Source organism: Hamadaea tsunoensis DSM 44101 (assembly GCF_000428945.1).
GTDB classification, from domain to species: domain Bacteria; phylum Actinomycetota; class Actinomycetes; order Mycobacteriales; family Micromonosporaceae; genus Hamadaea; species Hamadaea tsunoensis.
Window position 1 is genome coordinate 1 of record NZ_AUAX01000023.1, and the last position, 57,671, is coordinate 57,671.

48 protein-coding genes are annotated in these 57,671 nt (G+C 70.6%); 9 read left to right on the forward strand and 39 right to left on the reverse strand.

The genetic code is table 11. From position 1 onward, the window contains the following. The coding region (locus G401_RS0128570; protein WP_027345161.1) for an IS30 family transposase at positions 1-298 on the forward strand (298 nt) is incomplete at its 5' end. Between the two features lie 53 nt (positions 299-351). Here the strand turns inward: G401_RS0128570 and G401_RS0128575 are convergent. From G401_RS0128575 to G401_RS0128665, 19 genes are all read right to left on the reverse strand, one after another. Then, the gene (locus G401_RS0128575; RefSeq protein WP_027345162.1) at positions 352-1,014 is read right to left on the reverse strand and encodes a GntR family transcriptional regulator; all 663 of its coding nucleotides are present in this window, start codon (positions 1,012-1,014) and stop codon (positions 352-354) included. Continuing rightward, the gene (locus G401_RS0128580) at positions 1,011-1,853 is read right to left on the reverse strand and encodes a DUF4438 family protein (RefSeq protein ID WP_157546495.1); all 843 of its coding nucleotides are present in this window, start codon (positions 1,851-1,853) and stop codon (positions 1,011-1,013) included. The genes G401_RS0128575 and G401_RS0128580 overlap by 4 nt, the downstream gene beginning before the upstream one ends. Then, complete coding sequence (locus tag G401_RS0128585; protein ID WP_027345164.1) at positions 1,850-2,701, reverse strand: DUF4438 family protein; 852 nt, start codon at positions 2,699-2,701, stop codon at positions 1,850-1,852. The genes G401_RS0128580 and G401_RS0128585 overlap by 4 nt, the downstream gene beginning before the upstream one ends. After that, positions 2,701-4,074, reverse strand: a complete 1,374-nt coding sequence (locus G401_RS0128590; protein ID WP_034593456.1) for a TldD/PmbA family protein — start codon at positions 4,072-4,074, stop codon at positions 2,701-2,703. Before G401_RS0128590 ends, G401_RS0128585 begins: the two co-directional genes overlap by 1 nt. Next, a complete protein-coding gene (locus G401_RS0128595) occupies positions 4,074-5,549 on the reverse strand; it encodes a TldD/PmbA family protein (protein WP_027345166.1) in 1,476 nt (491 codons plus the stop codon). The genes G401_RS0128590 and G401_RS0128595 overlap by 1 nt, the downstream gene beginning before the upstream one ends. Continuing rightward, positions 5,546-6,667, reverse strand: coding sequence for a Gfo/Idh/MocA family oxidoreductase (locus G401_RS0128600; RefSeq protein WP_027345167.1), 1,122 nt, complete (start codon positions 6,665-6,667; stop codon positions 5,546-5,548). Before G401_RS0128600 ends, G401_RS0128595 begins: the two co-directional genes overlap by 4 nt. A gap of 30 nt (positions 6,668-6,697) precedes the next feature. After that, on the reverse strand, positions 6,698-7,624 hold the full coding sequence (locus G401_RS0128605) for an ABC transporter permease (protein ID WP_027345168.1): 927 nt from the start codon (positions 7,622-7,624) through the stop codon (positions 6,698-6,700). Further along, positions 7,625-8,545 (reverse strand): ABC transporter permease, encoded by a 921-nt coding sequence (locus G401_RS0128610; protein WP_245601874.1) that lies wholly within the window; start codon positions 8,543-8,545, stop codon positions 7,625-7,627. Continuing rightward, complete coding sequence (locus tag G401_RS49130; protein ID WP_051367285.1) at positions 8,542-9,615, reverse strand: ABC transporter ATP-binding protein; 1,074 nt, start codon at positions 9,613-9,615, stop codon at positions 8,542-8,544. Before G401_RS49130 ends, G401_RS0128610 begins: the two co-directional genes overlap by 4 nt. Next, entirely contained in the window at positions 9,612-10,598 is a 987-nt protein-coding gene (locus G401_RS0128620; protein ID WP_027345170.1) for an ABC transporter ATP-binding protein, read from the reverse strand. Before G401_RS0128620 ends, G401_RS49130 begins: the two co-directional genes overlap by 4 nt. An 88-nt stretch (positions 10,599-10,686) precedes the next feature. Then, positions 10,687-12,330 carry an ABC transporter substrate-binding protein gene (locus G401_RS0128625; protein ID WP_027345171.1) on the reverse strand — a complete coding sequence of 548 codons (1,644 nt, stop codon included), beginning with the start codon at positions 12,328-12,330 and terminating at the stop codon, positions 10,687-10,689. Positions 12,331-12,380: 50 nt separating this feature from the next. Continuing rightward, a complete protein-coding gene (locus G401_RS49135) occupies positions 12,381-13,544 on the reverse strand; it encodes a pyridoxal phosphate-dependent aminotransferase (RefSeq protein ID WP_051367286.1) in 1,164 nt (387 codons plus the stop codon). Continuing rightward, positions 13,541-14,314, reverse strand: coding sequence for an SDR family oxidoreductase (locus G401_RS0128635; RefSeq protein WP_027345172.1), 774 nt, complete (start codon positions 14,312-14,314; stop codon positions 13,541-13,543). The genes G401_RS49135 and G401_RS0128635 overlap by 4 nt, the downstream gene beginning before the upstream one ends. Next, the gene (locus G401_RS0128640; RefSeq protein WP_027345173.1) at positions 14,311-15,219 is read right to left on the reverse strand and encodes a dihydrodipicolinate synthase family protein; all 909 of its coding nucleotides are present in this window, start codon (positions 15,217-15,219) and stop codon (positions 14,311-14,313) included. The genes G401_RS0128635 and G401_RS0128640 overlap by 4 nt, the downstream gene beginning before the upstream one ends. Next, the gene (locus G401_RS0128645; RefSeq protein ID WP_027345174.1) at positions 15,219-16,229 is read right to left on the reverse strand and encodes a D-2-hydroxyacid dehydrogenase; all 1,011 of its coding nucleotides are present in this window, start codon (positions 16,227-16,229) and stop codon (positions 15,219-15,221) included. Before G401_RS0128645 ends, G401_RS0128640 begins: the two co-directional genes overlap by 1 nt. A gap of 779 nt (positions 16,230-17,008) precedes the next feature. Further along, a complete protein-coding gene (locus G401_RS0128650) occupies positions 17,009-17,857 on the reverse strand; it encodes a siderophore-interacting protein (RefSeq protein WP_027345175.1) in 849 nt (282 codons plus the stop codon). Between the two features lie 141 nt (positions 17,858-17,998). Then, the gene (locus G401_RS0128655; protein ID WP_027345176.1) at positions 17,999-18,841 is read right to left on the reverse strand and encodes a hypothetical protein; all 843 of its coding nucleotides are present in this window, start codon (positions 18,839-18,841) and stop codon (positions 17,999-18,001) included. Then, positions 18,838-19,332, reverse strand: coding sequence for a SigE family RNA polymerase sigma factor (locus G401_RS0128660; RefSeq protein ID WP_027345177.1), 495 nt, complete (start codon positions 19,330-19,332; stop codon positions 18,838-18,840). The genes G401_RS0128655 and G401_RS0128660 overlap by 4 nt, the downstream gene beginning before the upstream one ends. 105 nt (positions 19,333-19,437) lie before the next feature. Further along, complete coding sequence (locus G401_RS0128665; RefSeq protein WP_027345178.1) at positions 19,438-19,686, reverse strand: SCO4226 family nickel-binding protein; 249 nt, start codon at positions 19,684-19,686, stop codon at positions 19,438-19,440. 131 nt (positions 19,687-19,817) lie between these two features. On the opposite strand from G401_RS0128665, the gene G401_RS0128670 reads away from it, so the two are divergent. Beyond that, positions 19,818-22,385, forward strand: coding sequence for an ATP-binding protein (locus G401_RS0128670; protein ID WP_169734267.1), 2,568 nt, complete (start codon positions 19,818-19,820; stop codon positions 22,383-22,385). A gap of 386 nt (positions 22,386-22,771) precedes the next feature. On the opposite strand, the gene G401_RS0128675 is transcribed toward G401_RS0128670, so the two are convergent. From G401_RS0128675 to G401_RS0128685, 3 genes are all read right to left on the reverse strand, one after another. Continuing rightward, positions 22,772-23,599 carry an alpha/beta fold hydrolase gene (locus tag G401_RS0128675; RefSeq protein WP_027345180.1) on the reverse strand — a complete coding sequence of 276 codons (828 nt, stop codon included), beginning with the start codon at positions 23,597-23,599 and terminating at the stop codon, positions 22,772-22,774. Between the two features lie 234 nt (positions 23,600-23,833). Next, positions 23,834-25,231, reverse strand: a complete 1,398-nt coding sequence (locus G401_RS49140) for a pectinesterase family protein (RefSeq protein WP_051367287.1) — start codon at positions 25,229-25,231, stop codon at positions 23,834-23,836. Positions 25,232-25,234: 3 nt separating this feature from the next. Next, the gene (locus G401_RS0128685; protein WP_027345182.1) at positions 25,235-26,674 is read right to left on the reverse strand and encodes an RICIN domain-containing protein; all 1,440 of its coding nucleotides are present in this window, start codon (positions 26,672-26,674) and stop codon (positions 25,235-25,237) included. A 200-nt stretch (positions 26,675-26,874) separates the two neighbouring features. Between G401_RS0128685 and G401_RS55100 the strand changes: the two genes are divergently transcribed. Beyond that, complete coding sequence (locus tag G401_RS55100) at positions 26,875-28,980, forward strand: sigma-70 family RNA polymerase sigma factor (RefSeq protein WP_051367288.1); 2,106 nt, start codon at positions 26,875-26,877, stop codon at positions 28,978-28,980. A 488-nt stretch (positions 28,981-29,468) separates the two neighbouring features. Here G401_RS55100 and G401_RS0128695 read toward each other — a convergent pair whose 3' ends face one another. Further along, positions 29,469-32,525, reverse strand: a complete 3,057-nt coding sequence (locus G401_RS0128695) for a hypothetical protein (RefSeq protein ID WP_157546498.1) — start codon at positions 32,523-32,525, stop codon at positions 29,469-29,471. A 183-nt stretch (positions 32,526-32,708) separates the two neighbouring features. After that, the gene (locus G401_RS58440) at positions 32,709-35,453 is read right to left on the reverse strand and encodes a BTAD domain-containing putative transcriptional regulator (protein WP_027345185.1); all 2,745 of its coding nucleotides are present in this window, start codon (positions 35,451-35,453) and stop codon (positions 32,709-32,711) included. A gap of 627 nt (positions 35,454-36,080) precedes the next feature. Between G401_RS58440 and G401_RS0128705 the strand changes: the two genes are divergently transcribed. Next, positions 36,081-37,508: an endo-1,4-beta-xylanase gene (locus G401_RS0128705; RefSeq protein ID WP_051367289.1), complete on the forward strand. Its 1,428-nt coding sequence runs from the start codon at positions 36,081-36,083 to the stop codon at positions 37,506-37,508. Between the two features lie 59 nt (positions 37,509-37,567). Here the strand turns inward: G401_RS0128705 and G401_RS0128710 are convergent, their stop codons facing one another. After that, positions 37,568-37,936: a hypothetical protein gene (locus tag G401_RS0128710; protein WP_027345187.1), complete on the reverse strand. Its 369-nt coding sequence runs from the start codon at positions 37,934-37,936 to the stop codon at positions 37,568-37,570. A gap of 109 nt (positions 37,937-38,045) precedes the next feature. Between G401_RS0128710 and G401_RS0128715 the strand changes: the two genes are divergently transcribed. Together G401_RS0128715 and G401_RS0128720 are read left to right on the forward strand one after the other, a co-directional pair. Beyond that, positions 38,046-39,200 carry a sensor histidine kinase gene (locus G401_RS0128715; protein ID WP_027345188.1) on the forward strand — a complete coding sequence of 385 codons (1,155 nt, stop codon included), beginning with the start codon at positions 38,046-38,048 and terminating at the stop codon, positions 39,198-39,200. Continuing rightward, a complete protein-coding gene (locus G401_RS0128720) occupies positions 39,197-39,826 on the forward strand; it encodes a response regulator (RefSeq protein ID WP_027345189.1) in 630 nt (209 codons plus the stop codon). Before G401_RS0128715 ends, G401_RS0128720 begins: the two co-directional genes overlap by 4 nt. A gap of 977 nt (positions 39,827-40,803) precedes the next feature. Here the strand turns inward: G401_RS0128720 and G401_RS0128725 are convergent. The 3 genes from G401_RS0128725 to G401_RS0128735 all read right to left on the reverse strand — a co-directional run bounded on the left by G401_RS0128725 (position 40,804) and on the right by G401_RS0128735 (position 44,218). Continuing rightward, positions 40,804-41,604 carry an Fpg/Nei family DNA glycosylase gene (locus G401_RS0128725; RefSeq protein ID WP_027345190.1) on the reverse strand — a complete coding sequence of 267 codons (801 nt, stop codon included), beginning with the start codon at positions 41,602-41,604 and terminating at the stop codon, positions 40,804-40,806. A gap of 12 nt (positions 41,605-41,616) precedes the next feature. Further along, positions 41,617-42,273, reverse strand: coding sequence for a class I SAM-dependent DNA methyltransferase (locus G401_RS49150; RefSeq protein WP_034593460.1), 657 nt, complete (start codon positions 42,271-42,273; stop codon positions 41,617-41,619). Positions 42,274-42,367: 94 nt separating this feature from the next. After that, positions 42,368-44,218: an arabinofuranosidase catalytic domain-containing protein gene (locus G401_RS0128735; RefSeq protein ID WP_245601875.1), complete on the reverse strand. Its 1,851-nt coding sequence runs from the start codon at positions 44,216-44,218 to the stop codon at positions 42,368-42,370. A gap of 170 nt (positions 44,219-44,388) precedes the next feature. Here G401_RS0128735 and G401_RS0128740 point away from each other — a divergent pair, with 170 nt between their 5' ends. Next, positions 44,389-45,153: an alpha/beta fold hydrolase gene (locus G401_RS0128740; protein ID WP_084557705.1), complete on the forward strand. Its 765-nt coding sequence runs from the start codon at positions 44,389-44,391 to the stop codon at positions 45,151-45,153. A gap of 61 nt (positions 45,154-45,214) precedes the next feature. On the opposite strand, the gene G401_RS56235 is transcribed toward G401_RS0128740, so the two are convergent. Next, positions 45,215-45,451, reverse strand: a complete 237-nt coding sequence (locus tag G401_RS56235; protein WP_157546501.1) for a hypothetical protein — start codon at positions 45,449-45,451, stop codon at positions 45,215-45,217. Positions 45,452-45,606: 155 nt separating this feature from the next. On the opposite strand from G401_RS56235, the gene G401_RS0128745 reads away from it, so the two are divergent. Both G401_RS0128745 and G401_RS49155 read left to right on the forward strand, forming a co-directional pair. After that, complete coding sequence (locus tag G401_RS0128745; protein ID WP_027345193.1) at positions 45,607-46,500, forward strand: hypothetical protein; 894 nt, start codon at positions 45,607-45,609, stop codon at positions 46,498-46,500. A gap of 140 nt (positions 46,501-46,640) precedes the next feature. Further along, a complete protein-coding gene (locus tag G401_RS49155; RefSeq protein WP_084557731.1) occupies positions 46,641-47,249 on the forward strand; it encodes a DUF1269 domain-containing protein in 609 nt (202 codons plus the stop codon). Positions 47,250-47,420: 171 nt separating this feature from the next. On the opposite strand, the gene G401_RS0128755 is transcribed toward G401_RS49155, so the two are convergent. The 10 genes from G401_RS0128755 to G401_RS0128800 all read right to left on the reverse strand — a co-directional run bounded on the left by G401_RS0128755 (position 47,421) and on the right by G401_RS0128800 (position 57,472). Next, on the reverse strand, positions 47,421-47,912 hold the full coding sequence (locus G401_RS0128755) for a hypothetical protein (RefSeq protein WP_027345194.1): 492 nt from the start codon (positions 47,910-47,912) through the stop codon (positions 47,421-47,423). A 136-nt stretch (positions 47,913-48,048) separates the two neighbouring features. Next, entirely contained in the window at positions 48,049-48,762 is a 714-nt protein-coding gene (locus G401_RS49160) for an alpha/beta hydrolase (protein ID WP_034593461.1), read from the reverse strand. Between the two features lies 1 nt (position 48,763). After that, complete coding sequence (locus G401_RS0128765; RefSeq protein WP_027345195.1) at positions 48,764-49,771, reverse strand: LLM class flavin-dependent oxidoreductase; 1,008 nt, start codon at positions 49,769-49,771, stop codon at positions 48,764-48,766. Between the two features lie 46 nt (positions 49,772-49,817). After that, positions 49,818-51,158, reverse strand: coding sequence for an NtaA/DmoA family FMN-dependent monooxygenase (locus tag G401_RS0128770; protein ID WP_027345196.1), 1,341 nt, complete (start codon positions 51,156-51,158; stop codon positions 49,818-49,820). Then, the gene (locus G401_RS0128775; RefSeq protein WP_027345197.1) at positions 51,155-51,976 is read right to left on the reverse strand and encodes an ABC transporter ATP-binding protein; all 822 of its coding nucleotides are present in this window, start codon (positions 51,974-51,976) and stop codon (positions 51,155-51,157) included. Before G401_RS0128775 ends, G401_RS0128770 begins: the two co-directional genes overlap by 4 nt. Continuing rightward, on the reverse strand, positions 51,969-52,805 hold the full coding sequence (locus G401_RS49165; RefSeq protein WP_051367291.1) for an ABC transporter ATP-binding protein: 837 nt from the start codon (positions 52,803-52,805) through the stop codon (positions 51,969-51,971). Before G401_RS49165 ends, G401_RS0128775 begins: the two co-directional genes overlap by 8 nt. A gap of 1 nt (position 52,806) precedes the next feature. After that, complete coding sequence (locus G401_RS0128785) at positions 52,807-53,676, reverse strand: ABC transporter permease (RefSeq protein WP_027345198.1); 870 nt, start codon at positions 53,674-53,676, stop codon at positions 52,807-52,809. Position 53,677: 1 nt separating this feature from the next. Then, entirely contained in the window at positions 53,678-54,637 is a 960-nt protein-coding gene (locus tag G401_RS0128790) for an ABC transporter permease (RefSeq protein WP_027345199.1), read from the reverse strand. A gap of 1 nt (position 54,638) precedes the next feature. Continuing rightward, positions 54,639-56,138, reverse strand: a complete 1,500-nt coding sequence (locus G401_RS49170; RefSeq protein ID WP_051367292.1) for an ABC transporter substrate-binding protein — start codon at positions 56,136-56,138, stop codon at positions 54,639-54,641. Then, positions 56,135-57,472, reverse strand: coding sequence for an NtaA/DmoA family FMN-dependent monooxygenase (locus G401_RS0128800; RefSeq protein WP_027345200.1), 1,338 nt, complete (start codon positions 57,470-57,472; stop codon positions 56,135-56,137). Before G401_RS0128800 ends, G401_RS49170 begins: the two co-directional genes overlap by 4 nt. Positions 57,473-57,671 lie beyond the last annotated feature (199 nt).

Here is a 57,671-nt window from a genome sequence, read left to right on the forward strand (position 1 = left end):
CAAAACAGTGACCTGGGACCAAGGCGTCGAAATGGCCGAACACCACCACATCCAACTCGCCACCGACTGCCGGGTCTACATCTGCGACCCGCACTCACCCTGGCAACGCGGCACCAACGAAAACACCAACGGCCTACTACGCGACTACTTCCCCCGCGGCCGCTTCGACTTCCGCACCATCGACCAAGCCGGCCTCGACGTGATCGCCGACCAACTCAACCGGCGACCACGCCAAACCCTCGACTGGGACACCCCCACCGAACGCCTCAACCAACTCCTACTTGCACCCACCGGTTGAAACCACCCCGGAAGGCCCGGACATTCGCGCAAGATCGTCGGTAAGTGGCGGGGTCAGTTGGGCAGGACGCCGGCGGAGGCCATGTCGTCGACCGTGCCGAGGTAGTGCTCCTCCAGGGTGTTGACGATCTCGTCGACGCTGCCGCTGCCGAAGACGTCCACGACGAGCTGGTGACGGCGTACCGCTTCGCGCAGGTCGATGTGCTGGCGGTCGATGGAGGAGCGCATCAGGGCGCCCATCTGCGCGTCCAGCATCCGCCAGAGGGAACCGAGCCGGCGGCGGCCCGACGCGTCGATGATGCAGCTGTGGAACTCCGTGTCCAGGTCGATCATGGACGCCACGTCACCGTCGGCGGCGGCGCCGCGCATGCGGTCGAGGACGGCCTCCATCCGGGAGAGCATGATGCCGCGCTCGCCGACGCTGCGTACCGCGCCCGCCTCCAGGACGAAGCGGGCGTAGCAGGCGTCGCGGATCTCCTCGTACGCCATTCTCGTCACGACGCTGTGCCGCCGGGGGGAGATGTCGACCAGGCCGTCGACGGACAGCTGGCGCAGCGCCTCGCGGACGGTCGAGCGGCTGACGCCCAACTCGTCGGCGAGGTTCATCTCGATCAGCCGCTGCCCGGCCTCGAACTCGTTGTTGAGGATCCGGCGCCGCAGGAGGAGGTACACGTTCTCCGGCAGGGACCTGTGCAGGACGGTCGCTGGATCGGTCATGGCCGGAAGTGTAGGGCGTCGGGGGTGAGCATGGGCAGTACGTCCTCGGTGACCGTCACCGGCAACCGGTCGGCCGGTCCGCAGAGGATCGGCATGAGGCCGGGGCCGTGGCCGGGCTGGGGGCTGCCGCCGTGGACGATCAGGCCGATCGTCCGGAAGCCGCGGCGGTAGCCCATGTTGTGCCGGACGTCGAGGTCGTCGACCGCGACCAGGTCGCCCAGGCGCAGGCCGGCGAGCCCCGCGGCGGCCGCCGTCTCGGCGGTCACCTGCAGGTCCACATCCCACATCTGCGCGGGCCGGCCGATGCCGTTGCCGGCCAGTGCGGAGGGCACGGTCACGCGTACGGTGGAATGCACCGACGAGGGGCCGACGACCAGCGGGAGCAGGCCGAGGGCTTCGGGGTCGGCGTTGAGCAGGGCGACGCCCGGCAGTTCGGCGCCCTGGCCGGACGCGCGGACGGTGACCGCGTCGCCGGGCGCGAGGCGCGCGAGCACGTCGTCGGGGAAGACGACGATCACGCGGCCCGCCTCGCCGCGCTTGCCCAGCACGAAGCCCGCGGCGCCCGCGGCCGCGCCGGAACGCACGGTCGCGCGGTTGCCGAAGCAGGCGAACGTCGTCAGCGCGTGCCGGGCCGCCTGGTCCGCGTGGGCCAGGGTCACGCCGGGCGCCACATGGTCCGCGTCATGATCGAAGACCCCGTCCCCCACGTGTACGCCGAGCACGACCCCCGAGTCCGCCAGCGGCACGTAAGGGTGGCCGTCGACGTCGATGAGGTACGGAGAGGACGGCATGGCCGGCGTCTCGATCACGCCGGCGAGGTTCATCGCCACCGGTGTCACAGGAGTCCTCCCAGGTGGGCGTCGGGGTTGTCGACGATGCTGAACGCGTCCGCCGGTCCGGACAGGATCGTGCTCGGGCCCGGCCCGTGGCCGAACAGCCGGCAGTGGCCGGTGCTGATCACGCCGATGGTCAGGTAGCCGGGCCGGTAGCCGCGGCCGAACCGGTGATCGGCGTCCTCGATGACCACCAGATCGCCGATGCGCAGCGCCTCCAGGCCGAGCGAGAGGTCCTCGCCCTGGCCGGCGTACGCGCCCATGAGGTCGGTGTTCGCGAACTCGGAGACCATGCCCGAACCCGCTCCGACGGCGGCGGCCGGTACGCGTACCGCGACGCCGACCTCCAGCCGCCCGTCCGGCAGGGTACGCACGGGCAGCCGGTCGAGCAGGCCCGGGTCGAGGTTCTTGGCCACGATCGCGGGGTGGTCGAGCAGCTTGAGCCCCTGGCCCCGGGCCGCGACGGTGACCTGGTCGCCGACGGTGACCTCGGCGAGGTCCTCCTCGGCCATGTCCACCAGCACGTACGCGTGCTGCCCGATCACCTTCCCCGTCTTGCCGGCCGCCGGCCCGGTACGCACCGTGACGGTGTTGCCGACGCAGCTGAGGAACTGCAGCGCCATGTTCGCCCCGCCGTCGCGGGCCCGGACGGACAGCCCCGGTTCGAGGTGGTCGGCCGCGTATCCGGTGGCCGGATCGCCCGGGTGTACGCCGAGCGTCACGCCGCCCATGCCGGGCAGCAGGATCGGCGTACCGTCGGCGTCGACCTTGTAGCCGTGCCGGTCGGCGAGCGCGGGCCAGACCTCGCCGGTCAGGATCTGGGTGACGAGGCGGTCCCCGTTGGTCCGGATCATCAGTTCTCCTCGATCTTCGCGGAGCCGAAGCGGAAACCGTGGCCCCGCAACGCGGGGGCGGTCACCGAGCCGTTCCAGACGTTCATGACCGGCTGGGAACGGCGTGCGGCGCCGACTCCGTCGACAGTGGACAGGAAGTCGAGGATCGAATGGGTGAACCGCGCCCCGGCCACCGGCTGGGCGAGCTTGCCGTCCTCGATGAGGAAGCAGCCGTCCCGGCTGACGCCGGTGATCGTCGCGGTCAGCCGGTCGACCAGCCGCGTGTACCAGAACCGCTGCACGTAGATGCCACGCTCGACACCCGCGATCAGCTCGGCCTCGGTCGCGTCGCCGGCGTCCATGACGATGTTCGCGGCCACCGGGGTCGGGACCTCCTCGCGGGCGATGTGCGCGTGCCCGGTCGACGCCGTGCCGAGCGCCTTCGCGGTCGCCAGGTTCGTGACCGCCTCCCCCACGACCCCGTTCGTCAGCAGCGGTACACGTCGCTTCGGCGTACCTTCCATGTCGAAGCCGATCGGCAGGCCGACCGTGGCGAGGGCGTCGTCCGCCACCGTCACGAGCGGCGAGGCGACCCGGTCGCCGGCGCGCTGCGCGACGAGGCCGACCTTGGCCGCCGCGAGTTCGCCGGAGAACCCGGCGTCCTCCAGGAAGCCCAGGAGTTCACCGGCGGCCTGCGGGCCGAGCACGATGGTGTACCGGCCGTCGGGAACGGGGATCCGGTTCTGCCCGGCGACCGCCTCGGCGATCGTACGGTCCACACTGGACGCGAGGTCCAGCGCCGCCGCCGACCGGTGCAGGTCGATCCAGTGCGAGGTGCCGTCGCCGACCGTGGCGGTCAGCGAGCCGATCGCCTCGGTCGCCAGCGCGTGGTGGGCGACGCCGGTCGAGGTGACGACGGCGATCTGGGTCAGCGCGCGGCCGAACATGCCCGCCGCGTGACCGCCCGCCTTCTCGGCCTCGCGCATCGTCCGGCCCGCGGCCTGGGCCCGTTGGGCCGCATCGAAAGCGGCGGTGTCGTCGTGCCACAGGACGACATCCTGTGCGGCTGCGGGCGTCGCCACCGTCGCGTTCCCGTGATCGCCGTGGGCCATCGCCCGGGCCGCCGTGGTCGCCCGCCGGACGGCCTCGTCCAGTCCGTTGACCGTGCCGACCGCGGCCCGCGCCGCGTGACCGTCCACGATGGCGCGTACCGAGTACTGCGTCTCCAGGATGTCCTGCGGCTGGTGCACCCGGCCGCCCGCGAACCGCGTGTACTCCCCCGCCCGGCCGAGCAGGGTGATCTCCACCGCGTCGGCGCCGCCGGCCTTCGCCGCCGCGCCGAGCCGGTCCAGCAGGCCGTCCGGCGCGACCGGCGCCGCGAATTCCGTGCTCATCAGGCCACTCCGATCCGCAGGTCGCGTACCAACATGGGGCTGGCGCCGTGGCTGAGGAAACCCCACTGCTTGGGCTCGCCCTTCCCGCACGGGTAGCCGAACGCCCGGAACTCCGAGGGTCCGGCCACCGCCTCCACGGAACCCCAGAACTGCGGCGTCACCCCGCCGTAGGAGAAGTTCTTCAGCAACCGTCCCCGCCTGCCCTTCTTCACCTCGTACGCGACCTCGGTGCCGAACTGGAAGTTGAGCCGCTGGTTGTCGATCGACCAGCTGCGGTTGTCGTCGATGTAGTAGCCGTCGCCCATCCGGTCGAGCAGCTCGTCGAGGCTGCCGCCGTCACCCGGCTCCAGATACACGTGGGTGGAGAAGCACACCGGCAGGTACGCCCAGCCGTCCGACCGGGCCGCGCCGGTGAGCGCCAGTCCGGAGCGGGCCGCCGAGTCCCGGGTGGACAGTGTGTTGCGCACGATCCCCCGGTCGATGAGCGCCGCCCGGCGGGCCGGGGTGCCCTCGTCGTCGAAGGCGAAGCTGCCGCGCGTACCGGGGCGGGTGGGGTCCGACGCGATGGTGACCGCGTCCGAGCCGTAGCGCAGCGTCCCGACGTCGGACGCCTGGATGAACGATGTACCCGCGTAGTTGGCCTCGTCGCCGAGGATCCGGTCGAGTTCCAGGGCGTGCCCGGACGACTCGTGGATCTGCAGCGAGACCTGCTGGGCGCCGATGACGACGTCGGCGTACCCGCGCGGGGCGGCGGGGGCGGTCAGCAGCGCGACCGCCTCCTGCCCGACCCGGGCCGCGTTCTCCTGCATGGCCAGGCTCGCCAGGTACTCCCAGCCGGCCCCGGCGGTGTTGCCGTGGAACGAGTTGGGGTAGCTGCGCCGCTGCACGTCGCCGTGCCCGGCGGCGGTCACCACGAGCATCGCGCCCGTCTCCAGCAGGTGCTGGTGCTGGCGCGAGCCCTCGGTGTCGGCGAAGTGCCGGTGCTGGCGCTTGGCGTTGACTCCGGCCTGCGCGGCGGCCACCTCGGCGGGCGTACTCGCCGCGCCGAGCCAGGCCGCCAGCAGCTCGTGCCGGGCCGCGGTGTCCACCGCGAACGGGTCCTGCGCGACCTCGGTCTCGTAGCGGCCGCTCGCCGGCTCCCGGGGCGGGAGCTCGACGCGCTTGCCGCTGCCCGCCAGCGCCACCGCGGACGCGTGCGCCTGCCGGGCCGCGGCCGCCGCGTCCGTGTCGGCGGCCAGCGGCCGGGCCGCGAAGCCCCACTGGCCGTCGACGAGGACGCGTACGCCGATGCCGACGTTCTGCTCGATCCGCTCATCGGGGTCGGCGCCGAGCTGCGCGTAGGACCGCAGCTCCTCGCACTCGATCAGGCGGGCGTCGGCGTACTGGACGCGGCCGTCCACTGTGTCCAGAGCGGACTCCAGCACCCGCCGCGCGTACGCGTCGTCGGCGAGAGCGCCCCACTCGTGCGCCGTCACGCCTCCTCCAGCGGGAAGCTGACCCACGCCCGGTCGCGGAAGGACTTCTCGAAGGCGTTGATGGTCTCCTGGACCAGCGCGCCCTGCGCGAAGTCGCCCTGGTTGACGTCGCTGCCCGACAGGATCTCGGTGGCGAAGTCGGCGCAGAGGTTGGAGTAGAACAGGAAGTCCCAGTCCTCGCGGGAGTGCCCGCCCTCGGGGAAGAACTCCTGCGGGATCGACTGCTCCACGAACTCGATCGAGCCCTTGGTGGCGGTCTTGATGGTCTGGCAGATGCCGAACTCCTCGACCAGCCGGACGATGATCGCGCCCTCGGAGCCGTAGATCCGCGCCTCGATGCCGGGGAAGTTGCCGACGGTCACGTACGACGACTGGATCGAGGCCAGCACGCCGTTGTCGAACTCGCCGATCCACATGTCGCCGTCGTCGATGTTCAGCCGCTGCATCAGGCCGGTGTCGCGGACCATCCGCTCGGGGACGAAGTTGCGCATCGTGCCGACGACCGAGGTCAGGTTGCCGCCGGTGAACCAGTGCATGATGTCGATGATCGGCGCGCCGTAGCCCTCGATCGAGGAGGTCGTCAGCACGTTCGGGTCCGCGTTCGGGTCCACCTGCCGCATCGGCGTCGCCGGGTCGATCCACTGGCTGTTCTGCTCGTACCCGTTGAAGATGTACGGCGTACCCACGAAACCGGTGTCGATGAGGTGCTTGGCGTACTGGATCGCCGGCGCGTACCGGAAGGTGAAGCCCAGCTTGGTCTTCAGACCCTTGCTGCGGGCCAGTTCCGCGAGCGCCCGGGTCTGCCGGTTGTCGTGGTGCACGGGCTTCTCGCACAGGACGTGCTTGCCCGCGTCGAGCGCGGCGGCGGAGATCTCGTAGTGCGCCCGGTTGGCGGTCGCGACGTCGATGACGTCGACGTCCGGGTCGTCGAGCAGCTCGCGGTAGTCGGTGACCAGCTTGCCGACCCCGAACTTGGCGCCCGCGGCGGCCAGGATCTCCGGGTCGGTGTCGGCCAGGGCGACGACCTCCACGCGGGGGTCGCGCTGCCAGCCGGGGATGTGGGCGCGCTGGGCCCAGCGGCCCGCGCCGGCCACGGCCACGCGCAGCTTGTCACTCATGGGGGTATTCCTTTCGTAGCGGTCCGGGGCCTAGCGGCGTACCCGGGGGTCGACCAGCGCGTACGCGAGGTCGACGAGGAGGTTCATGACGACGATGAAGAAGGCGGCGAAGAGGACGGCGCCGGTGATCATGGGGACGTCGAGCGTGCCGATCGCGTCGAAGGTGAGCTTGCCGACGCCCGGCAGGCCGAACACCGACTCGATGACGACCACGCCGCCGAGGAAGTAGCCGAGGTCCATGCCGAGCATGGTCAGCAGCGGGCTGAGCACGTTGCGCAGGCAGTGCCGCAGCAGCACGACCCGCTCGGGCATCCCCTTCGCCCGGGCCATCTGCACGTAGGGGCTGCGCAGGGCTTCGAGCATGTTGGTACGCGTCAGCCGGGCGTACCAGGCGGCGCCGCCGAGGCCGAGGGTGAAACTGGGCAGGATCAGGTAGTTGATGAACGGCGCCTCGTACCCGGACAGCGGGAAGAGGTTGAACTTGAAGGCCAGCAGGTAGAGCAGCAGCAGCCCGACCCAGAACGGCGGCGCGGACAGGCCCACCAGCGAGGCGAGCGTCGTCGCCCGGTCGGCCAGCTTCCCCGGCCGGTACGCGGCGATGATGCCGACCGGGATGCCGAGGACGGCCTCCCACAGCACGCCGAGGACGGCGAGGGCCGCGCTGACCGGCAGGGCCCGCAGGATCGCGGTCGACACCGGGGTGTTCTGCAGCGCGAAGCTCGTCCCGAGGTCGAAGTGCAGCAGCCCGAGCAGGAACTTGCCGTACTGGTACGCCAGGCTCCGGTCGAGCCCCAGCTCGTGGTGGATGGACGCGACCGTGGCCGCGCTGGCGTTCGGGCCGGCGATCAGCCGCGCCGGATCACCCGGCACGACGTGGGTCAGCAGGAAGGCGAGGGTCACCACGCCGAACAGGACGATGATCGCCTGCGGTACGCGGCGAAGCAGGAACCGGCTCATCTAGCGGCGCTCCGGTGCGGTCGGGTCGAGGAGGTCGCGCAGCCAGTCGCCGGCGAGGTTGAACGCGAGCACGGTGAGGATCAGGCAGACCCCGGGCGCGAACAGCAGCCACGGCGCGATCTGGAAGTACTCCTTGCCCTGCTCGATCATCTGCCCCCACGACGGCGTGGGGACCGGTACGCCGACGCCGAGGAACGACAGCGACGCCTCGATGAGGATCGACGACGCGACGCCGAGGGTGGCGTACACGATGATGGTCGGGACGAGGTGCGGGAACAGGTGCCGGCGCATGACCCGCCAGTGCGACAGGCCCATCGTGCGGGCGGCGACCACGAACTCCCGCTCCCGCAGCGAGAGCACCTGGCTGCGGATGATGCGGGCGAGCGTCGTCCAGTAGATGAGCGCGATGACGATCACCACGTTGCGCTCGCTCGGCCCGGTCACCGAGATCAGCGCGATGCAGAACAGCAGGATCGGGAAGGACATGACGACGTCCGTCAGTCGCATGAGGACGGTCTCCACCCACCCGCCGAGATACCCGGCCGTCAGCCCGACGAGTACGCCGAGCACGGTCGCCAGGCCGTTGGCGAGGATGCCGATGACCAGCGAGACGCGGGCGCCGTAGAGCAGCCGGGCGAGCACGTCGCGGCCGTTCGGGTCGGTGCCGAGCGGGAAGCCGTGGCCGGGCCCGATCGGGGCGCCGTTGGCGGCGAGCCCTTCCGGGTAGGTCTGCAACGGCGGGTGGCTCGCCAGCAGCGGCGCGAGAATCGCCGCCAGGGCCAGCAGCACCAGCACGACGATGGAGATCAGGGCCGGCTTGTCGTGGCGCAGGCTGCGCAGGACGCGCCGCATCCCGGCCGGCTCGGTGGCGACGGTCTCGCCGCTCGGCGCCGGGGTCGTGACGATCGGCGGGGCGGTCATGCGGTCCTCCCCTGCTGGTGTGGAACGGTCGTGTCGGCGGTGACGGTCAGGGAACCCACCGCGTCGGCGTGGTGGCAGGCGGCCTGGTGCCCGCCCGGCTCGGCGATCAGCAGCGGCCGGTGTTCCCGGCACACCTCGGTGGCCAGCGGGCAGCGGGGCGCGAAGGCGCAGCCGGTCAGCACCGCCTCGGCGCTGGGCGCCTCCCCGCCGACGAGTCCGCGCCGGTGCCGCCGGCCGACCCCGGGCTGCGGGATGGCGGCGATCAGCGCCCGGGTGTACGGGTGCCGGGGCCGGGCGAACACCTCGTCGGCCGGCCCGAGTTCGACGATCCGGCCCTGGTACATGATCGCGACGTCGTCGGCGATGAACCGCAGCGTCGACATGTCGTGCGAGATGAACAGGTACGCGAGCCCGTCGGCCTCCTGCAGGTCCTTGAGCAGGTTGAGGATCTGGGCGCGGACGGAGACGTCCAGCGCGGACACCGCCTCGTCGCAGACGAGCACCTGCGGGGAGACCGCGAGCGCCCGGGCGATCGAGACGCGCTGGCGCTGGCCGCCCGACAGCTGGTGCGGGTAGCGCCCGGTGAACGCGGCCGGCAGCCCGACCCGGTCGAACAGGTCGCGGACGCGCAGCACGTGATCCGGTCGCGGTACGCCGGCCGCGGTCAGCGCCTCGGCCACGTTGTCGCCGACGGTCAGCCGCGGATTGAGCGAGTCGTACGGGTCCTGGAAGACCATCTGCATGTGCCGGCGGAACCGTTGCAGCGCGCCGCCTCGCAGCGTCGTGACCTCCCGGCCGGCGACGCGTACGGAACCGGCGGCGGGGTCGTGGACGCGCATCAGGGCGCGGGCGACGCTGCTCTTGCCGGAACCGGACTCCCCGGCGATGCCGAGGGTGCGCCCGGCCCCGATCTCGAAGCTCACCCCGTCGACCGCGGTGAACTCGTTACGCCGCAACGATCCCCGGCGGCGGTAGCGGACGGTGAGGTCCTTGACGTCGACGATGCTGCTGCTGCGACTGCCTGCGGAGTCGGTGCCGCTGCGACTGCCTGCGGAGTCGGTGCCGCTCATCGGGTCACCTCCTCGGCGAGGGTCAGCGGGAAATGGCACGCCGCCTGCGTACGCGGCCCGACCGGGACCGTCGGCGGCGCGACCGTCCGGCAGACCGGCTGGGCGTACGCGCACCGGTCGGCGAAGGCGCAGGAGTCCGCGGGCACGTCCCCGAAGGGCGGCGAGCCCGGGATCGCGGGCAGCCGCCGGGGCAGCTCCCCTTCCAGCCGCGGGATCGAGTCCAGCAGGGCGCGCGTGTAGGGGTGCGCGGGGTCGGCCACGATGTCGTCGGTCGGTCCGGCCTCGACGACGCGGCCGGCGTACATGACCAGGATCCGGTCGCAGAAACTGGAGATCACCCCGAGGTCGTGGCTGACCAGGACCGTCGCCGTCGCGTACCGCTCGGTGAGCTCGTCGAGAAGGTCGAGGACCTGGGCCTGGACGGTGACGTCGAGGGCGGTGGTGGGCTCGTCGGCGATGATGAGCTTGGGCGTGCACGCGGCCGCGATGGCGATGCACACGCGCTGGCGCATGCCGCCGCTGAACGCGTGCGGGTAGTCGTCGAGGCGCCGGTCGGCGTCGGCGATCCCGACCAGCTTCAGCAGCCGGGCCGCCTCGGCGCGGGCGTCCGACTTGGACAGTCCGCGGTGGCGGCGCAGGCCCTCGGTCAGCTGGGTGCCGACCCGCAGCAGCGGGTTGAGGCTCGACATCGGGTCCTGGAACACCATGGCGATGTCGGCCCCGCGCCAGGCGGCCAGCTTCGCCGCGTCGTACGCGAGCACGTCCTGCCCGGCGAACCGGACCGAGCCGCCGACGGTCGCGGTCGTCGGGAGCAGCCGCATCACCGCCTGAGCCGTGACGGACTTGCCGGAGCCGGACTCGCCGACGATGCCGACCCGCTCGCCCGCCTCGACGCGCAGCGACACCCCGCGCACCGCGGCGGTACGCGTACCCGCGCGGGTGAAGTCGACCGTGAGGTCGTCGACTTCGAGAATGGCTGTCATCGCTGGGGTTCCTTCGATGTCATGGAGGGGGCGGGCGGTGCGGAGCCCGGAAAGAATCTCCGCACCGCCCTGAGGAGGGAGGAAAGAACTAGCGCGACGCGCTACCGGTGGTCTTCCAGTAGTTCGTCATGTCCCAGCCCCAGATGGGCTGCGAGTGGTAGCCGCCGACGGTCTTGCCGAACACCTCGGTCTTGGAGCCGTAGTAGAGCGGCACCACCGGGTTGTCGGCGAGCATCTTGGCCGTCGCCTGGGCGTAGATCTTGTTGGCGTCCTCCACCGTGGAGGCGGCGAGCGCCTTGTTCACGAGGTCGTCGACGTCCTTGTTGCAGTAGAACGAGTAGTTCTGACCGCCCGGGACCGCCGCCGCGCAGGACAGCAGCGCCTGGTAGAAGTCACTGCCGTCGGGGTAGTCCGCCACCCAGAAGGTCAGCGTCATCGGCGCCTTGTTCGGCGTGGCCGCCAGGTCGAAGAACGCGCTCTGCTGGATCGGCTGCGCGTCGACCTTGATGCCGATCTTGGCCAGGTCCTGCTGGAGCTGCGGGAGCAGGGCCGTCCACGGCGAGGTGTTCCAGGAGTACATGGTGGTCTCGAAGCCGTTGGGGTAACCGGCGTCCGCGAGCAGCTGCTTGGCCTTCGCGATGTCCTGGTCGTGCACCAGCTTGTCGGACGTGTAGCCGGTGATGCCCGGCGGCAGGTACTCGTTGGCGACCTGGCCCTGCCCGGCGACCAGCTTCAGAAGGAAGCTGCGGTCGAAGGCGTACGAGACGGCCTCGCGGACCTTCGGGTTGTCGAACGGCTTCATCTGCGTGTTCATCGTGACGTAGTACGTCGACGGCTTGACGATCGTCTTCGTCTGCGCCTTGAGCGAGGCGTCGTTGCTGACCGTCAGGTAGTCGGCCGCCGGGATCGGGTCGCCCATCAGGTCGATCTGACCCTTCTGGAGCTCCAGCAGCTGCACGTGCGGGTCGACGCCGAGCTTCTCGACGACCTTGTTCACGTACGGGCGGGGCGAGTCCCAGTACTTCTCGTTGCGGTTGACCACGATCTCCGAGCCGGGGGTGAAGTGGTCGAGCACGAACGGGCCCGAGCCGACCGGCTTGGCCGCCGTGCCCTTCTCGATGATCGAGGCGTGCGGCATCGCGAGCACGTACTTGAACGAGCTGTTCGGCGCGGTCAGCACGATCTGCACCGTGCTGTCGTCGACCACCGAGATGCCGGCCAGGTCGCCGCCGGGGTTCTTCGCGTAGTCGGCCGCACCCTTGACGCCCGTCCAGAAGCTCGCCACCGGCGACTTCGTGGCCGGGTCGAGGATGCGGTCGAACGAGTAGACGACGTCCGCCGCCGTCACCGGCTTGCCGTCGGTGAACGTCATGCCCGCGCGCAGCTTGATGGTGTAGGTCAGCCCGTCCGCGCTGACCTGCGGCATGTCCGCGGCAGCCTGGGCGGCGATGTTCATCGTGTCGCCGGTGTAGTCGTACAGCCGGTCGTACATCATCCGCATGTTGTTCCAGCAGGTGGCGTCGTAGCACACCGCCGGGTCGAACGTCTTCGGGTCGCTCTTGTACGCCACGGTCATCGTGTCGCCGTAGCGCGGCTCGGTACCGCCGCCGCCGGCGGAGCTGCCGGTCGAGCTGTTGCCGGCACAGGCGGCGGTGACGCCGAGAGTGCCGGCGAGCAGCGCGCCCAGGACGGCCCGGCGGGCGGAAACCCGCCGGAGAGGGGATTGGGTCATCTCGTTCGCTCCATAAGGGACTCAAGGGGATGAGAGGTTGGGACGGACGTTCAGGGGGCCGGCCGGGCGAGGAACTGGGCCAGCCCGGTCAGGCCCCGGTCGATGTCACCGGGCGCGGCCGCCAGCGAGAGGCGCAGCCGGTCCCGGCCCGCGGCACCGAAGGCGATCCCCGGTGCCAGCGCGACCCCCGTGTCGCGTAACAGATCCAGCGCGGCCGTCGCCGTGTCCTCGACGGACGGCGCGGTCAGCCAGAGGTAGAAGGCCCCGGCCGGGCGTACGGCGGTGAGGTTCAGGGCGGCCGCCCGGTCGACGGCCAGGTCCCGCCGCCGCCGGTACGCGTCGCGCATCGCGGACACGCACTCCTGCGGTCCGGTCAGCGCGGCGATGCCGGCGTGCTGGGTCGGCGTACTGACACAGGAGGCGGTCGCCTCCTGGACCCGGGCCAGCGCCTGGGCCAGTCCGCCGGACGCCGGGCCGGACGCGACGGCGTACCCGAGCCGCCAGCCGGTCATCGCGTAGCTTTTGGACAGGGAGAACACCGTGATCGCCGGGGTGTCCGGCGCCGCCACGGCGAACGTGGTCGCCGGCGCGTCCAGCCACAGCTGGTCGTAGCACTCGTCGGAGATCACGGTCAGCCCGTGCCGGTTCGCCCACTCCCCGAGCTCCGCCTGCTGGGCGGCGGTCCACTGGTAGCCGACCGGGTTCGCCGGCGAGTTGATCAGGATGGCCCGCGTACGCGGCCCGACCAGGGAGTCGAGGTGTTCGTAGTCGGGCCGGAAGTTGTCCGCCTCGACGAGCCGGTACCCGAGGGCGGTGGCCCCGAGCATGATGGCGATCGTGGTGAAGTTGGTCCAACCGGGGTCGGGCACGAGGATCTCGTCGCCGGCGGACAGCAGCACCCGGTACGCGGCCGTCAGCCCGCCCACCCCGCCGGCCGTCACCACGACGTGCTCGGCCGGCGTGCTCAACCCGTTGTCGCGCAGCAGCTTCTCGACCACCGCCGTACGCATTCCAGGCAGCCCGACGCTCGGACCGTACCGGGTGTGCCCGTCGCGGGCCGCCCGGGCGAGCGCCTCGACGACGTGGGCCGGGGTGTCGAAGTCGGGCTCGCCGAGTTCGAGGTGCACCGCGCCCGGCGTCGCCCAGGCCGCGTTGGCCAGCGCCCGGATGCCCGAAGCCGGGGTCCCGGCGACCTCCCGGGAGACGGCGGTCATGTCAGGCTCCGCATCAGACCGCCGTCGCAGGACAGCATGCTCGCCGTCACGTACGAGGACTCCCGCGACGCGAGGAAGCCGACGACCGCCGCGAACTCCTCCGGCCGCCCGTACCGTCCACTGGGGATGGTCGCGATGCTGGCCGCGCGGACGCTCTCGGCATCGGTGCCCGAACGCTGCGCCGCGGCCGCGTCCAGCTGCGCGACCCGCTCGGTGTCGATCCGGCCCGGGACGACGCCGTTGACCGTCACCCCGTCCGCCGCGACCTGCCGCCCGAGGGTCTTGAGCCACGCGGCGAGAGCCGCCCGACCGGAGTTGGAATAGGCCAGGTTCGGCAGCGGCTCGCGTACACCCGAGGAGAGGACGGCGACGATGCGGCCGAAACCGCGCTGACGCATGCCGGGGAGCACGCGGGTCGCGAGATCGATGGGCGTGACGGTGAGCAGCTGGAGGGCCGCGCGCCAGGTGTCGGGGTCGGTCTGGTCCGCGGTCGCCGGCGGCGGGCCGCCCGCGTTGAGCACGCAGACGTCCACTGTGGTCAGTACCTCGGCGGCGCGCTCGGCGACCGCGGCCGCCGCACCCGGATCGCCCGCGTCGGCCGCGAAGGTGTGCACGGCGACGCCGTGGCGGTCGCGCAAGCTCGCGGCGATCGGCGCGAGGCGCTCCTCGCTGCGCGACCACAGCAGCAGGTCATGGCCGGTCGCGGCGAGCTTCTCGGCGATCGCGGCACCCAGGCCCGCGCTCGCGCCGCCCACGATCGCGGTACTCACGCCAGCTCCAGGGGCTCGATCGCGGGCGTCAGGCCGACCCGCGCCAGCACGTCGTCCAGCTCCGCGAGCGTCACCTCGTCCGGCAGCGGGTTCAGCGCCCGCGTACGCGCCGTCGCGAGCACCCCGCGCCGCCGCAGCACCTCCTTGCGGATCCCCAGACCCACCTTCACCTGGCCTTCGAACACCAGATAAGGCAGGAACCGGTCGTTGAGCGCCGCCGCCCGCGCGCGGTCCCCCGCCGCGAAGGCCAGTCGAATGGCCTTCAGAATCTCCGGGTACGCGAATCCCGTCATCGTCCCGGCCGCGCCCCGTCCCAGTTCGGCGTACGCGCTGACGCCGCCGAGGCCGCCGAACACCGTCAGGTCCGGGCGCCGGGCGAGCAGCCGCCCGATCTTCGGCGGGGTGGGCGGGTCCTCGAGCTTCACGACCGTGCTGTTCGCGGCGTCCAGCGCGGCCAGCAGCGCGGAGACCGGCATGGTGACCCCAGTCGCGGCCGGCTCGTCCTGCACGATGACGCCGACCGGGCAGTCCCCGACCGCCGCGGCGTAGAAGGCGCCGATCGTGTCGGTGTCCTTGAGCAGGCTCGGCGCGGCCACCATCACGGCGGCGGCACCCGCTTGCACGGCCCGCTCGGCGTTGGCGCGTACCACCGCGGCGGCCGGGGCCGAGCAGCCGACCGCGAACGGCAGCCGGTCCTTCGCGGCATCGGCCACAGTGGACAGCACCGTCTCCCGCTCGGCGGCGGTGAGATCGGCGACCTCGCCCATCACGCCGAGAATCGTGATGCCGTCCACGCCCCAGCTCACCGCCGCGTCGACGATCCGCCGCAGACTCGCGGTGTCGACCGCGTTGTCGTCCGTGAACGGCGTCGGGCTGATGTACCAGGTGCCCGTCAGATTCGTCATCAGTACCCCAGGTCCCGTCGGTAGGTGTTGCGCAGCTCGACCCCGTCGAGGAAGCGGCGCAGGTTGTCGCAGAACAGATCCGTGATGGCCGCGTTCTCGGCGTCCACAGTGGAAGCGGAGTGCGGCGACACGAGCACGTTGTCGAGGTCCCACAGCGGGGACGTCTCGGGCAACGGCTCGGTGGCGAACACGTCCAGCGCGGCACCCGTGATGTGCCCGGCGGTCAGCGCGGCGATCAGGGCCGGCTCGTCGACCAGCTGGCCGCGGCCGATGTTCACCAGCACCGCGCCCGGCTTCAGCAGCCCGATCCGGCGCTCGTCCAGCATGTTCTCGGTCTGCGCGGTCAGCGGCGTACAGAGAACCAGCACGTCGGTACGCGGCAGGATCCCGTCCAGATCGTCCGTGGTGTACGCGGCCGCGCTCCCCGGCCTGCCGACCTCGATGACGTTCGTGCCCAGTGCCCGGAAGGACTCGACGACCCGGCGCCCGATCCCGCCGAGCCCGACGACCGTGACCGTACGCCCGGCCAGCCGTGAGGTCGTGTACCGCTGCCACCGGTGGTTTTCCTGCTGTGCCCGCAGGTGCGGGACGCCCTTCACGAAGTGCAGCGCCCCCATGACCGCGAACTCGGCCAGCGGCACGGCGTGGATCCCGGCCGCGGTCGTGAACGTCATGTCCGTCCGGTCCAACCCCGTACGCTGCACGAACCCGCCGATCCCGGCACTGGTGGCCTGGATCCAGCGCAGCTTCGGGGCCCGCGTCGGCAGGTCGGCGGGCGCCTGCCAGTCGAAGTCGAAACTCACCTCGGCCGCGCTGAGCGCGCCGTCCCAGGTGCTCTGCTGTGCGGGGGTCAGCTCGCGGGGCGTACCGGTGTGGTCGCAGGCGTAGCGCGGGACCGGCAGCAGTTCGGGCTCGTAGATGACGTCGAGGCTCGGGTCGACGGCCGCGATCCGCTCGACGAGATCGGGTTCGAGGTAAGTGGCGATCAGGACGCCCAACCGGGGGGACATGATCAGGACCCTAGCGTCGCCTGCCGATTGTCGACAATCGGCAGGCGACATATTTCTTGCTCTGTGGGCAAGAAATTTTGGTTTCCGGGGTTCGCGAACCGCCCACCTGGGCGGCGGCGCGCCCAAACCCTATGATCCGGCGCGGACCAGGGAAATCACCCGAATCCCGGACCACCCCGACCCACTCGCGGTCTCACGGTCTCGCGGCCTCGCGGCCTCACGGTCTCGCGTGCCGTGGCGATCTTGACGGATGTGGCAGAACCAACGCTTCCGGCGGCCGGTAGCGTCGCTTTCGCTACATCCGTCAAGATCGCCACGAAGGCGGCCGGCGCCTTGCGCAGCATGTCTGGATCGCAACGGGCGGCCGACGGGTGGATCTTGCTTCGCTCCACTCACCTGGCAGTGGAGGCGCCCCAGCGCCGGAACGGTCTCCCGCGCGAGGAGCGGAGGTGAGATCGACGAACCCGGGACAAAAGCCATTCCTAGGCTCGAAACAACACCTCACCCGTACGCGATCGAGAAGCAGCGACCGCGAATTGCTTTGATCGAATACCGCTATTACGGCACCACGACGCCCATTCCCTTGATCAAATACCGTCATTACGGCGGGAGAGCGCTATCCCTGCCGGATAGACGGTATTTGATCAAGGCCATCCGTCGAGGACTGCCGTAATAGCGGCAAACGATCACCCCTGCGTCGAACCGCTAGAACCGTCTCCCGCGCGAGGAGCGGAGGTGAGATCGACGAACCCGGGACAAAAGCCTCTAAATGATCTTGATTACAGGCCGTGTTCGGCTTCCATCTGCTGGTTGAAGTCGCGCTTGGTCGACTGCCAGCCGTCCTCGTCCTGGCCGAGCCGCCAGTAGCCGGAGATCGAGACCCGCTCGCGCGGCATCGCCCGCTCGACGAGCAGCAGCCGCCGGGCCTCCTTCACGAATCCGGCCTCGCCGTGCACGAACGCGTCCCCGTCCCCGTCCGGGAACGTGAAATCGCGGAGCGCGGCCATCAGCGCGTCGCCCACCCGGCCCGTGCGGTGCAGCCAGGTCAGCGTCACCGCGCCCGCCGACTTCAGGGCCTGCTCCTCGGCCGGGTCGGCCACTTCCACGAAGGCGTACGCGTGGGCGCCGGGCGGGAGCATCTCCAGCGAAGCCGCGATCGCGGGCAGGGCGCTCTCGTCCCCGGCGAACAGGTGCCAGGCGGCCGCCGGATCGGGCGCGTACGCCCCGCCGGGGCCCATGAAGTGCACGACCGCTCCCGGCTGGACCGCGTACGCCCATGGGCCGGCGACGCCTTCTGCACCGTGGTAGACGACGTCGACGGTCAGTTCGCCGGTCTCGGCGTCCCAGCGGCGGACGGTGTAGGTGCGCACGACCGGCTGCTCCGAGCGCGGGAACTCCGCCCGGATCCGGGCGATGTCGAACGGCTCGGGGTACGCCACACCCGGCCGGGGGAAGAGCATCTTGATGTAGTGGTCGGCGTACTGGCCGGCCGGGAAGCCGGCCAGGCCGGGCCCGCCGAGCACGACGCGGATGAGGTGCGGGGTCACGCGCTCGACGCGGAGCACCTCGGCGCTGCGGGCCTGCGGGCTACGCCGGCCCTCGGACGGGGCGGGATTCGGGTTCGACACGCAACGAGCTTAGCGTGCCCTAACTCCCAGCGGCGGACCAGCACCTGCCCCACTCCCAGCGGCTCACCAGCGGCATCCGCTGCTCAACGGCGGGAACGCGGGGCCGCCCGGGGGATCGGGCGGCCCCGCCGTCGAGGGAGATCAGCCGAAGAGGGCGAATCCCGGGTTCAGCGCGAGTCCGCGTACCTGCTCGACGGTCAGCACCGGCTGCCCGCCGATGTCGACCGGGCGGATCGAGCGGGCGTTGTCCGCGGTCACCGTCACGACGGTGTGGCCGGTCCAGACGAGCGCGATGTTCTGGGTGATGCTCTTGCCGTCGCCCATCGGCAGCTGTTCGGTGTAGCTCACGACCACCACGCCGCTGCCGTCGTCCTCCAGCCGGACGCCGGGCATCTCCTTCCACGGTTCCTGCGTCGTGAGCTGCCGGCGGGTGATCGGCGGATTGCCGGCGGTCTGCGGGCCGACGGTCACGCCGACCGTCCCGCCACCGGCGACCCGGGCGGCCGAGAAGACCTGCCACATTCCTTCGTTGGTCCACGACGCCTGGAACGCCGGAACCCCCCGGTAGCTGTGCGGGTAGAACCGGGCCGCCGGCAGCAGGGCCATGACCTCCCGCGCCGCCGTGCACCCGACCGCCGTCAGCTGCTCCTCGGTGGCCGGCGGCGGCGACGCCACCGGCGAGGCGCTCGGGTCGAGGTGCCCGTGCAGCGGGTCCTCGGTGACGTCGCCGGTCACCGCCGGGTCGATCGGCACGTCGGCGAGGCAGGCCGCCATCGGTGTGAGCATCCGCGGTTGCGGCGTGCTGCCGGGCAGCTGGGCCAGGAGGACGGCCAGGGCCACCGCCAGCGCGCCGCCGCCACCGCCGACCGAACCCAGCACCCGCAGCCGGCGGCGGCGCAGTCCCATCGCGATGAGCCGGTCGGCGGTGAGGTGCATCGGCGGCTCGTCGGCCGTCACGTACGCGATCAGTTCGTCGGCGATCATCCCAGCTCCCCCGAGTACACGGCAGGGTCGAGCACCCTGCGCAGATTGGCCAGGCCGTGCGCGGTCTGGCTCTTGACGGTCCCTTCGGTGATCCCGAGGATCTCGGCCGCCTCGGCGGTCGACACGTCCTCCAGATGCCGCAGCACGATGAGGACGCGCTGGCGGGGTGGCAGTTCGTCGAGGGCCCGGCGGACGTCCAGCCGCCCGGCGACGTCGGCGCCCGGGGGTGCCGGCCGGTCCGGGGGCTCGGCGAGCACCGTCTCGCGCCGCCGGTCGCGTTTGTGCGACAGGTACGCGTTGACCAGCGTCCGGCGCGCGTACGCGTCGATCGTCACGGGGTCCAGCCGCTTCCAGTGCCGGAACAGCTGCAGGAAGGTGTGCTGCACGAGATCCTCGGCGAGGTGCCAGTCGCCGCCGAGGGCGTACGCGAGGCGCCGTAATCGCACGCCCTGCCCGGCGAAGTAGGCCGCGTAGTCGGATGTCCAACTCATGCGCCATCTACTCCGCAGTGGGTGCTCGGGTTGTCCGCCGGAGGAAAAAGATATCCGTACGAACAAGAGCCCCGCTGCGGGCGCAGCGGGGCTCGGTGCGGTCGATCAGACCTCGATGGGCAGTTCGTACACCTCGCTGGTCGGGTGGCCGGCCCGCTCGTGGATGCGCATGACCGCTTCCTTGCTGGGCCCGCTGGACAGGCAGAAGACCTTGCCGGACTCCGGGTCGAGCCAGGCGTGCTCGAACTCCACACCCTCGTCGGCCTGGATCGCGATGTCGGCGTCGTGGGCCTCCTTGAGCTGGGTGGCGGTGACGCCGACAAAGCCCGAGTGCACGTCCATGTACTTCGCCATGATCGGTTTCCCCCTCCGGAATTTGCTTGACCGCCTCCAGGATCGGCCGCCGGGCCGCCGCGGACATCGGTCATTGCACCTATCCGGCCCGTCTGCCGATGACCTACCCGGTCCTCTTCTACCCTCGGAGGGTGACGAGAACTGCCGCGGCGATGGTCGGGCGGGACGACGTGCTGGCCCTGGTCGAGCGCCGCTGGCGGGCCGCCGCGGCCGGATCGGGGCACCTGCTGCTCATCGCCGGGGAGGCGGGGATCGGCAAGACCCGCCTGCTGCGCGAGGCCGCCGCCCGGATCGAGGCGGCCGGCGCGCGTACGCTCACCGCGGCCGCCCATCCGCGCGACGTCGACACTCCGGGCGGCGTACTCGTGGATGTGGCCGCCGCTCTGGGGCTCTCCCTCGGCGGGCGGCCGCGGGAGCAGGCGGCGGCGGTGCTGGCCGCGGCGACGGCGCCGACGCTGCTGATCGTGGAGGACCTGCACTGGGCGGACACGCTGACCCTCGACCTGCTGGACCGGATCGCGGCGGGCGCGGACGCGGTGCCGCTGCTGGTCCTGGGCAGCCTGCGCAGCGACGAGCTCTACCCCGCCGCCCCCGTACGCGTCTGGCGGGCCCGGCTGCTCACCCAGCGCCGCGCGGAGGAGGCGCGGCTGGCCAGGCTCGACGCGGCGCAGACGGCGGCGGTGTGCGCGGCGATCGGCGGCGGCCCCCTGCCGGCCGAGGCGGTGGCCGCGATCCACGCGCGCAGCGACGGCATCCCGCTGCACATCGAGGAGATCATGGCGGCGCCGGGCGACCTCGCCGGCCTGCCCGACACCCTCGCCGACGTCGTCACCGCCCGGCTGGAACTCCTCGGCCGGCCCGCCCGGGACCTGGCCGGGGCGGCCTCGGTGATCGGCCGCACCTTCGACCTCGACCTGCTCGTGGAGATCACCGGCCGGCCGCCGGCCGAGATCGACGCCGGGCTGCAGGAGCTGACCGAACGCTTCTTCGTGGCCCCGCTGCGCGACGGCCGCTACGAGTTCCGGCACGCCCTCATCCGCGACGCCGTCTACAGTGGACTACGCCCGCTGGCCCGGCGCGAGCTGCACGCGCGTACGGCGGCGGCGGCCGAGCGGGCCGGATTCGCCGGCGCCTTCGTCTCCGCCCAGTACGAGCACGCCCACCAGGCCGCGCCCGCCCACCGCCACGCGCTGGCCGCCGCCCGTCAGGCCGCCGCGCTGTCCGCCCACCGCGAAGCCGTCGAGCTGTACCGCCGCGCGCAGCGTACGGGGGCCGCCTTCGGGCCGGACTTGCTCCTCGAACTCGCCGGCTCGCTGGCCGCGATCGACGACAACGCCGCCGCCGCGCACTGCTACGCCGCGGCCCACACCCGGTTCACCGAACTCGGCGACACCCGTGCCGCGGCCGCCGTCGTACCCCCGCTGGTCGCTGCCCGCCATCTGCTCGGCGCCGGCCTGAGCGAGCGCACCGCCCTCCTGCGCGCCGCCCTCGCCGATCCCCTGGACACCGATCTGCGGGTACGCGTCCTCGCCGCGCTGGCCGCCGCGTACATGCTCGACCGGCGGCTCGACGAGGCCCGGGAGCACGGCCGCGCAGCCGCCGCCCTCGTCCGCGAACCCGCCGTCGGCTGGAACGTCGCGGCCACCCTCGGCGTCGTCGACGTCTTCGCCGGGCGGATGGCGTCCGGCTGGGCGCTGCTCACCGGCGCCGTCGCCGACGCCGTGGCCGCCAAGGCCGAACCGGAGGCCGCGCGGGCGTACCGGATGATCGGATCGAGCGCCTCCGTCCTGGTCGAGTACGCCCTCGCCGAGCGCTACCTCACCGACGGCATCGCGTACGCCGAACGCGCCGAACGGTGGAACGACCGCCACTACATGGCCGCCCACCTCGCCCACGTCCACTGGTGCACGGGCGACTGGGACGCCGCCGCCCGCGAAGCCGACCAGGCCCTGGCCGACGGCCGGGGCGGCATCACCACGCAGATCACCGCCGCGCACGTGCTGGGCTACGTGGCCCTGTCCCGCGGCCGGTACGCCGACGCGGCCCGCCACCTCACGACCGCCCGCGAACTGGCCGAGCCGATGAGCGAGCTGCAACGGCTCTCCCCCGCCCTGTGGGGTCTGGCCGAGACGTCCCTGCTCACCGGCGACGTCCTCGACGCGATCGCCTGGTGCGAACGCGGCTACGCCGCCTCGGCCGCGGTCTCCGACGCCGCGTACCTGTTCCCGTTCGTGGTCACCGGCGTGCGGGCGTACCTGCGTACCGGCGACCCGACCGCGGCCGCCGACTGGTACGCGCGTACCAGCCCGCTCCTGCTGCAGCGGTCGATCCCCGGAACCCTGCCCGCGCTGGCGCACGCGTCCGGGCTGCTGCACCTGGCGGCCGGGCGTACCGGGAAGGCCCGGGAATCGCTGCAGGAGGCGCGAACCGGCTGGGACCGCCACCGCCGCCACTGGGAGGCCACCTCGGTACGCGCCGACCTCGCCTCGTGCTCGCCGCATTCCGGGTCGGTCCTCACCAGCCGTGAAGTGGAGATCGCCCGGCACGTGGCCCGCGGCTCGACCAACAAGGAGATCGCGGTCGCCCTGCACATCTCGCCGAAGACGGTGGCGGCCCATGTCGAGCACATCCTGACCAAGCTGGGGGCGGGGCGGCGTACCGAGATCGCCGCCTGGGCGGTCCGGCACCCGCCCTCCTGACCCCGACCACGATCATCTCGCATGTATCCGTCAGGCAGGTCGCCTGGGGCGATCCCCCAAGTCCAAGATCAAATTCTTGTCCCGGGTCCGTCGATCTCACCTCCGCTCCTCCCGCGGGAGACCGTTCCGCCCCTATCGCTGCGCTCCGGGGACTCCACTGCCAGGTGAGTGGGGCGACGCATCATCCACCGTCGCCCGGTCACCGTTGCGGAAGGGGTGAAACGGTGACCGAACCGCGGTGAATGATGCTTCGCCCCACTGTGCTGGCAGTGCAGGCGCCGCCCGGGTTTGGCGGAGCCGGAACGGTCTCCCGCGCGAGGAGCGGAGGTGAGATCGACGAACCCGGGACAAAGCCTTTCAATGATCTTGACCCTGCCTGCACACCGTCACTCCGCGTCGAGGAACGCCACTGCCGCGGTCGAGAACAGCGGCGACAGGAACAGGTTGTAGTGCGTCAGGCCGGGCAGGATCGCCAGCGCGTGGCCGCCCTTGGGCCGCCCCTCGCCCATCCAGCCGCCGTCCCGCTGACCGCCGTCGAGCAGCGCGAACACCTCGACGAAGTGGCTCGGCGGGGCCATGTCGGCGTCGGCGGCCACCACGAGGGTCGGCACCTGGAGCGCGGCGACCTCGGCGGAGAAGTCGAAGTCCACGGCCATCGCGGCGCCGATCTTGTCCAGCAGCCGCGGGAAGTCCTCCGGGCGCGGCGCCACCCGCTGGTACAGCTCGTACATGGGGGTGTCCTTCATGAACTCGGCCGCCGCCGCGCCGACCTGGCCCTGCTGGGCGAGGATCTCCGCGTAGGTCGCCGAGCGGCTGATCGCCGCGGACGCCGCGACGAGCCGGCGGACCTTCTCCGGGTGCCGGAACGCCACCTGGTACGCGACGCCGCCGCCGAGCGAGTAGCCCACGAGGTCGGGACGGTCGAGGCCGAGGTGGTCGATGAGGGCCGCGATGTCGTCGCCCATGAGCCGGATGTCGAGATCCCGGTCGATGTCCGCGGTACGCCCGTGGCCCTGCAGGTCGACGAGGACGACCTGGTGGTGATCGGCGAACGAGGACAGGATCGGGGCGAACATCTCCCCCGACCCGAGGCCGCCGTGCAGCAGGATCAGCGGGCGGCCGGTGCCGTGCACCTCGTAGTACAGGTTGATCCCGTTGACCTCGGCGTACCGGCCGGTGCCGGCGGTCTCGGCGGTCCAGGTCGTTCTGGTCATCTCGTGCTCCCTCGGAGTCGGAACCGTCTACGTGAGGGATGACGAAGCACCGCCCGAAAAGTCATCGCCCCCGCGTCGATTCTTCCGACGATCTTGCGCGAGTGTCTCGTTTTCCGCGGCGAATGCCCGAAAAGCCCGGAAAACGAGACACTCGCGCAAGATCGTCGAAAAGAACGGGGGCGGTGGGGAGGCCGGGGCGGCGCCGACGCCCTGCGACGCCGCCCCGGCCACCGGTCAGACCGGGTTCCAGCCGTCCGTGCCGGCCAGGTACTTCTGCGGCGTGTAGTTCGCCGCCTGGCTGTCGGACAGCTGCGGCCGGTTGCCGTTCACCGTGGCACCCGAGCCGGTGTTCCGGTATTCGAGGAACCGGGCGTTCTGCCAGACCGCGTCGCCCATGTTCACCCACGGCTGGGCGGTCTGGACCGTCGAGGAGAGGTTCGACTCCCGGTAGAGCACCTGGGCGCCCTGCCGCCACGGCCGGCCGAGCTGGGTCGTGTTCGCGACCGCGCCGGTGATCGTGGACTTGTAGATCAGGAAGCCGTAGGTGTGGGCGGCGTCCGTGCTCGCGGCGGTGATCGGACCGCCGGTCGTACGCTTCTCGTAGATCTGGCACGCGTTGAAGACCGCGATGCCGCCGCCGTAGATGAAGTCGACCGTCCCCTCGATGTAGGAGCTGACGAAGTAGACCCGGGCGGAGTTGTTCACCAGCAGCGTGTCCTGGTTGCTGAGCAGGCGTACGTTGCTGAAGGTGCCGCGGTCGACGTTGAGGTTCAGCGCCAGCGTCTGCACGCCGACCCCGTAGTCGTTCGAGATCGTCAGGTTCGTCGCCGTGAAGTCATGGCCGAACACCGTGACGGTCGCGCCGTTGTTGGCCGAACCGTCGGCCGCGGTGTGGTTGTTGACGATCACGGTGTTGGCCGCCCCCGAACCCAGGCCCTGCAACGTGACGTAGGGCTTGTCGGTCGGCACCACCACGGACTCGCGGTAGGTGCCGGCCTTGATCGTGATGATCCGCCGGGTCGTGTTGTTCGCCGGCACCGCGTCGATCGCCGCCTGGACGGTCCGGTAGGTCCCGGTGCCGTCCGACGCGACCGTCGCCGTGGCCGGCGTACCCGCGCCGACGAGGTTGAAGGCGATCTGCATCCGGGCGATGTCCGAGCAGGTCTCCTGCACGATCGGGTTGTTGCCGGCCGTCGAGCCGTCCTTGTCGCTCACGCACATTCCGGTGGCGACGCTCTTGACCTCGTACTTGCCCGCCGTCGCCGCCGAACCCGCGAAGGTCCACTGCTGGTTGGTCTGGCCCGACCCGCAGCCCCACTGCTGGAGTTGCAGGCCCGAGGTCGCCGCGCCCGAGGGGACGTCGACGCACATGCCGCTGCCGACGTTGACCAGGTTGAAGCCCGACCCCGAGGCGACGACCTTCCACTGCTGCCGGGTCGCCCCGGCCGAACAGGCCGCCTGGGTCAGCAGGGTGCCGCTGGCAGTGGACGAGTTCGGTACCTCGACGCACTTGCCGCTGGCACCCGGGACGAGCGTGTAGATGCTGCCCGCCACCGGGGTCGACGCGGCCGAGGCCGGTACGCCGACCAGGAACGAGGACAGCACCGCCACGATGAGGAATACACGGCGCATGACTCACACTCCGATCGACGACTGCGGGCCGGCGTACGCCTTGACCAGACCGGGAACCGCACTGGCCGCGTCCAGCGTGTACGCGTAGAAGCTCGACGGGTTGAACGCCGTCCCGTTCGTCTGCGCCTTGCCGGTGCAGTTGACCAGGATGCTGCCGCGCTGAACGAGCTGCGCGGCCGTCGTGTCCGGGTAGTAGGGGTTGTTGACGTTCTCGAAGTAGCTGTTCTCCAGCACCATCTTCGTCGAGCCGCGCGCCAGGTTGCCGTACGACGTGACGTTCTGCAGGTAGTTGTTGTACAGGTGCGCGTACGCGACGTTGTCCACGCTGGGGTTGCGCTGGTTGGTGTCGTGGATCCAGTTGTGGTGGATGGTCATCCGGGCCGTCACGTTGTCGGTCCAGCCGATGCCGAACGTCTTGTTGTGATCGGACAGGACGGTCCACGACACGGTCAGGTACGTGGTGTCCTTACGGCTGTCGATCTCACCGTCGTTGGTGTGCGTGATCAGGTCGTGGTCGATCCACACGTGGTCGGCCGTGTCCATCTGGATGCCGTCGTAGTCGTAGACCTTGTCGTCCGGGTCGTCGTCGGGCATCTCGGTCTCGCCGATGGTCAGGTTCCGGATGATCACGTTGTGCACGCCGGTCCCCAGGAAGATCCCGCCGTGCACGATCTTTCCGGCGGTGCCGACCCCGATGAGCGTCTTGTTCGACGTCACGGGGATCTCGTAACCCATGGTCGGCACGGTGATCGCCGTACTGATCCGGATCACGTACGCCGCCGACGCGGTCGCGTACTTGAGCAGGTCGGCGTAGGTCGACACGGTGACGGTGGTGCCGCCCGCACCGCCGGTCGTGCCGGTCGCGAACCCGTCCGCCACGTCCGACCACGGATGCGCCGGCGCCCCGCTGACCAGGTTGAACGACCACTGCATCCGCGCGATGTCCGCACAGGTCTCCTGGACGATCGGATTGTTGCCCGCCGTCGAGCCGTCCTTGTCGCTCACGCACATCGCGGTCGCGGCACTGATGACCCGGTACTTGCCGGCCGCCGCCGCCGAGGCAGCGAACGTCCACTCCTGATTGGTCTTGCCCGCGCCGCAGTTCCACTGCTGCAGTTGCAGACCGGAGGTCGCGGTGCCGGACGGCACGTCGACGCACTTGCCGCTGTTGACGTTCACCAGGTTGTAGCCGGAACCCGAGGCGACGACCTTCCACTGCTGGCGGGTCGCCCCGGCCGCGCAGGCCGCCTGGGTGAGCAGGGCGCCGCTGGCCGTGGAGTCGGCGGGGACCTCGACGCACTTGCCGCTGGCACCCGCGGCAAGGGTGTAGACCGCGCCGGCCGACGGCGTACTGGCCGCGGCCGAGGGGAGCGCCGACATCGCGACCACCCCCGCGGAGATCGCGAAGAGGAGGGCGGCGCCGCCCCGTAGGACACGAGACATGGAAATGCCTTTCTGCCCATGGTCGCCACGAACCACGAGCTCACGAGGACGGACCCGGTGGGCGCCGGGCCACAGCGTTCGCTGCCTCTGGTAGACGGATCGAAATACGGTCGAATAACAGGTTCGACGGACGAACTTCTTTACAGCCGTTTCGCGACCGTGTCAGGATGTCCCGCGTTCCGTCCCTAAGAAGGTTGCCGATGAAGCCCACCGCTTCCGGCGTACACCTGGTGAACGCCGCGCAGGCCGGCGACCAGCAGGCGCTGGAGTCCCTGATCTCCGCCCACCTGCCGTTGATCTACAACGTCGTGGGCCGGGCGCTCCAGGGCCACCCGGACACCGACGACGTGGTCCAGGAGACCATGATCCGAGCGGTGGCCGCGCTGCCCCGGCTGCGCGACCCCGACCGGTTCCGCTCGTGGCTGGTCGCGATAGCGATCCGCCAGACCCAGGAGCGCGGCCGGGCCCGCGGCGCCGCCCTCGCCCGCCAGCTGCCGCTCGACGAATGGCCCGAACCCGCCGACCCCACCGCCGACCCCGCAGGCGAGACCGTCGCCCGCGTGGGCCTGTCCGCCCAGCGCCGCGCGATCGCCGCGGCCACCCGCCTGCTCACGCCGAGCGACCGGCAACTGCTCGCGCTGTGGTGGCAGGAGGTCGGCGGCGTGCTGTCCCGCGCCGAACTCGCGTCCGCCCTCGGCATCAGCCAGGGACACGCCGCCGTACGCGTCCAGCGCATGAAGGCCGACCTCGAACTGGCCCGAGCCGTGGTACGCGCCTGGCGGGCCGCCCCGCGCTGCGCGACGCTGACGGAGCTGGCGCCCGGCCGCTCGAACCCGCTGCGCCGCCTGGGCCGCCACGTCCGCGACTGTCCTGAGTGCAGGCTGGCCGACGAGCCCCTCGTCCCCGCCGAACGCCTGCTCACCGGCGCCGTCGCGCTGCCGGTGCCCGCCCTGCTCGCGGCCAAGCTGACCGGCCTGACCGTGCCGGCCGCCGCCGGCCTGCGCCGCTTCCTGGGCTACCTGAACCTGAAGACGGCCGCCGTCGGCTCGACCGTCCTCGCCGCCGGGGCGACCGCGTTCGCCTTCGCGGTCTACTACCTGCCCCCCGAACCGCCCGCCACCATGACCGTCGCCCCGCCCCGCGCCTCGGCGGCCGTCGACGTCACCCAGTCCCCGGTGACCGCGAGCCCGTCGGCGGTCCCGTCCCCGTCCCTGGCAGCCGCCGCGCGCGCGGACATCTTCCTGGCCCCCGACGGCGACGACGCGAACCCCGGCACCATGTCCGCCCCCGTCGCCACGCTCGGCCGCGCCGCCGCCATCGTCCGGCCAGGACAGACCATCGCCGTACGCGGCGGCACCTACCGCCCGACGACCCCGGTCACCATCACCACCAGCGGTACGCCTTCCCAGCGCATCACCCTCACCAACTACCCCGGTGAACAGCCGGTGTTCGACGCCTCCGGCCTCCGGTCCAACCAGTGGTTCGTGACCCAGCGCGCGTCCTACTGGACCGTCCAGGGCCTCACCGTCACCGGCGCCCCGACGTACCCGTTCGTCTGCGTCTCCTGCGCGCACAACGTCTACAAGCGACTGTCCATACACGACAACGGAGCCACCGGACTCGTCCTGCGCGGCGCGGACACTTCCGCCAACTCCGTACTGGACAGCGACTTCCACGACAACCACGACGACGCGGCCCACGGCGCCAACGCCGACGGCCTCGCCTTCAAGGACGGCACCGGCACCGGCAACCTCGTCCGCGGCGTCCGCGCGTACGCCAACGCCGACGACGGGATCGACCTGTCCGGCTTCGCCTCACCGGTGACGATCACGCACTCGTGGGCGTACGGCAACGGGGTCAACCGCTGGAACCTGACCGACTTCGCCGGGGCCGGCACCGGCTTCAAACTCGGCGGCGGCGACCCTCCCCCACCGGTCGCGCACGTCATCACCGACAGCGCCGCCTGGGACAACCGCAGCTTCGGCTTCACCGAGCAGAACAACCGCGGGCCGATCGTCGTCACGGGGAACACCGCGTGGCGCAACGGATCCGACGGATTCGCCTTCTGGTACTCGACGGCCGTCCTGCGCGACAACCTGGCCCTCGCCAACCAGCGCGACGACAACCGGGGGGACGCGACCCAGGAGGCCGGCAACTCCTGGAACCAGTCCGGCTGGACGACAGGATTGTTCCGCAGCACGGACTCGCGTACGGCGGAGGGGCCACGGCCGGCGGACTGGAAACTGCCCGACTCCACGTTCCTGATGACCCGCAGATCCGGCCCCGGCGCCACCATGACCCCATGACCTCCTCATCTTCACGATCAAATGCAAGATCAATTTCATGTCCCGGGTTCGTCGATCTCACCTCCGCTCCTCGCGCGGGAGACCGTTCCGGCGCTGGGGCGCCTCCACTGCCAGGTGAGTGGGGCGAAGCATCGTCCGCCGCGGTTCGGCGGCGGCCCACGCGGCTGCCGCCGATCGTCCACCCTCGGAACTTTGTCGCGACTGTCCGATTCGACGACGGCCCGGCCTTGATCATGTGATGCATATACGTCGAAAACCCCGGGCCGGCGACATATATGCATCACATGATCAAGCGGGCCGCTCGATCGGCGTTCCCCCATAACGGATAGTCGCGACAAAGTCCGAGGCAACCGGGTGGCCGCCCGCCTCCGATGTGCCGTTGTCGGCAAGAACGGCGGAAGGGCCGACCACCCCTGAAGCGTCCTAGGTTGATAGGAGGGTGGCCCGGCCGTCCGAAGACGGGCCGGGCCGGATTGTGCGGATCAGGATCAGGCGTGGCGGACGAAGGCGTCGGCGAGGGTCAGGTCCTCCATGATCGCCAGTACGTCGGGCATCCCTTCCGTGTAGACGCCCGTCGCCAGCTCCAGCGAGTGCTGGTCGAACCGGGTCGACAGCACGTCGGCCCGCAGGTTCGCGATGCCGAGCAGGCAGTCCCCGACCGGGTCACCGGTGTAGCCGGGCGGCGTACCGTCGCACTGCAACGGGATCGTGTACTGGTTGGCGCGCGGGTTGACGATCGGCGTACCGGGGGCGCAGGCGCCGCCGGGTCCGGTCGTCGCACAACCAGCGTAGTTCGCCTGGGCCTGGCGGAACGAGTCGCCGAGCATGTTGCGCCCGTCGAGGTCGACCGGCAGGCGTTCGGCCCCGTCGGTGAGCAGGCCGAGCATCTCGTCCTGGCTCAGGGCCTTGGCGAAGCCGAGCTGGGTGTACGCCTGCACCAGCGCCACGATCCTGCTCAGCCGCTCGTTCGTCGCGAACAGCGCGGAGTGCGGGTCGTTGAGGGCGGCGACGACCTTGTCGTAGTACGCCTTCTGCAGCCCGGTCAGGTACTCGTTCATCCGGTCCCGGGCGGTCAGCGGCACGTTCCAGTCGGTCTGCATCAACGCCGAGTTGGTGAACCCGGTCAGGTACGTGCTGTCCCACTTGTTCAGGTAGTACGTGATGTTGTTGCAGAAGCCGCCGGGCGCGCCGGTCAGGTACTGCCGGCAGGTCTCACCGAGGTTCCAGGTCATGCTCCAGCTGCGGTAGTCCCGGTCCTGGTTGCCCCAGTGCACCAGGATGCGCACGACGATGTTCATGTCGGCGTACGTGTGGTGCCATTTGACGTCGTCGAACTCCTCCACGTTGGCGAAGCTCGCCGAGTAGCAGAGCTTGATCGTCGGCTGGTCCGGGTGCGCGTACTTCGCGAGGTACAGCGTGTCCGGGGTCTGCGTGATGGAGGCGGTGGACGGTCGCGTGATCGTCGGCTGGCCGGGGGTGCCCGCGCACGGTCCGATCTTGGCGGTGTCGGTCATCCGGAGCGACGCGTCGATCTGCTGGTCGCCGTTGCCGAACACGTTGAAGGTCTTCCCGCCCGGGTTGGCGCCGCGGATGTTCCCGAGTTCGGTCGAGTACGCCCGCATCGCGTTCTTGTAGTCGTTCATGATGTTCGTGTAGAGCACGTTCGTACGCCGCCCGGCCGAGTCCGGTGTGGACAGCGGGATGCTGAACCGGGTCGAGCGGTCGATGATGCCCTGTCCCGCTCCGAGGATCTCGATGGTGCGGTTCTGGTTGACGCGAGCGGCGTAGCCCGGGTTCTCGGCCACGAGGCGGGCGTATCCGCGGGCGGCCACCGTCCACGGGACCGCGTCCGCGACCGTGTCGGGCAGGACCACCGGCGACGTGCCGTAGTTCTGGCCGGCGTACCAGTCGAGGTAGTTGATCGCACCCTTGGCGCCGTAGGTCGTCAGCACCGACCGCGGATCGAGGTTCTTGTAGGAGGTCGGGTTCGGGCCGGCATAGGGGTCGGACTTCGCGGTCGTCGCCGCCATCAGGTTGAGCGGGCCCTCGTACTTCTGGTACTCGGTGTACGTCGGGATCGGCTCGCCGTAGGTGTCCTGGTGCCCGACACCGTCGTTGATCGCCCCCATGACCGGGTTCAGGCCGCCCGCACGAAGGGCCGCCATGATCGCCTCGCCCCAGTTGTCGATCGAGGTGTTCATGTGGTACAGGTCGGCCGAGATGTCGGCCAGTTGCCCGAGCGTCGCGTGCTGCAGCGCCACGACCTGGTCGAACCGGTCGAGCATCGACGCGTACATGACGGTGAGGGCATGATCGACCCGGTCGAACCGCGAGTTCATCGTGTTCGAGAGCTGGGTGACCTGGTCACGCAGCTTGTGGATCTCGTTCATGAGCATCTGGTCCGGGGTGGGTCCGTCGAGGAAGACGGGCAGCAGTGCCCCGATCGCGCCGACGATGTTGCCGGTGAGGGCGACGGTGCTCATCGAGGTGAGCGCCTGGCCCAGGCTGAAGCCGGCGATCGACGGGATGTACTTGTTGATCGCGGTCGCGATCTGCACGGCCGCCTTGCCGACCCCCGCCGCGATCCGGCTGGACTTGGCGTCGACGAAGCCGAGCGCCTTGGCCAGCACCTCGATTCCCACCCCGAAGCCGTCGATGACCTGCTGACGGGCGGCCGCCGCGGCCTTGGCGTCGTTGAAGGGAGTCGGGGTGGTGGGCCGGTTGCCGGTGCTCACCGCCGGGTAGGTGGCGCTGATGTCGTGCGCCGAGGTGATGAGCTGCTCGTTCTGCGTCTCGATGTGCTGGACGGCCGAGAGGATCTGGGCCTTCGCCTCCGCGATGTACGCGTCGGTGTTCATCTGGTGGTCCAGCAGCGCGCCCACGTTCATGTAGGTCCCGATGACCGGATCCGCGGCGAGCTGGTCGAGCGACGCGGTGGACATGACGCCCAGTCGCGCGCCGAAGTCGCCGTCCCACGCGGCCGCGAAGGTGCTGTCGGTCGCGGCCCGGCCGGTGATCCGGTTCCAGATCAGGTCCTGCACCGGGTACCAGCGCTGGAACTGGTCGTAGGAGAACTGCGCGGTCGTGACCTGGTTGATCCGGTCCCCGTACGCCTTCCCGACCGGGCTGACGACGACGTCCAGCAGCTCCTTCATCACCGGCGCGGCGATGGCCGCCTCCGGGCTCAGGGCCAGCATGTTCAGCACGTGCGGCAGCGCCTCATAGGTCTGCAGCGCGAAATCCGTACCCTGCAGGTGACCGTCGTACCACTGGCTCATCACCGCCGCGTGATTGTGGATGTCGGCCACGGACTTGTCCGGATATCGCTGACGGTAGCCGAGCATCTCCGCGCTCAGGACCAGATCCTTCAACCCCTGCGAGCCGCTCGTGTGCAGGCGTACCGAGGCGACGAAGAGCTGGTCTCGCAACTGCTGCGCGTCGACCGGCACAGGGTCCGCGTAGGCCGCGTTCGAGACCGCGAATACCGCGGCCACCACGACGGCCGTCACGGCGGCTATCGGTCGCAGCCGTCCCGTGATCCTCATGATGTCTTCCCTTTCTTCCGGCGCGGTCGCGCCGTCGACATCAATGAGAAAGGGCGTCACTTGGGAACGGCTTGGGGGCGTCTTCCGCTTCCGACACATGCTTCAAACACACTGCGGGAATACGCGTGGACGGTGTGCTCTGCCGACGGAAAGTACGGTCTGATTCGGGTGGGCCGACGGGGTTCAGGCCGCCGACGCGGTCAGCGTACGGCCGGTGATGAGGGCGCTCACCTCGGCGCGGGTCAGCTTCGAGCCCTCTGCCCGCAACCGTTCCAGCTCCTGCGGCGGCAGTGCGTCTCGTACTGCTTCGGCTTCGCGGGGGCCGTCGACGAGGTCCATCATGGACGGACGGAAGCCGACCTCGGCGCCGAGCTTTTCCACCGCACCCATGAGGAGTGCTGCCGGGGTCGGGTCGCCGGCCAGGGCGAAGGCTGCTGCCGTGGTGTGGGCCAGGACCAGCCAGGACGTGATGTCCAGTTCGGACTCCAGCGGACCCAGGATGCGGGCGGCCAGATCCAGCGCGGCGGCGGGGTCGTCGGCGTCCAGAGCGGACTTCATCGCCGTCCAGGCCGCCGAGCCCGTCGCCCAGCGGTGGCCGCAGCGTTCACCGATCTCGACGGCGCGCGCCAGGTCGATCCGCGCACGGGTCCGGTCCCCGGCGAGCCTGCGTACCATGCCGAGCACCATGAGCGTCTCGGTGTGCAGCCACGGTACGCGCAGCCGACGCCCACCGCGCTCGGCGGCCAGCGCGATCGGCAGCGCCTCGGCGACCCGGCCGGACAGCGAGAGGAAATGCGCCTCATAAGCCTGCGCGTACGCGGTCGTCAGCCGGTCGCCGGCCGCCCGCGCCGATCGGGCCGCGGCCAGCGCCGAAGCCAGATCCCCGCCCAGGTACGCCAGCCCGGCGACGCCCAGCTGAGCCCGGGCCCGCAGGACGGCCGGCGCCGCCGGGGCGAGGTCGAGGGCGGCCCGCAACCAGTTGAGCCCTTCCGTGATCTGGCCCCGCCGGTACCAGAACCAGTGCAGCGCACCGCCGATCCGCAACGCGGCCGTGCCGTCGCCGTCCAGGAGCGCCGATTCGAGGGCCGCGCGGATCTCCGGCTGGTCGGCCTCCAACCGGCGGATGACCGCGTACGCGTCGAAGGTCCGCAGGCCACCCTCGGCGGCCTCGACCCAGTCGACCACCCAGTGGCGGTGGCGGGCGGCGAGCGCCGCGGCGGCCGGCGGGTCGAGCGTGGCCGCGGCGAACGTACGCAGCGCGACGAGCATGCGGTAGCGGCGCGGCGACGTGCCGGGTTCGACCCGCAGCAGCGACTTGCGCACCAGCGCCGCGAGCGGCCCGATCAGATCCGGCGTGCCCGTGACCGCTCCGGCGGCGTCATAGTCGAACCGGCCTGCGAAGACGCTCAGCCGGCCGAACAGCTCGCGCTCGGCCGGATCGAGCAGGTCATGGCTCCACGCGATGGCCCGGTCGAGATCCCGGTGCCGGGCCGGCTTCGCCGGATCCGCACCGGGCCCGGCCGGCAGCGCGGCCGCGATCTGGGCGAGCGACAGCACCCGGCACTGCGCGGCGGCCAGCTCGATCGCCAGCGGTACGCCGTCCACGCCCGCGCAGATCCGCTCGACGAGCTCCCGGTCGTCCTCGATCATCCACGGCGCCGCCCGGTCCAGGAACAGCCGTACGCCGTCCGCGGCCATCGGCGGCACGTCCAGCACGAATTCACCGGCCAGGCCGAGCGATTCCCGGCTGGTGGCGAGGATTTTCAGCCCCGGACAGCGGGCGAGCAGCTTCGCGCACAGACCGCGTACGGCGTCGACGAGATGCTCGCAGTTGTCCAGCACGATCAGCGTCTCGCGCCGGGCCAGCAGTTCCCACCCGTCCACCGGTACGCCGACCGCCGCGGCGACCTGCGCGGCCACGAGATCGGGGCGGCCGATGTCGGCCAGCTCCACGAACCACGGTCCGTCGGCGTACGACTCCATCCTGTGCGCCGCCTCTACAGCCAGCCGGGTCTTGCCCAGGCCCGCTGCGCCGGTGACGGTCACGAGCCGGTGGTTCTCCAGCGCCCGGGCGAGATCGGCCAACTCACCTTCCCGGCCGACGAAGCTCGCCAGCGGATGAGGCAGGTCGCCGGTCCCCTTCGGCGTCCCCTCCCGCACGTCGAGATCGCTGTCCTGGCGCAGAATCGCCGTCTCCAGCGCCCGCAACGACGGCCCCGCGTCCAGCCCGAAACTGTCCGCGAGCAACTCGACGGCCTCGCGTACTGAGTCGAGGGCCTCGGTCTGCCGGCCGGACCGGTACAGGGCGAGCGCGTACAGCTCCCGCCCCCGCTCGCTCAACGGATGATCGTGCACGTACGCGGCCAGCTCCCCGAGCACATGGTCGGGCCGCCCGAGACCCAGCAGCGCCTCGAAACGGTCCAGCCGCACGGCCTCCCGCAGCTGGTCGAGCCGGCGGATCTCGGCGGCGAGGAAGGCGTACTCCCCCAGATCGGCGAACGCCGGCCCCCGCCACAGCGCGAGCGCGTCCTCCAACGCCGCCAACGCCCCCTGCGCATCGCCGTCCCGCAACAGGTTCGCGCCCGCCCCGGCCAGCCGCACGAACTCCGAAGCATCCACACTCGACGGTGGTACGCGCAGCGCGTACCCGGCCCCCTCGGTCGTCAGCACCTGAGCGGCCCCCCGCGCACGCCGCCCCGGTTCGACCACCCGCCGCAACTCGGCGATGTACGCGTGCAGCGTCGTCGGCGAAGGCGCGACCTCCCCGTCCCACACGTCCTCGACAATCCGCCCCACCGACACCGAACGCGGCCGGGCGACCAGCAGGCACGCGAGGACGGCCCGCTGCCGGGGACCGCCGAGGGGCATCTCCACGCCGTCGACGCGTAGGCTGAGCGCGCCGAGGACGCGGATGTCTAGGGTGGACACGGAGGGGAACTTAAGGCTCCGACGGGGAGTAGTTCCAGCAGATTTGGCTGCCCCGTCAACATGACGACAAGTGCAGCGTGTCGGCCGCCACACTTCCCATCCATCGACCAGTCTCTTTGTCACATAGGCGCGCCGACACTGTCGGTTCGCGTACACGGCGGCGTACGGGCTCTGGCGCAGCCCTTCCCGCCGAGCGACGTGACTGCCATGCACTCCGCTGTGTCCGAGATGTGAGTCCGGCCCATCTCGCGATCTTGCCCATGTACACGTGGAGGGTGTTTCAGAGTCGCCGAAACACCCTCCACGTGTACATGGCGAGATCATCCAGTGAGGACAGCGGCTTCCCAGCCGACGAGCACCCCGTGCGTGCGGGGAGCAGACTTCTTCACCTGCGCTTCCGAAGATCGACTTCGCTTCCCATCAGCCCAAGCCGATGAAAGTTTCGGAGCAACACACGACTCCTATGCAGATCAAGCACTATCCACCCGCACATCATCGGTTGAGTTTCCGGAAGGCTATCGATAGCATCGCCGGCAACGGCATCGACACTTCTCCACCTCACCTCGATGCCCCGGGTCCGCCCAGACCCGTACCGACTCGTGCTTCCCGCCCGAAAGGCCTCCACGTATGCGTATCACCGTTCCCCGCCATCGGGATCTGCCCCGCGCGAAGACATCGCTGAAGGGATGGGGCGTCGCCGCCGGGGTCGCCCTCGTGACCGGTGCCATGATGGTCCTCGCCCCCGCCGCCGACGCGGCGACGACGCTGGGTGCTTCGGCTGCCCAGTCCGGACGGTATTTCGGTACGGCGGTTCCCAACAGCAAGTTGGGCGACTCGACGTATTCGACGATTCTGGACCGTGAGTTCAACATGATCACGCCCGAGAACGAGATGAAGTGGGACGCGACCGAGCCGTCGCAGAACAGCTTCAGTTTCGGCGCGGCGGACGCGATCGTCGCGCACGCTACGGCGCACGGGCAGCGGATGCGCGGACACACGCTGGCCTGGTACCAGCAGCAGCCGGGATGGGTGCAGAACCTGTCGGGAACGGCGCTGCGCAACGCGATGATCAATCACATCAACCAGGTGATGGCCCACTACAAGGGCAAGATCTACGCCTGGGACGTCGTCAACGAGGCGTACGCCGACGGCACCGGGGGCGGCCGGCGTGACTCGAACCTGCAGCGTACGGGTAACGACTGGATCGAGGTGGCGTTCAGGACCGCCCGGGCGGCCGACCCGGCGGCGAAGCTCTGCTACAACGACTACAACACCGACGGGGTCAACGCGAAGTCGACCGGCGTCTACAACATGGTGCAGGATTTCAAGGCGCGGGGCGTACCGATCGACTGCGTCGGGTTCCAGTCGCACATCACGAACTCGATCCCGAGCGATTATCAGGCCAACCTGCAGCGGTTCGCGAACCTGGGCGTCGACGTGCAGATCACCGAGCTGGACGTGTCCGGGTCCAACCAGGCGGCCGTCTACGGCCAGATCACCCAGGCCTGCATGAACGTCACCCGGTGCACGGGGATCACGACGTGGGGCATCCGCGACAGCGACTCGTGGCGGTCGGGTGAGAACCCGCTGCTGTTCGACGCGTCGGGCAACAAGAAGGCCGCGTACACATCGGTGCTGAACGCGCTCAACGCGGCCGGGCCGGGCCCGTCGAGCAGCCCGAGCACCGGGACGTCCACCAGTCCCAGCCCGAGCCCGAGTGTCAGCCCGAGTTCGCAGCCGAGCCAGAGCCCGCCGCCGAGCGGTGGCTGCACGGCGGCGGTGTCGAGCGTGAACCAGTGGAACACCGGGTTCACGGCCACGATCAGGGTCACGGCCGGGTCGGCCGGGGTCAACGCGTGGACGGTGACGGCGAACCTGCCGTCCGGTGCGACGATCACCAACTCGTGGAACGCGACGCCCAGCGGGACCTCGGGCACCGTCCGGTTCACGAACCTGAGCTACAACGGCCACATCGACGGCGGGGCGTACACGGAGTTCGGGTTCCAGGCCAACGGTAACGCGAGCGGCCTGACCGTCTCCTGCTCCGGCAGCTGACCACCGGGGAGAAACACGGCCGGTGCGGGGACGGGTCCCCGCACCGGCCGCTTCACGTATCAGGAGGACATGGCCTCGCGTACGCGGGGAGAAAAGGCGATGACCACGACGGCGAGCAAGAGTACGCCGCAGGCGGCCTGCTCGATCCGGATCCAGGCGGGCAGGAAACCGGGGATGGCCACGATGACGGTGATGGCGACGACCATGACGGCCGAGAGGATCCGCAGCCGGAGGTAGCCCTTCCGCGAGCCGCGCGCGGCCTGGAACGCGAACAGCGTGGTGCCCAGGGCGCTGAGGACGACGATCGTGCAGCGGACCCACGCGGCGTCGTTGACGAGCGACGCGTGGTCGCGGAGCAGGTAGATCGCGACGAGTGTCGCGATGCTCAGTCCAAGATAGCTGAGCGCGAGAACCTTGACTGTACGCATGTCGAAAGGGTCCCGCCGGACCCCGCCCGTACGCGTCGGCGCGGGAATGGACTTCCGTCTCCACCCTGGGTTGGAGGCAGCCGTGCCGGCCAGGCCGTAATGTCGGATCATGTCCTCGGATCGGCTGGACGCGTCGCCGGCGCAGTTCGGCAAGGTGCTGCGGTGGCTGCGGCTGCTCGTACCCGCCCTGCTGCTCGTGGTGCTCGTGGCGACCGCGGCCGGTACGCCCCGCCCCGGGATGAATGCGATCGGTGTCGCTTTGGCGGCGTTCGCCCTGATGAGCGTGGGCGTGGTGGCGACCCTGACCCGGCCGGAGGGCCGGTGGCACCCAATGTTCGCGGTCGGTCTGCTGGCGTCCTCCGTGGCGCTGACCATCGTGCAGGGCGGCGCGGCGATCCCGGGCATCTTCGTCGGCTTCTCGCTGATCCTGTTCCGCCTGCGTAAGCCGGTCTGGCTGGTCCCCGGCATCCTCGGCCTGGTCCTGGTCGGCACGTTCGCCGCGGCGATCCGCGACAGCTCGTTCGAGACGGCCATGCTCAACGTGATCACGCTGGGCGCCTTCTACGGCATGTGGTTCCTCGCCGCGCGGCTGAGCGCCGCCAACAGGCATGCCGAGCGGCTGGTCGCGGAGCTGGAGGCGAGCCGGGACGCCCAGGCGCGCGCCGCGGGCATGGCCGAGCGGCAGCGGGTCGCCCGCGAGATGCACGACATTCTCGCGCATTCGCTGTCCGGGCTGATGCTGCAGCTGGAGGGCGCCCGCATGCTCGCCGCCGCGGACCCGGCCGATCCGCGGCTGCGGCTGGCCGTCGACCGCGCCCACCACCTCGCCAAGTCCGGGCTCGACGAGGCCCGCCGGGCGATCGGCATGCTTCGCGACGACGACCTGCCCGGACCCGAGCTGCTTCCCGCGCTGGCCGCCCAGTTCGAGCTGGATCACGGCATTCCGTGCCGGCTGACGGTCTCCGAGCCCGCCGGAACACCGCCGTCGACCGGATCGGAGCAGCGGCTCGCGATCTACCGCGTCGCCCAGGAGGCGCTGACCAACATCGCCCGGCACGCCACCGCGGAGCGGATCGCCATGGATCTGTCCACCTGCGACGGTTGGACGAGGTTGCGGATCGAGAACTTCGGCGTACCGGCGGCGGAAGCCGGGGACGGCTACGGCCTCACGGGCATGCGCGAACGCGCCGAACTCCTCGGCGGCACGCTGACCGCCGAACCCACGCCCACCGGCTTCCGGGTCGAGCTGGGCGTACCGGCATGATCCGGGTCCTGGTCGCCGACGATCAACGGGTCGTCCGCGAGGGCCTCACGCTGGTCCTCGGCCTGCTCGCGGACATCGAGGTCGTCGGGGCCGCCGCCGACGGGGACGAGGCCGTCTCGCTCGCCGCCGAACTCCGCCCGGACGTCGTGCTCATGGACCTGCGGATGCCGCGCTGCGACGGCGTACAGGCGACGAAACGGCTGCGGGAAAGCCACCCGCAGATCAAGGTCATCGTCCTCACCACGTTCTCCGACGACCGCAGCGTGCTCGACGCGCTGCGCGCCGGCGCCCGCGGCTACCTCACCAAGGACGCGGGCGGCGAGCAGATCCGCGAAGCGCTGCACCGCGTGTGCGACAACCAGTCCGTCATCGACCCGGCCGTGCAGCACCACCTCGTGTCCGCGGTCGCCGCGCCCCCGCCGGCGGCCCTCACACCCCGCGAGGCGGAGGTGCTCACGCTCATCGCCGAAGGACTGTCCAACGCGGAGATAGCCGCCCGCCTGTTCATCTCCGAGGCGACCGTCAAGACCCACATCAACCACCTGCTGGCCAAGACAGGCGTACGCGATCGGGCTCAAGCGGTGGTCTACGCGTACGAACAGGGGTTCCTCAGGTCGAGACCCTGAAGATCAAAATCATGTCTCCCTCACTCCGGCTGCCCTCTCTGGCCTTTGTCGCGACTGTCCGACTTGTACGCTCGACGTCCGACGATCTTGCGCGAGTGTCTCGAATTTCGTCCGATGTACCTGATATGCCCGAACATTCGCGCAAGATCGGCGGCGGTGGGAGGCGAGGGGCCGGTTCATCTCTGCGCGTTGATCTCGGCTGGTTCGGCCCGGCTGGTTCGGCCTTTGTCGCGACTGTTCGGTATGGGGAGGCTGGACGGGTTGGCTCGCGGTGATCGCCTGCGGCTGGGATGTCGTTTCCGAGTTGCCCCCTTGATCCGTTGCGGCCGGAATGCAGCCGGGGCCGGTCTCCCGCATGGGAGGCGCTTTGGATCATGGGCGCGGGTCGGGATTTACCTCTCAGGCGCTGTGGATCGTGGCGCCCCCAGCCGTTGCCCGTGATGCGGGAACGATCTTCCACTAGGCGAACCGAGATCACTGCTCGCTTGATCGATTACGGCTTAGGTGTATTTCCGGCGCGATCTGCATGATCGATTACGCGTCTGGTGCAGGCAGAGGCGGTCATGGTGCACCAGAGCCGTAATCGATCATGCAAGGGGCAGCCGTATTCACACCACGGCCGTAAACGATCAGCCCCGCCCCGACCACCGGCCGCCACCGCGCGCCCATATCGGACAGTCGCGACAAAGGCCGGGCCAGCCGAGGTGAACCGGCGACCTCGATCGCCACAGCGCCCGACACCCGACGCCCGACGCCCGACGCCCGGAGTCCGGCGTCCGGCGTCCGGTGCCCGGCGTCCGGCGGCCGGCGTCCGGCGGCCGGCGTCCGGCGTCCGGCGTCCGGCGATCTTGCGCGAATGTTCGGGCATTTCGGGTACACCGGACGAAATTCGAGACATTCGCGCAAGATCGTCGGGCGCGGCGCGTACAAGTCGGACTGTCGCGACAAAGGCGGGGCTGGTCGGGTGGGGCGTGCGGCTATTTCTGGTCTTTGGGGCACCAGTAGGTGGTGCGGCCGCCGACGGTGGCCCGGCGCATGAGGGTGTTGCAGCGCGGGCAGCGGCCGTCGTTGCGGCGGGCGGGGATGACGGAGAGCGTGTGGACGCCGCCGCCCGCGATCGCCGCCTCCACCGATTCGTGAACTGCCTGGTAGAGGCGGTCTATTGCCGGCCGGGAGAGCTCGTCCACCGGTTTCGCGGGGTTGATCTTCGCCAGCCACAGCGCCTGGTCGGCGAGGAGGTTGCCGATGCCGGCCATGGCCTCCTGGTCCAGCAGCCGGGCCTTGACGGCGACGGTGCTGCGGTCCAGTGCCCTGCGGAACTCCGCGCGGGTGATCTCGCGAGCGTCGGGGCCGAGTTTCTCCACGGGCGGGTCGAGGCGTACGCGGCCCAGCCGTCTCGGGTCGACGAGGAGCATGAAGGTGCCGTCGTCGAACTGGAGGGCGAAGCGGGTGAAGCGGTGGTCGCCGGGTTTGCGGCCGCGGTCCCAGTAGTCGCCGCCGTCGTGTTCGACCCCGTCGGAGTCGGAGAAGACGATCTTCCCGGACATGCCGAGGTGGATGCCGAGCAGCGGGCCGGACCCGGAGGTCTCGCACCACATGCTCTTGCCGCGCCGGTACGCGCCCGTCAGCGTCCGTCCCAGCAGCGCGGCGCGGATGTCGCCGGGCGCGTGCGGGCGGCAGACGTAGGCGTCGGTGTCGTCGACGCCGGCGATGCGGCGGTCCAGGGCGTACTTGTCGATGATCGCGCGGGCCGTCTCGACTTCGGGAAGTTCGGGCACAGTCCCGGAACGTTACCCGTTCCGTGCCTCCCGCGCCTCGCAGTACGCGTACAGGTGGGTCTGGGCGGGCGCGTCGCTGCCACGTGGCGGCCGCCAACTCTCCGATCGCAGGTCGAGCACCTCGAAGTCGTGCCGTTCGAGCAGAGCCCGCAACTCCCCCGCCGGGTACGCGGTCAGCGGCACCTGCTCGCCGAGGAACTCTCGCAGGAGGTAGTCGCTGTCGCCCTCGACCATGCCGAGCGCGAACAGGCCGCCGAGGTCGAGCTGCCCGCGGATGGCGTCGAGGGTCTTCTCGATGTCGGCCCGGTGCAGGGCGAGCAGGCTGAAGAAGGCGACGGCCGCATGGAAGCGCTCGCCGACCGGGTGCAGCCCGTCGAGGTCGGTGAAGTCCCGCTCGACGAAGATCGCGTCCGGCACGTTGTCCATGGCGAGGTCCAGCATGACCGGGGAGATGTCCACCCCGACGACGTGCGCCCCGCCCTCGATCAGCTGCTTCGCCGTCGGCAGCCCGGTGCCGCAGCCCACGTCGAGCACGTTGCCGCCCGGCGGCAGGCGTTCGAGCAGCCATGCGACGGCCTCGCGCTGCCCCGGACGGTCGGCGAACGCGTCCTCGTAGCGGGCGGCGATCGTGTCGAAGGCGTGAGCCAGGTCGGGCCTCGGTTCGGACATGCCCTTATTGTCCCGCTTCTTGCCTGCCGCGGGCGTATTTGCGCAGCGAGGGTCGTGTGGTCCCCGCCACACGACCCCCGCTGACCGGTTCGTCCTAGCTCAACGCGAACTTCTGCGCCGCGCTGCCGTTGCAGTCCCAGATCTGCAACCGGGTGCCGTTGCCCGTCGCCCCGTTCGGCGAGTCGAGGCAGCGGCCGGACTGCGGGTTGCGCAGCGATCCGTCCGCCTGCTGCTGCCAGACCTGCCCGCCGGCGCCGTTGCAGTCCCACAGTTCGACCTGCGTACCGTTGGCCGTGCCGTTGCCGTTGATGTCCAGGCAGCGGCCCAGCGTACGCAGCGCGCCGCTGCTCAGGTGGAACCAGTGCTGGTCGACCGCGTACGACTGGCAGTCCCAGAGCTGCACGGCGGTGCCGTTCACGCCCGAGTCGTCGGCCGCCACGTCGACGCACTTGCCGCCGGGGCCCACGTTCGCGCCGCCGCCGTTGACCGCGAACTTCTGCGCGGCCGAGCCGTTGCAGTCGTAGATCTGCAGCCGGGTGCCGTTCGCGGTGTTGCCGCTGGGCGAGTCCAGGCACCGCCCGGACTGCGGGTTGCGCAGCGAGCCGTCGGCCTGCTGCACCCACTTCTGACCGCCGACCCCGTTGCAGTCCCACAATTCGAGCTGCGCGCCGTTCGCCGTACCGTTGCCGTTGATGTCCAGACAGCGGCCCAGCGTACGCAGGGTGTTGTCGGCGAAGTGCTCCCAGTGCTGGTCCTCGGCCCACGTCTGGCAGTCCCAGAGCTGGGCGGCGGTGCCGTTGACGCCGGTGTCGTCGGCCGCGATGTCGATGCACTTGCCGCCGGGACCGGTCACGGTGCCCTGCGGTCCGTTCGGCACGTTCGTCTGGCCGGAGTAGCCGACCGAGACGATGTTGGCCTGCACGGAGTTGTCCGCGGCGTCGGTCGGGGTCCCGTAGGTCATGACGCCCTCGAACCAGGTACCCATGTTCCGGTTGCTGTTGTCACCGCCGGTACCCAGGATGATGCCGCCCTCCTGGTGCATCGGCATGTAGCCGCCCCGGTTCGGCAGCGCCCCGTTCCACCACGTCGACAGGTTGCCGGACTGCGAGTTGCCGCCCTTGATCGCGTACGTCGTCTGGCCGTTGGTCTTCAGCAGCGCGGTGACGTAGGTGGTGTTGTTGCCGAGGTTGGCGGTGTTGGATCCGTTGGCGCCCTGGAACATGCCGTTCTCCAGGTCGCCCTCCACCCACGGCCCCGAGCCGGTGCACGGGGAGAAGTAGCAGGTGGTGGCGATGCTGACGGCGTCCATGTGACCGTTGCCGGTGTCGTACGGCGTCGACTCGGCGTTACCGTAGTCGAAGCAGCAGTCGGAGCCGACGTGCGTGCCGCTGGCCACCATGTACACGCCCTCGGGCTGGCCGTTGACCGCGACGCCGGAGGCGGCGCCGACGTACCGGTAGCCGTGCTGCGGCGAGATCCACACGCCGTAGACCTTGTGGCCGCCCGCGGTCACCGCGATCTCGGCGGCGTCGGACGGATAGTCGACCGGCCCCGCACCGCCGGCCGGACTGACCGACAGGTCGTTGTGCCGCGTGGTCTGGTCGTAGATCTTGGTGATGGCGCAGCTCGTACCGTTGCAGAAGGCATCCTGGTCACCCGCGTTGGCATAACCGCCGGCGGCGAGCAGGCCCACGTTGTGGGTGGCCCCGTCGGACTTGCGGGTGACCTGATAGAGCGCACCGTTGTACGCGGCGAACAGCGCCCGGGTGGTGCTGTGGGCGGCGACGCAGGGTGTGCCCGCGTTGCCGTAGATGTCGCAGGGCAGCGAGGTGGCGGCCTGCGAGGTACCGGGCAGGCTGACGAGGGTCGCGACGACCAGGGCGGCGGCCGAGGCTACGGCCAGAAGGGTCCGGCGCCAGGGGCGCGGATGTGACCGGGCGATCACGGGGAGCACCTTTCTGTCGAGGGGCATGGCGACCCGCCGAGGGCGGCGGCGCACGACCCTTCCCAGATGCGCCGCCGCCGCACAGGACGGAGCGGGCCCAGCCCCTATTCGATGATTTCGATGGATCAGTATGCGCGACGACGGTCGGAAATCATAGAACCTGTTGGAAAATGGTGGATCCGCTTCTGTCGGTGGGTGCGGTTAAGTTGCCCTCCATGAACTCCGCTCCCCTCACCGGCTACCCGATCGTTCTCGTGCCCGGCTTCTGGCTGGGCGGCTGGGCCTGGGAAGGCGTCGCGGACCGGCTGCGCGCCGCCGGCCACACCGTCCAGGCAGTCACCCTCCCCGGCCTCGAATCCGCCATCACCGACCGTTCGAAGATCACCATCGAGGACCACGTCGAGGCGATCCGCGCCACGGTCGAGTCCATGGGGCAGTCCGTGGTGCTGGCCGTCCACAGTGGTGCCGGCGTACCGGGCTATGCGGTGACCGACCGGGTTCCGGACCGGATCGCGACGATGGTCTACGTCGACTCCGGGCCGGCGATCGGGGCGCTTGACCCCGGCTTCGAAGGCGAGGAACAGCTGTCGCCGCGCATCGACGATCTGGACCAGAACCTCGACGGGCTCAGTGAACAGCAGCTGCTCGAATTCGTGCGACGGGCACTGCCGGAACCTGGTGGAGCCATCCGGGAAGGGGTCGAGCTGCGGAATCCGGAGCGGTTGGGCGTACCCAGCTTGATGATCTGCTGTGCATTCTCGGCGGCTCAGCTCCAGGCCGCCCTGGATGAAGGGGCTGGGTGGCTGGCGGGGTTGAAGGAGCTGCGGGACGTGCGGTGGATCGATCTGCCGACGAGTCACTGGCCGATGTGGTCGGAGCCGGAGAAGCTCGCAGAGATCCTGTCCGACGCATCCCACGGCATGTACGCGAAATGACGGATGGGTGTGCGAGGGCTTCGTGCTCAGGCCACGAGGGGAAGGAGGAGGGTGCAGCAGGTCAAATTACCCTGTCGCCACTTTCCGAATCCCATAGATCCACCGCATCCCCCAGAAATTGATGGACGTAGCCGCAGTTCTGGCAGACAAGACCTTGCGCCGACGAATCCGCCCATGCGAGGTCCCGGTATTCCAGCCGCACTCGTCGCCGGATGAAGAAGCCGCCCTGGCAGACCAGGCAGTGAAAGACCTGGCCATTGATCGTGGCGACGAGCGGCGCCGGTTGCAGCAGACTCATCGCGCAACCTTAGTCGGCGGCCGCAATCGAGGGCTGAAGCACTCCCGCACCGAGTCTTTCGGCGGACTTTCCTCCCCCGAGGGACCAACCGGGGAACCGACCTCCGCTAACCTGCGTCTCTCCAGGCATATCCGCGCCATCCCCGGGGGACTGCCATGTCGCGTACCGCTCTGATCGGATTGTCCGCTCTGCTGCTCCTCGGAGTCGCCGCCTGCGCCCGACCACAGGTGAACGCCGGATCCGCGGTCCCCGCGGTCGGAACCGCCGCAGCCCCGGGTGGCGGCGACGCGACCGCCTTCCTGCAGGAGTGGAAGGACTTCCCGGTCACGAAGAAGCCCCGCCCGATCGTCCTCACCGGCGACGCCGTCCTGCAGGCCGGCTACCGCACCGACAACGCCAAGCTGGCCGTCCTCACCGCCCGCGTACGCCTTGCCGCCACGCCTCCGGCCGCCCCGAAGACGGTCACGGTGCACCTCGCCGACGGCACTTTCACGTTGCCGGCGATCTCCGCGACCCAGGCGTTCGATCAGGTCGTTCAGGACGGCAGCAAGGCGAACGCGGTCGAGGTGGTGCCTGTCCTGGACTTCACGAGCGTCACTTTGGGTACGGCGGAGTTCCACACTGATCGAGGACCGTTGCGCCTGCCGGCCTGGCTGTTCGACGCCCCGGAGGCGCTCGGTCCGGTCGCGGTCGCCGCCGTCGCGCCCAGCGCGTTCTGGCAGCCCGTCACTCGACGTAGCCCGACGGCGCCTGCGGCTGACACCATCGCCGCGGACGGGGTCACCCTCACTGTGCAACTGCCCGATTCCGATAACAAGTGCCCGGGCGCGGCGGTCTACGAGTACACCGCTGTCGCTCAGGAGACGGCTACCGCCATCGCGGTCTCCCTCCATCAGCGGCTTGTGTCGCCGGCGGCCTCGTCGTCCGAGCCGTGCATCTCGGATCTGATGCTGCGGTTCAGGGCGTACCAGGTGAAGTTGGCGGCGCCGCTGGGAAACCGGGTGGTGATCGACGGCGATGGTGCGGCGACGGCGGTCGTGAAGGGGTAGCCGGCGCCGCGAATTCCACGGATTCTTCACAGGATGCGACAGAATTCCCGAATCCCCCGAACCTACCTTCGTCTTCCCCTAGCGTGAGGACGGTAGGCGTACCCCGGACCCTCCGGGGATGGTTCATCATGGGGGAAATCGTGAGCAATCTGTTCGTCATCGGCTACCCGGACGTACCCGCCGCGGCCGCCGCACGAGACAAGATCCTGTCTCTGCAGAAGGAACACCTCATCGAGCTGGACGACATCGTCGTCGTGGAGAACAAGGACGGCAAGATCAAGCTGCACCAGTCGGCCAATCTTGCCGGGCTGGGCGCGGCGAGCGGCGCTCTGTGGGGCGGCCTCATCGGCCTGATCTTCTTCATGCCGCTGCTGGGCATGGCCGTCGGCGCCGCCGCCGGTGCCGCGGGCGGTGCGCTCACGGATGTGGGCGTCGACGACAAGATGATGAAGGACCTGGCCAACACGCTGTCGCCGGGTTCGGCGGCCGTGTTCGCGCTGGTCCGCCAGAGCACCCAGGACAAGGTCATCGCCGAGCTGGCCCCGTACGGCGGCAAGCTGCTGCAGAGCTCGCTGTCCGCGGAGGCCGAGGAGCACCTGCGCCAGGCGCTCGCCGCGGCGAAGGACGCCGGCGGCAAGGCCGCCAACGGCAGCAAGCCCACCAATGGCAGCAAGCCGAGCAACGGCGCCAAGGCGAGCAACGGCTCGAAGGCGCCCAGCGAGGCGAAGGCGACCGCCGCCGCAAGCTGACCCGACAGCACCCGAAAGCGCCCGACAGCGCCAACCCAAGCTCGCAAGATCCCGCTTGGATCAGGGATCGCCACGTAATCATGGACCATGATTCGGGTGATTTCCCTGATCCAAGCGGGATCATGAGCGCCAAGCGGGATCAAGGCGCGAGCGGCCAGGCATGCCTAGAACTCAGGCGATGGGTGGCGGGTTGTAGACGACGGCTGCGCCGCAGTAGGACGGCGGCAGGGTCACCAGCGGGCTGCGGCACACCTGGACGACGACCCGGTTGACCGTGGACGTCGTCGCCGATCCGCCGAGCGCGAACGTGAACGACGTCGTGGTGTTGTTGGCCGATCGGGACTGGCGGTCGACCTCGACGCTGCCGGCGTACGCGACGAAGGTGACTGTGCTGTAGTAGCCGTCGTCGCGGCAGGTGGTGACGGGGTCGATCGGCTGCGGGTGGTCGGTGAGGGTGCCCTTGACGTCGACGCCGAGGCCGGGCAGCGGTGAGGTGGCGCCGAAGTGCCAGTTCAGCGTGCCGGCGGTGGTGCCGTAGCGGCACGCGTCGCCGGAGTTCGCGGCGAAGGGCTGGCTGATGGTGGCGGCGTGGGCGGCGCCAGGGGCTGCCAGGACCGCGATGACGGCGGCGGCCAGGACGGAGATGAGGCGGGAGGTCCTCATCGGCGGCTCCTTTCCCTGTGGGGGCGGGCCTTTCCGGCCGGTCCGGGCAGACCCGCGATGGAGGTGCGAACACCGCCGCCCATGGTTCACCACCTGATGACATTCGTCAATATATGCCGATCACGCGGCAGTAAACCTACAGCGTGTCAGGCACGACGATCGGGCCGCCGGCCCGCAGTTCCTCCAGGAACCGCACGATCTCCGCAGCCACCGACCGGTGCTGAAGATCGTTGAGCACGTCGTGGTGACCGCCGCGGACCACCGCCAGCCGCGCCGCCGGGCGTACCTTGGCCAGGCCGCGCAGCGAGGGCAGATCCGTGAACGGGTCCGCGTCTCCCGCCAGCACCAGGGTCGGCAGCTCCGAGCTTCCGTGGTACGCGGAATCCAGCACCCCGGTCGGCACAGGCTCCGCGAGCGCGCCGCGTTCGGCCGCTCCTTCGCGCAGGACGCCTTCGCTGAGGACGCTCCGATGAACCGGGCAGTGCGTACGCGCGTTCAGCTCGTCGTCCCATCCGTCGAGCTGATGGTCGGCGTACCCGGGCAGCCCGGCGAGCACGACTCCGTCGACGGAGAGGTCCGCATCGGCGGCAAGAGCGGCGACGAGGGCCGCTCCGAGGTCTGCGCCGATCAGCACGACGGGGCGTACCGCATCGGGTTCGACAACCGCCTCGACAGCCTGGCGTAGGTCGTCCACATCGGAGGGAGCCGAGAGCACCCGGACCTGGTAGGAGTCGGCGGCCAGCCGCCGGCCGAGCCGGGTGTAGGTCTCGGGGGTCTCGCCCCGGCCCGGCACCACCAGCACCGTGCCCCGGGTACGCAGCTCGGCGGGTCCGGTGAATTCGAGGGACATGTCAGACTCCCGCGGTGACGGCCGGGCGCCAGCCGAGGGCCGGCGCGATCTCGGTGGCGAGCAGTTCGAGGGCGCGGATCGCCGCGTCGCGGTCCGGTACGCCCGGGTTGAACTGCGCGATCAGGTCGGTCGCGACCGGCAGGACGCGCTCGGCTTGCAGTTCGGCGACGATCTCGTCCGGATGGCCGTAGAAGGCGTGGAACCGGCGTAGCGCGTCCTCGACCGAGAGCCCCGCCGGAAACGATCCACGTTGGACGAATCCTTCGGTGGCCCGCAGGACGCCCTCCCCCACCTGCGCCACCGCCGTACGCCGATCCGCGGCCGGGAAGATGAACCGGGACAGCCCGATCCGGGGCTCGTGCGGGCGGTCCCACGCGGCCGTGAACTCGTCGGCCCACGGGCGCTGGACGACGTCGGTCGGCTCCTCGTATCCGTAGGCGGCCCGATTGAGCAGCAGGTTCGCGCCCGCTTCGGCGGCGTACCGGGAGCCGGGGGCGGAGAACACCCCCTGCCAGATCCGGTCGGTGAAGTCCCCGGCGGGCGGCTGGATGGTGAACCCGTCGGTGCCGACCTCCTGATTGGACAGAGCTGCGCGCAGGATCGCCAGATGTTCCGTCGTCAGTTCGCGCTTGCGGGCGAAGTCGACGCCGAAGGCCGCGTACTCCTGGGGGCCGGAGCCGCTGCCGAGGCCGATCTCGACCCGGCCGCCGCTCAGTGTGTCCACGACGGACACGTCTTCGGCGAGGCGTACGGGATGTTCGAGGGGCAGGATCGTGATGGCGGTGGCCAGCCGGATGCGCTTGGTACGCGCCGCCGCGTGGGCCAGGAAGGTCCACGGGGAGGACAGGCCCCCGCCGCCGAGCGGGACGTGGTGCTGGGCCACCCAGCCGACGTCGAAGCCGAGTTCGTCGGCGACGACGAACAGCTCCTGTGCGTCGGCGTAGGTCGTGGCGAGATCGCCGCGCCCCTGGACGTGGGTGAGGAAGCCCAGCCGGAATCGTGGTGCCATGGGAAGCCTTTCGGTGGAGAGCCGAGCGGGACCGCGGAGAACCCGGTCAGGACACGGGCTGCAGGCGGGCGGCGGTGTGCCGGTTGACCGGGACGGGCAGGTCGAGATGCCCGCGCAGGGTGTCGGCGGTGTACTCGGTGCGGAACAGGCCGCGGGCCTGGAGCAGGGGAACCACGTCCCCGGCGAACCGTTCCAGGTCGTCCGGTGTGCGGAAGCCGAGGTTCAGGCCGTCGAACGCGCCCGCCGCGAACCACTCCGCGATCGTGTCGGCCACCGTCTCCGGCGCGCCGGTGAACGGCGACGGCGCGTACTCGGTGAAGGCCAGGACGGTCTCGCGCAGGGTCAGCTTCTCCTCGCGGGCCCGCCGGACGATCTCCGTGCCGCGGGTCCGGCCGCTGCGCTCGGCGTACGCGGAGACGTCCGGGAAGGGCTCGTCGAGATCGTGCCGGGAGAAGTCGTACGCGCCGAACGAGCGCCCGAACGCGGCGAGCTTGCGGCCGAAGTCGTTGTCGGCGTCGAAGATCTCCCGGGACCGGCGCTGGGCCTCGGCGTCCGTGCCCGCGACGACGGGGTTGGCGCCGAGGAAGACGACCACGTGTTCGGGATCGCGCCCGACCTGCGCCGTACGCCGTTTGATGTCGGCGTAGTACGCCTGCGTCTCGGCGAGCGTGCCCCCGGGCGCGTAGATGCCCTCGGCCACGTGGGCGGCCAGGTTGCGGCCTTCCTCGGAGACGCCGGCCTGGAAGATGACCGGCTGGCCCTGCGGCGACCGGGAGATGTTGAGCGGTCCGGCGACCTTGAAATGCTCGCCGGCGTGGTTCAGCGCGTGCAGCCGGTCCGGTTCGACGAACACGTCCCGCTCGACGTCGGCCGGGAACGCGTCGTCCTCATAGGAGTCCCAGAGCCCGCGTACCACCTGGACGTGTTCGAGGGCGCGGCCGTAGCGGGTGGCGTAGTCGAGGTGCTCGTCGAGGCCGTAGTTGCGCGACGTGCCGGAGTCGAGGCTCGTGACCACGTTCCAGCCGGCCCGGCCGCCGCTGATGTGGTCCAGCGAGGCGAACCGGCGGGCGACGTTGAACGGCGAGTTGTAGGTGGAGCTGAGGGTGCCGACCAGGCCGATGTGTCGCGTGTGGACGGCGACGGCCGACAGCAGCGTCAGCGGTTCGAGCCGGTTGAGGTAGTGCGGCGGGTAGGTCGCGTCGATGAACTGGCTGTCGACGATGAACAGCGCGTCGAACCTCGCCTGCTCGGCCGCCTTCGCCTGGGCGATGTACCAGTCGATGTCGATGCTGGCGTTCTTCGGGATGCGCGGGTCCTTCCACAGGCTGTGCTGGCCGGGCCCGCCCACCCCGTACGCGCGCAGTGCGAGTCTGATCTGCCGGGTCATACGGTGGTGACCGCCTTTCCGTTGAGAGCCGCCCGGTGGCGGGCCGCGGACGCGAGGGTGGGAGCCGACCGCACCAGCAGCCGGCTGTACTCGTGCGAGGGATTCACGACGACGTCGCGGGCGGGCCGGTCCTCGACCACCTCGCCCTGGTAGAGGACCGCGATCCGGTCCGCGATCCCGGCCACCGAACCGAGGTCGTGGGAGATGAACACCAGCGCCGTCCCGCCGAGGCGCAGCTGCCGGAGGAACTCCAGGGCGCGTACGCGGTTCGCCGAGTCCAGGGCGCTCACCGGCTCGTCGAGGATGACGAGCCGCGGATCGGTGATGAGCGCCCGGGCGACCACGATGCGCTGGCGCTGACCGCCGGACAGCTCCCCCGGCAGCCGGTCCAGCAGTTCGGGGTCCAGACCCACCCGATCCAGCACCGCCAGGGCTCGCGTACGCGCGTCGGCGGCACGGATGCCCTGGATCAGCAGCGGCTCGACGAGCGAGGAGGCCACGGTCAGGTCCGGGTCGAGGCTGCGCAGCGGGTCCTGGAAGACGTACTGCACGATTCCCTGACGCCGCAACGCTTTCCATTGCCGCCCGGAGAAACCGGTGACCTCCTGGCCGGCGATGGTGATCCGGCCCGCGGTCGGGCGGACGAGGCCGAGCACGGTACGCGCGAGCGTCGACTTGCCCGAACCCGTCTCGCCGATGACGCCGACGGTCTCCCCGGCCGCGACCGAGAGGGAGGCGGAGCGCAGCGCGTGCAGCCGGCCACCGCGGCGCCGGTAGTGCACGTCCAACCCGCTGACGTCCAGAACCTTCTCAGACATGCTCCAGCTCCCCGACCTCGGAAGCGACGTCGACGGGGGTGAGGAAGCGTTCGAGGCCGTACTGGAGGTGCTCCTCGATGAGCAGCTTCGTGTACTCGTGCCGGGGCTCGAAGAGGATCTCGTCGGTCGGCCCCTGCTCGACGGTCTCCCCGTCGCGCAGGACGATCACCTCGTCGCAGACCTGGGCCACCACCGCGAGATCGTGCGACACCACGACCAGCGCCAGCCCGGTCGTCGCGCGGAGGTGCGCCAGCAGGTCGAGGATCTCCGCCTGCACGGTCACGTCCAGGGCGGTCGTGGCCTCGTCGGCGATGAGCACCTGCGGGTCCGCCGCGACGGCCGCCGCGATCAGCACCCGTTGCAGCATCCCGCCCGAGAGTTCGTGCGGGTACTGGTGGTAGACGAGTTCGGGGTCGCGCAGGCGTACCGAGGCGAACAGTTCGAGCGCCCGGTCGCGGGCGGCCCGGCGCGACACGCGCTTCTTCACGCGTACGACCTCGGCGACCTGGGCACCGACCTTGATCGAGGGGTTGAGGTAGGAGGCCGGGTCCTGGAACACCGCGCCGATCACCGACCCGCGCAGGGCGGTCCATTCCTTGCCCGACAGCGAGGACACGTCCCGGCCGTCGACGGCGACGTGTCCACTGGAGACGGAGAACAGCTCGGGCAGGATGCCGAGGACCGACCGGCAGGTGAGCGTCTTGCCGCTGCCGGACTCCCCCACGATCCCGACGGCCGCGCCGGGCCGCAGGTCGAACGAGACGCCGCGGACCACCTCCTGCCCGGTCGCGTCGTTGCGGATGTGGACGTCGACGAGTTGCAACACCATGTCAGGCCTCCTTCACACGAGAGCCGCCGGAAAACCGGGGGCGGCGCAGCACGAGCGCCCGCCCCGCCACCCCGGACGCGTCCCGCAGGGCGTCCGCGAGCAGGTTGCACGCCCACACCGTCGCCATGATCAGCACGATCGGGGCGAGCGGCGCGTACGGCTGGTAGCTGAGGAAGCCGAGGTCGGCCGCGAGCACCCCGCCCCAGGTCGGCGCCGGTGGGCGTACGCCGATGCCCAGGAAGGTGAGGCTGGCGACGACGACGAAGCCGACGCCGGTGGTCTGGGCGAGGGCGACCGCGATGGGCGGCAGCACCTTGCCCCACACGTGCTTGCGCACGATCCAGGCGACCGAGGCGCCGGCGATGACGGCGGCCTCGACGTAGGGCGAGCGGGCCACGGCGAGCGTCGCCGCCCGCGCCACCCGGTAGAACAGCGGCGACACCAGCAGGCCGACCACGAACATCGCCTGCGGGATGCCGTTGCCCAGCAGCGCGGTCACGGCGACCGCGAAGACCAGGAACGGCAGCGCGATCAGCGTGTCCACCAGGCGCAGCGTCACCCACTCGAACGCCCGCCCGAGATAGACCGACAGCACGCCCGGCACCGCGCCCACCACCAGCGCCATCGCCACGACCTCGACCGCGCCGAGCACGCTCAGCCGCGAGCCGGCCAGCAGCCGGCTCAGCACGTCCCGGCCCAGGTAGTCGGTGCCGAGCCAGTGGTGCGCCGACGGCGCCGCGAGCAGGTCCGTGCTCGTCGCCAGCGGATCCTGCGGCGCCACGAGCGGTCCGAAGATCGCGAGCAACACCACCGTCAGGAGTACGCCGAGAGCCACCCGGCCGGCCCCGAGCCCGAGTACGCGCCGCAGCATCTCAGACTCCCCTCGCCGCGGCCGGGGTGACCCGGGCCAGCAGGACGTTGACGATCAGGTTGAAGACGACGACGAGCACGATCGAGACGACGAGGACGCCCTGCACGGCCGGGACGTCGCCGCGCTGCGCCGAGGCCGCGGCGAACTGCCCGAAGCCGGGCATCCCGAAGATCGCCTCGGTGACCACCGCCCCGCCGAGCAGGTTGGGGAACTTGAGGCCGAGCACCGCCAGGGCGGGCCCGATCCCGTTGCGCAGCACGTGCCGGAAGAACACCCGGCGCGGGCTGAGACCACGGACGACCGCGCCGGTCACGTAGTTCTCCCGGTACGCGGCCACCAGCCCGGCCCGCAGCTGCCGGGCGAGGTCGGCGATCGTGTCGAAGCTGAGCGCGATCGCCGGGAGGGTGATGTGCGCGAGCCACGGGCCGAGGCCCCGGTCGGCCGGGACGAACCCGGCCGACGGGAACCAGCGCAGCCCGACGGCGAACACGCCCACGAGCAGGATGCCGACCACGAACGAGGGCATCACCGACAGCACGGTCGTCACCCCCGTGATCGCCCGGTCCACCCACGTCGTACGCCGGACGGCCGCCAGGATGCCGAGGCCCGAACCGAAGACCACGCCGATCACCAGGGCGAACCCGGCGACCGACAGGCTCACGATCGCGCCGTCGGCCAGCAGCGCGCTGATGTCCGCCCCGTTGAACCAGCTCGTGCCCAGGTGACCGGTGAGCAGGTCGTGGAACCAGGACGCGTACTGGGCGAGGAAGGGGCGGTCGAGACCCCACTGGTGCTCGATCCGGCCGACCGCCTCCGGGGTGGCCGACTCGCCGAGCTGGAAGTGCGCCGGGCTCAGCCCGGACAGCGACCGCAGGGCGAAGGTCACGAAGGTGGCGACGAGGAACACCGGGACGAAGAGGGCCACGGACCGGCCGAGCGCGGCCAGCGTACGACGGAGCATGTCAGCCTCCGACCGTGACGCCGGTCCAGTGGATCTGGCCCGGGACCGCCGGCAGCGCGGACACCTTCTTGCTCTTGACGAAGATGTTCGGCTGCGAATAGGTGAAGATCAGCGCTTCGGAGGCCAGCCCGGCCCGGGTGGCCGCCTGGAGGTTCCTGGCGTAGTCGGGCGAGTCCAGCGGCGTACGCCGGGCCAGCGAGACGGCGTCCTCGAAACCGGCGGGCTCGTAGGGCGTACTGAGGTTCAGCGGCCCGTTCGGTCCGAAGTGGGCGGTCAGCGTCTGCACCGGCGATTCGCGGCCGGTCGTGCCGTAGAGCGACAGCGTCAGGTCCTTGGCGAAGAACGGGGTCGCCCAGTTCGGGTCCACCTTGATCGTCACCGTGACGCCGATCGCGGCCAGCTGCGACTGCACGATCTCGGCCGCGCTCGACGGGGCCGGGATCACCAGGTCGAGCTTGATCTGCCCGGCGGCGTAGCCCGCCTCGGCCAGCAGCTGCTTCGCCTTGGCCACGTCATAGGGGTAGGCGTTCGCCGACTGCGGGTCGTACGCGACGTACCCCGGCGGGAACGCCTGGTCGGTCGCCTTGCCGTAGCCGAAGGTCACCTTGTCGACGAACTCCTTGCGGTTGGTCGCGTACCGGAAGGCGTCGACGACCTTCGGGTTGTCGAAGGGCTTCTTGTTGACGTTGAGGCTGATGTTGGCCGCGTTGAAGCCCGGCTGGAAGACGACGTCCAGCCCGGCCGCCTGCGCCGCCTTCACCTGCGACGGATCCAGGTACGCCAGGTCGTACACCCCGGTCTGCAGGCTGGACACGAGCGTGGCGTTGTCCGGCGCGGCCGACAGCTCGACGCGGTCGATGTGGATGTTCGCCGCGTCCCAGTAGTCCGGGTTCTTCTTCAGGTAGACGTGCGAGCCCGGCACGTTCTCGGTGACGACGAAGGGTCCGGCGCCGACCGGGGACTGGTCGAGCTTGGCCGGGTCGGAGGCGGCCTTCGGGCTGGTGATCTGCGCGACGCGCTCGCCGAGCAGCAGCGGGATCTGGTAGTCCACCTGGGACAGCTTCAGCACGATGTCGGTGTCGCCGGCGGCGGTGACCTCCTTGATCGAGGTGAGGTCGCCGAAGAGCGCGGAGTTCTTCTGCGTCTTCGCCCGCTCCAGGTACGCCTTGACCGCCGCCGCGTTCAGCGCCTCCCCGTCGGAGAACTTCAGGTTCGGCCGCAGGTGGAACGTGACCTGGTCGCCGGTCGCGTTGTACTCCCACTTCTCGGCGAGGCTCGGCACCGCCTTGCCGTTCTCGTCGATGTCGGTCAGCGACGCGTACGCGAGGGAGAGGATGCGGAACTGGGCGCCGCTGCCGCTGACGACGGGGTCCCAGTGCGCGGGCAGCGCGACCGCCCAGCGCAGCGTGCTCTCGCCCGGGGTGGCCGAGCCGGTGCCGCCGGCGCAACCCGCGAGCCCGAGGGTGACGGCGGCGAGCAGGCTCAGGAGTTGCTTTCTCATACGAGGACCGCCTCACGGGCAAGGGTGTGGGTGTTGCGGGGAATGGGCAGGCCGAGGTTGCCGCGCAGCGTGCTCGCCTCGTAGTCGGTACGCACGACGCCGCGCTCGCGCAGGATCGGCAGCACCTCGTCGGTGAAGACGGCGAACTCGCTGGGCACGGTGACGGTGAGGTTGATGCCGTCGAAGGCGCCCGCCTCGAACCAGCGCTGGATCTCGTCGGCGACGGTCAGCGGCGACCCGACGAACGGCGACCGGTGCGCGTCGAGCTGGTGCCGGACCACCTGGCGGAGGCTGAAACCGTTGTCGCGGGCCAGCTTCTTGATGCGCTCGGCCTGCGTCTTGAAGCTGCGTTCGCCGAGGTCGCCCAGCTCCGGGAAGGGCGCGTCGAGGTCGTACTGCGAGAAGTCGTGCCAGCCGAACGGGCGGCCGAGCTCGGCGAGCGCCCGGTCGAAGCTCTTGCCGCCGCGGATCGCCTCGTCCTTGGCCCGCGCCTCCTCGTCGGTCGCGGCGATGACCGGGCTGATGCCGGGGAAGATGATGATCTGGTCGGGGTCGCGGCCCAGGGCGGCGGCGCGGGCCCGGATGTCGCGGGCGAACGCCTGCCCCTGCTCGATCGTCTGGGCGTGGGTGAAGATGGCGTCGGCGATGTTCGCGCCGAGGTCGCGCCCCTCCTCGGAGTCGCCGGCCTGGAAGATGACCGGCTGGCCCTGCGGCGAGCGCTGGATGTTCAGCGGGCCGGCGACCGAGAAGTGCTCGCCCTTGTGGTTCAGCTCGTGCTGCCTGGTGCGGTCGAAGAAGACGCCGTTCTCCTTGTCGCGCGGGAAGGCGTCCTCCTCATAGGACTGCCAGAGCCCCTGGGCGACGCGTACGTGTTCCAGGGCGCGGCCGTAGCGGGTGGCGTAGTCGTAGTGCTCGTCGAGGCCGAAGTTGGCGGCCGTGCCGCCGTCGCCGGTCGCCACCACGTTCCAGCCCGCGCGCCCGCCGCTGATGAGGTCCAGCGAGGCCAGCCGGCGGGCGATGTGGAACGGCTCGTTGTAGGACGTCGTCAGCGTCCCGACGAGGCCGATGTTCGACGTGTGCACGGCCACGGCCGACAGCAGCGTCAGCGGCTCCAGCCGGTTGAGGTAGTGGTTGGGCGAGTCCGGCGTGATGAACTGGCTGTCCACGATGAACACCAGGTCGAACTTGGCCGCCTCGGCCTGCTGGGCACGGGCGATGTACCAGCGGACGTCGACGCTGGCGTCGCCGGGTATCTCGGGGTTCAGCCAGGTGTGATGCTGGCCGGGGCCGCCGACGCCGAGCAGCACGGCGCCGAGCTTGAGGGTGCGTGACATGGGTACGCCTTTCAGGGATGTCGGCGTTTGTCGTCAGAGGACATCGCCGGACCGGCGCGCGGCCGAGGTCCGGTGGGAAGGTGAGACAGGCCGCCACGGCACGTCCACGGGCGTGGCGGAGAAAGCCGGCCGCACAGGGCTCGGCGGGTGAAGGCTGCGGGCGTCCGCTCGACGACGCCCCGGTCAGCGATGCGTCAGC

What these genes read in the sequence shown, in the direction of transcription:
- G401_RS0128575 (WP_027345162.1), bottom strand. Translation starts at nt 1,014, where the DNA reads ATGACCGATCCAGCGACCGTCCTGCACAGGTCCCTGCCGGAGAACGTG.
- G401_RS0128585 (WP_027345164.1), bottom strand. Translation starts at nt 2,701, where the DNA reads ATGATCCGGACCAACGGGGACCGCCTCGTCACCCAGATCCTGACCGGC.
- G401_RS0128590 (WP_034593456.1), bottom strand. Translation starts at nt 4,074, where the DNA reads ATGAGCACGGAATTCGCGGCGCCGGTCGCGCCGGACGGCCTGCTGGAC.
- G401_RS0128600 (WP_027345167.1), bottom strand. Translation starts at nt 6,667, where the DNA reads ATGAGTGACAAGCTGCGCGTGGCCGTGGCCGGCGCGGGCCGCTGGGCC.
- G401_RS0128605 (WP_027345168.1), bottom strand. Translation starts at nt 7,624, where the DNA reads ATGAGCCGGTTCCTGCTTCGCCGCGTACCGCAGGCGATCATCGTCCTG.
- G401_RS0128610 (WP_245601874.1), bottom strand. Translation starts at nt 8,545, where the DNA reads ATGACCGCCCCGCCGATCGTCACGACCCCGGCGCCGAGCGGCGAGACC.
- G401_RS49130 (WP_051367285.1), bottom strand. Translation starts at nt 9,615, where the DNA reads ATGAGCGGCACCGACTCCGCAGGCAGTCGCAGCGGCACCGACTCCGCA.
- G401_RS0128620 (WP_027345170.1), bottom strand. Translation starts at nt 10,598, where the DNA reads ATGACAGCCATTCTCGAAGTCGACGACCTCACGGTCGACTTCACCCGC.
- G401_RS0128625 (WP_027345171.1), bottom strand. Translation starts at nt 12,330, where the DNA reads ATGACCCAATCCCCTCTCCGGCGGGTTTCCGCCCGCCGGGCCGTCCTG.
- G401_RS49135 (WP_051367286.1), bottom strand. Translation starts at nt 13,544, where the DNA reads ATGACCGCCGTCTCCCGGGAGGTCGCCGGGACCCCGGCTTCGGGCATC.
- G401_RS0128640 (WP_027345173.1), bottom strand. Translation starts at nt 15,219, where the DNA reads ATGACGAATCTGACGGGCACCTGGTACATCAGCCCGACGCCGTTCACG.
- G401_RS0128645 (WP_027345174.1), bottom strand. Translation starts at nt 16,229, where the DNA reads ATGTCCCCCCGGTTGGGCGTCCTGATCGCCACTTACCTCGAACCCGAT.
- G401_RS0128655 (WP_027345176.1), bottom strand. Translation starts at nt 18,841, where the DNA reads ATGATCGCCGACGAACTGATCGCGTACGTGACGGCCGACGAGCCGCCG.
- G401_RS0128660 (WP_027345177.1), bottom strand. Translation starts at nt 19,332, where the DNA reads ATGAGTTGGACATCCGACTACGCGGCCTACTTCGCCGGGCAGGGCGTG.
- G401_RS0128665 (WP_027345178.1), bottom strand. Translation starts at nt 19,686, where the DNA reads ATGGCGAAGTACATGGACGTGCACTCGGGCTTTGTCGGCGTCACCGCC.
- G401_RS0128675 (WP_027345180.1), bottom strand. Translation starts at nt 23,599, where the DNA reads ATGACCAGAACGACCTGGACCGCCGAGACCGCCGGCACCGGCCGGTAC.
- G401_RS49140 (WP_051367287.1), bottom strand. Translation starts at nt 25,231, where the DNA reads ATGCGCCGTGTATTCCTCATCGTGGCGGTGCTGTCCTCGTTCCTGGTC.
- G401_RS0128685 (WP_027345182.1), bottom strand. Translation starts at nt 26,674, where the DNA reads ATGTCTCGTGTCCTACGGGGCGGCGCCGCCCTCCTCTTCGCGATCTCC.
- G401_RS55100 (WP_051367288.1), top strand. Translation starts at nt 26,875, where the DNA reads ATGAAGCCCACCGCTTCCGGCGTACACCTGGTGAACGCCGCGCAGGCC.
- G401_RS0128695 (WP_157546498.1), bottom strand. Translation starts at nt 32,525, where the DNA reads ATGAGGATCACGGGACGGCTGCGACCGATAGCCGCCGTGACGGCCGTC.
- G401_RS0128705 (WP_051367289.1), top strand. Translation starts at nt 36,081, where the DNA reads ATGCGTATCACCGTTCCCCGCCATCGGGATCTGCCCCGCGCGAAGACA.
- G401_RS0128710 (WP_027345187.1), bottom strand. Translation starts at nt 37,936, where the DNA reads ATGCGTACAGTCAAGGTTCTCGCGCTCAGCTATCTTGGACTGAGCATC.
- G401_RS0128715 (WP_027345188.1), top strand. Translation starts at nt 38,046, where the DNA reads ATGTCCTCGGATCGGCTGGACGCGTCGCCGGCGCAGTTCGGCAAGGTG.
- G401_RS0128720 (WP_027345189.1), top strand. Translation starts at nt 39,197, where the DNA reads ATGATCCGGGTCCTGGTCGCCGACGATCAACGGGTCGTCCGCGAGGGC.
- G401_RS49150 (WP_034593460.1), bottom strand. Translation starts at nt 42,273, where the DNA reads ATGTCCGAACCGAGGCCCGACCTGGCTCACGCCTTCGACACGATCGCC.
- G401_RS0128740 (WP_084557705.1), top strand. Translation starts at nt 44,389, where the DNA reads ATGGTGGATCCGCTTCTGTCGGTGGGTGCGGTTAAGTTGCCCTCCATG.
- G401_RS56235 (WP_157546501.1), bottom strand. Translation starts at nt 45,451, where the DNA reads ATGAGTCTGCTGCAACCGGCGCCGCTCGTCGCCACGATCAATGGCCAG.
- G401_RS0128745 (WP_027345193.1), top strand. Translation starts at nt 45,607, where the DNA reads ATGTCGCGTACCGCTCTGATCGGATTGTCCGCTCTGCTGCTCCTCGGA.
- G401_RS0128755 (WP_027345194.1), bottom strand. Translation starts at nt 47,912, where the DNA reads ATGAGGACCTCCCGCCTCATCTCCGTCCTGGCCGCCGCCGTCATCGCG.
- G401_RS49160 (WP_034593461.1), bottom strand. Translation starts at nt 48,762, where the DNA reads ATGTCCCTCGAATTCACCGGACCCGCCGAGCTGCGTACCCGGGGCACG.
- G401_RS0128765 (WP_027345195.1), bottom strand. Translation starts at nt 49,771, where the DNA reads ATGGCACCACGATTCCGGCTGGGCTTCCTCACCCACGTCCAGGGGCGC.
- G401_RS0128770 (WP_027345196.1), bottom strand. Translation starts at nt 51,158, where the DNA reads ATGACCCGGCAGATCAGACTCGCACTGCGCGCGTACGGGGTGGGCGGG.
- G401_RS0128775 (WP_027345197.1), bottom strand. Translation starts at nt 51,976, where the DNA reads ATGTCTGAGAAGGTTCTGGACGTCAGCGGGTTGGACGTGCACTACCGG.
- G401_RS49165 (WP_051367291.1), bottom strand. Translation starts at nt 52,805, where the DNA reads ATGGTGTTGCAACTCGTCGACGTCCACATCCGCAACGACGCGACCGGG.
- G401_RS0128785 (WP_027345198.1), bottom strand. Translation starts at nt 53,676, where the DNA reads ATGCTGCGGCGCGTACTCGGGCTCGGGGCCGGCCGGGTGGCTCTCGGC.
- G401_RS0128790 (WP_027345199.1), bottom strand. Translation starts at nt 54,637, where the DNA reads ATGCTCCGTCGTACGCTGGCCGCGCTCGGCCGGTCCGTGGCCCTCTTC.
- G401_RS49170 (WP_051367292.1), bottom strand. Translation starts at nt 56,138, where the DNA reads ATGAGAAAGCAACTCCTGAGCCTGCTCGCCGCCGTCACCCTCGGGCTC.
- G401_RS0128800 (WP_027345200.1), bottom strand. Translation starts at nt 57,472, where the DNA reads ATGTCACGCACCCTCAAGCTCGGCGCCGTGCTGCTCGGCGTCGGCGGC.